Origin of the sequence: Pseudomonas sp. OV226 (genome assembly GCF_003148705.1) — a bacterium.
Taxonomy (GTDB): domain Bacteria; phylum Pseudomonadota; class Gammaproteobacteria; order Pseudomonadales; family Pseudomonadaceae; genus Aquipseudomonas.
This window is the reverse complement of sequence record NZ_QGGS01000030.1, coordinates 1-57068: the sequence shown is the minus strand read 5'-3', so window position 1 is coordinate 57068 and position 57068 is coordinate 1. Positions and strand designations below refer to the sequence as shown.

Sequence of the window (57068 nt, the reverse complement as noted above, 5' to 3'; positions counted from 1 at the left end):
GATGTGCCGCGATCAAAAGTCAGCAAACAGATTCAGGCGTTGGAGGAAGCCATCGGCGTGCAACTGTTGCAGCGCACCACCCGCAGCCTGCACCTGACCGAGGCGGGCGCCGAGTACTTCGACGCGGCACGCGAGGTGCTGGCGTCGCTGGACGAGGCTGAACAGCGAGCGCGTAATGGCATTGGCGAATTGCGCGGGGTGTTGCGGGTCAATGCGCCAATGTCCTTCGGCTTGCGCCGGCTGGGGCCGCTGATTCCGCTGTTTCATGAACAGCACCCGAACATCGAACTGCAACTGGTATTGAGCGACCAGCAAGTGGACCCGGTACGCGGTGGTTTCGACGTGACCATCCGCATCGCCAGCCTGCCGGATTCGACGATGATTGCCCGGCAACTGGCACCGGCACCACGAATCATGGTGGCGTCCCCGGCTTATCTGGCACGTGCCGGCACACCGCAGACCCCACAAGACCTGCGCGCCCATCAGTGCCTCAACTACGGGTACCTGCAAAGTGGCGTCAGCTTGCAGCTGTGTAATGGCACGGAAACTCAACGGGTCAACGTGACCGGCCCGTTGCATGCCAACAATGGCGACTTGCTCGCTCAGGCGGCCGAGGCTGGCATGGGCATCGCCCTGCTACCCAACTTTATCGTCGAGGATGCGCTGGCCGCTGGCCGCCTGGTGCCAGTGATGTGTGAATGGCAGGCGCCCGCGATCACGATTAACGCGGTGTACCCTTCGGCACGTCGAGTCCCGCAGAAGACCCGGACGTTTATTGAGTTTCTGGTTACGCAGCTGGCGGAGAAATAATGCAGATTCCCTGTGGGAGCTGGCTCGCCCCCACAGGGCAAGTGTCTATTTTCCGAAGAGTCGGCGCACCTGCTCCGCGTCGGCGCTACCGTTCTGCTCAAGCGCGACGAAATACTTCAGCTGCCATTGCTGCGTCTTGATCGCCTGTTTTGCGACGGGCCTGGCCCAGGGCGGGTAGACACGAATTGCGCGTTTGCCACCGTTACCGTCAATCGACATGACCCCTTTGGCGACCAGAATCTTCTGATCGAACACGAACTGCCCGCGGAGCGTGTCATCAGCAACGCTCACCACCACAAAGGCGACGCCATCGCCGGTGTCGAACGGTGCAATCTCGCTGGTCGATGTCGGCCGCTTCCATAGCGTAACGAACTGGCCAATTTTGGTTGGCGTGGTTTTCGCCACACGGAAGACCACTCCCTGATGATCGAGGCCAAGGCGACAGGCTCCGTACTCGGTACTCTCCAGCTCGCGTTGAGCCTGCTGCGTCAATGCCATGCCTGCTGGCTTGTACATCTGATCAATGGCGGCGGCTAGTTCGTGTGGAAGGTCCGTCACGATCGTTCCCGCATCGCCTGAATGTCTTGTCTGATGCCCAACCGACTGATCCAAACAGCCATCAAAATCACCGACCCACCGAGAAACAACCGACCCAGCTCTTCATGCTGATTCCAGATCAGCAGATTGATCAACAACCCCACCGGCACGTGCAGGTTGTTCATCACCGCCAGCGTCCCGCCATTCACCAGACAGGCGCCCTTGTTCCACCAATACAAACCCAGCGCCGTCGAGACCAGGCCGAGGAACACCAGCACGCCCCATTGCAGCGGCGCTTCGGGCAGGAAGTTTTGTTTGCCAAACAGCAGGAATGCGGGCAATGCCACCGCCAATGCCCCCAGATAGAAGTAACCGAATCGCCGGTAATGCGGCAGATCGCTCGGATGGCGGGCCACCAGATGTTTGTAAAGCACCTGGCCGGCAGCGTAGGTGAAGTTGGCCAGTTGCAGCAGCAAGAACCCCATGAAGAAATCCGGGTTGATCCGGTCGTAGCGAATCACCGCTGCGCCCATCACCGCCACCACTGCGGCAATCAACGCCCACGGATTGAAACGCCGGTTCAGCGCGTCTTCGATCAAGGTCACGTGCAATGGCGTGAGGATGGTGAACAGCAACACTTCCGGCACCGTCAGTACCCGGAAGCTCAGGTACAGGCACACGTATGTCACGCCGAACTGCAACGCGCCGATCAACAGCATGCCGCGCATGAACGCAGGCTCCACCGAACGCCAGCGCGTCAACGGAATGAACACCAGTCCCGCCAGCACTACGCGCACCAGTACCGCGAAATAACTGTCGACGTGACCGGCCAGGTATTCGCCGATCAAACTGAAGGAAAACGCCTGGATCAGCGTGACAAAAAGTAGATAGCCCATGCTCGCCTCATTTCGAATGGCGGCGACGATAGCGGGTTTTACCCGTCACAGCGAATCGTCAGACGACACACAGCCCTGTAGGAGCTGAGCTTGCTCGCGATGAGGGGGCCACATTCAACATGGATATCGGCGGGTACACCGCTATCGCGAGCAAGCTCAGCTCCTACAGGGTTATGTGTGTGCCCATCAAATCGCAGGCAAAAAAAAGCCCGATCTCGCTAAAGCGTTCAATCGGGCTACAGCACTCAGGAGCAAAAAGTGCAAAGGGAGGTTCGATGCGCGTAAAACCGTGAAGGGGTTGCGCCAGGTCACTAGACCATCCAGTGATTATCTGGCGATTAAAGGATCAGGCGACCTGAGAAAGCTTGGCGTTGGCCTGGTTCAAGCCCTTCTCCTGGAAGTCGCCGCCCAGGTTCATGCCTTCGGCGTGAATGAAGGTCACGTCGTGGATGCCGATGAAGCCCATGACCTGACGCAGGTACGGTTCCTGGTGATCCGATGTGCTGCCTGCGTAGATCCCGCCGCGAGCGGTCAGCACGTAGGCACGCTTGCCGCTGAGCAGACCTTGCGGGCCGGTCTCGGTGTATTTGAAGGTCACGCCGGCACGCAACACATGGTCGAGCCAGGCTTTGAGCGTGCTGGGAATAGCGAAGTTGTACATCGGTGCGGCCATGACCAGCACATCGGCGGCCAGCAGTTCATCGGTCAGCTCGTTGGAGCGTTCCAGTGATGCCTGTTCGATGTCGCTACGTTGCTCGGCCGGTTTCATCCAGCCGCCCAACAGATTGATGTCCAGGTGCGGCACCGGGTTGACGGCCAGGTCACGAACAGTGATCTGGTCAGCCGGATGGGCGACTTTCCACTGGCTGATGAAGGTCTGGGTCAGCTGACGGGAAACCGAGTCTTGCTGGCGGGCGCTGCTTTCGATGATCAGAACGCGTGACATAGGTTGTAGGCTCCATCTGAGAATGCTGTAAGTCGATGGAGTGAAGATTAAACAGAGTCAAATCGATGAAAAAGCGCAAATAACTGCTATAACCCATCAATTAATTCGTTTATAAGCTGAGCATGCCTTTGTAGGAGCTGAGCTTGCTCGCGATAGCGGTGCGTCAGCCGACATCAAATTAAATGACACACCGCTATCGCGAGCAAGCTCAGCTCCTACAAGAGATTGCAGTCATTTCGGGGTGCAGGTCAGCTCGATACGCAGCTTGATAATGCTGCGGGTGAACTTCGCGGTGGCGTTTTTATGTTTGCCGGCAGGCACATCGATCGTGCGCGTACGCGGTGCTTCCGGGCCATTGCTGAAAACCGCCTTGCAGGTAGCATCGACGTCTCCGTAGTTAGCCACCCGGATGGAGCCGATGTCGTTATCCGTGTCGAAGGTCTCGTAATCGATCTTCAAGCCGTTGAGTTTTTTCTGCACATCGATCGGATAAGCAAACGCCGTCAGCGGCAGCATCGCCAGCAGCACACAACCCGATACCACACAGCAAAGCTTTTTCATTCAGCAGTCTCCAAAAGGGCTGCCAGCTTAGGACAAGAGGAGCCATTCATGAAAGCGCCCCGCGTGACCCTTGATCAATGGCGAACATTGCAAGCCGTGGTCGACCACGGTGGTTTCGCCCAGGCCGCCGAAGCGCTGCACCGTTCGCAATCGTCGGTGAGCTACACCGTGGCCCGCATGCAAGACCAGCTCGGCGTGCCGCTGTTGCGCATTGACGGTCGCAAAGCGGTCCTGACCGAAGCCGGCGGCGTGTTGCTGCGTCGCTCCCGGCAACTGGTGAAACAGGCCAGTCAGCTCGAAGACCTGGCCCATCATATGGAGCAAGGCTGGGAAGCCGAAGTGCGACTGGTGGTCGACGCGGCATACCCAAGCGCCCGCCTCGTCCGCGCCTTGACCGCGTTCATGCCGCAAAGCCGCGGCTGCCGGGTTCGCCTGCGTGAAGAGGTGCTTTCGGGCGTGGAGGAAGTTTTGCTCGAAGGTGTGGCCGACCTGGCGATCACGGGATTGAGCATCCCGGGTTATCTGGGAGCGGAGTTGAGCGACGTAGAATTCGTCGCAGTGGCCCATCCCGAACATGCGCTGCACCGCCTCAACCGCGAGCTGAATTTCCAGGACCTGGAAAGCCAGATGCAAGTGGTGATCCGCGACTCCGGTCGGCAACAACCGCGCGACGTCGGCTGGCTTGGAGCCGAACAGCGCTGGACCGTCGGCAGCCTGGCCACCGCCGCGACGTTTGTCAGCAGCGGCCTGGGGTTCGCCTGGCTGCCTCGGCACATGATCGAACGAGAACTCAAGGAAGGCACGCTCAAGCTGCTACCGTTGGATCAGGGCGGCAGTCGCAACCCGAGTTTTTACCTGTATTCGAACAAGGACAAACCCTTGGGGCCGGCAACGCAGATTCTCATTGAACTGCTGCGCACCTTCGACACCGCACCGCTGGACGCGCCTTTCGCCGCCCCTGAACAAGCCTGATAAGGAGTATCTGCATGGCCTATTTCGAACATGAAGGTTGCAACCTGCACTACGAGGAATATGGCCATGGCACGCCGTTGCTGCTGGTCCACGGCCTGGGTTCCAGCACGCTGGACTGGGAAATGCAGATCCCTGCACTGTCTGCGCGCTACCGGGTGATCGTCCCTGATGTGCGTGGCCACGGTCGCTCCGACAAGCCCCGCGAGCGCTACAGTATTGCCGGTTTCAGCGCTGACCTGATCGCGCTGATCGAACATTTGAACCTCGGCCCGGTGCACTACGTGGGGCTGTCGATGGGCGGCATGATCGGTTTTCAACTGGCCGTGGATCAACCGCAATTACTCAAGAGCCTGACCATCGTGAATAGTGCGCCACAGGTCAAATTACGCAGTCGCGACGATTATTGGCAGTGGTTCAAACGCTGGAGCCTGATGCGCGTCCTCAGTTTGGGTACCATCGGCAAAGCCCTCGGCGACAAGCTGTTTCCGAAACCGGAACAGGCGGACCTGCGACAAAAAATGGTCGCGCGCTGGGCAAAAAACGACAAACATGCTTATCTCGCCAGCTTCGATGCCATTGTTGGCTGGGGAGTCCAGGAACGACTTTCGAGGGTCTCCTGTCCAACCCTCATCGTCAGTGCCGACCGTGATTACACCCCGGTTGCACTGAAGGAAACCTATGTAAAACTGCTGCCCGATGCGCGGCTGGTGGTGATCGCCGATTCGCGCCACGCCACCCCGCTGGACCAGCCCGAACACTTCAACCACACACTGCTCGAGTTTCTCACCGCAGTCGACACCACCCCACTCAGGATCACTGACCCATGCTGAAAAAAATCGCCCTCGTCGCCGGCTCCGTGCTGTTTGCTGCCAACCTGATGGCTGCGACGCCTGCCAAGGCGCCGCACGTTCTGCTGGAAACCACCAACGGCCAGATTGAAATCGAACTGGACCCGGTCAAGGCGCCGATCAGTACCAAGAACTTTCTTGATTACGTCGACAGCGGCTTCTACAACAACACGATTTTCCACCGTGTGATTCCTGGATTCATGGTCCAGGGCGGCGGGTTCACCCAACAAATGCAACAAAAAGAAACCAAGGACGCGATCAAGAACGAACACAAGAACGGTCTGGTCAACGTTCGTGGCACCTTGTCCATGGCACGCACCTCGGCGCCTGATTCGGCCACCAGCCAGTTCTTCATCAACGTCAAGGACAACGATTTCCTTGATCAGGGCGATGGCTACGCCGTGTTCGGCAAAGTGGTCAAAGGCATGGACGTGGTCGACATCATCGTCAACTCGCCGACCACTGTACGTGGTGGCATGAAAGACGTGCCGGCCGACCCGGTCCTCATCAAGTCGGCCAAGCGCATCGACTGAGACTAAGCTGGACAGGGATGTCAGAGCCGTTGCCGGTTTTGCCGGCAACGCTCAAACCGTTTAAAGGAGAGCCCGTTTACGGGCGAGAAACTGATGCTTTATCGCCGTTTTGAACAACTGATCGACGTGTTTCGCGACGCCCCGACGGCCGCTCCGCCGGATCGCGTTCTCCCTTTTTATACCTACTACCTCAAGCAGGTCTGGCCAAGCTTCGCCGCCCTGCTGATCGTCGGCCTGTTCGGCGCACTGATCGAAGTGGCGCTGTTCAGCTACCTGAGCCGCATCATCGACCTCGCCCAAGGCACACCCGGTGCCGACTTCTTCAAGGAACACGGCATTGAACTGGCCTGGATGGCCGTGGTGGCGCTGATCCTGCGCCCGGTGTTCGTTGGCCTGCATGACTTGCTGGTGCACCAGACCCTGAGCCCCAGCATGACCAGCATGATCCGCTGGCAGAACCACAGTTATGTGCTCAAACAGAGCCTCAATTTCTTCCAGAACGACTTCGCCGGGCGCATCGCCCAGCGCATCATGCAGACCGGCAACTCGCTGCGCGATTCGGCCGTGCAAGCGGTGGATGCGCTCTGGCACGTGCTGATCTATGCGATCAGTTCGCTGGTGTTGTTTGCCGAAGCCGACTGGCGCTTGATGATCCCGTTGCTGAGCTGGATCGCGGCGTACATGGGCGCGCTCTGTTACTTCGTGCCACGGGTCAAGGATCGTTCGGTGGTCGCCTCCGATGCACGCTCCAAACTCATGGGGCGGATCGTCGACGGCTACACCAACATCACCACGCTGAAACTGTTCGCCCACACCAACTTCGAGCAGCAGTACGCCAAGGAAGCGATCGAAGAACAGACGGTAAAAGCGCAACTGGCCGGTCGCGTGGTCACCAGCATGGACGTGGTCATCACCAGCATGAACGGCTTGCTGATCGTCACCACCACCGGCCTGGCGCTGTGGCTGTGGACGCAGTCGCTGATCTCCGTGGGCGCGATTGCCCTGGCCACTGGCCTGGTGATCCGCATCGTCAACATGTCCGGCTGGATCATGTGGGTGGTCACGGGCATCTTCGAAAACATCGGCATGGTCCAGGACGGTTTGCAGACCATCTCGCAACCGGTCAGCGTGACCGATCGGGACGAGGCCAAACCGCTGGCCGTCGCCCGTGGCGAAGTGCGTTTCGAGCACGTGGATTTCCACTACGGCAAGAAGAGCGGGATCATCGGCGACCTCAACCTGAGCATCAAGGCCGGTGAAAAGATCGGCCTGATCGGGCCCTCCGGTGCCGGGAAATCGACCTTGGTCAACCTGCTGCTGCGTCTGTATGACGTGGAGGGCGGGCGAATCCTTATCGATGGCCAGAACATTGCCGATGTCGGCCAGGAAAGCCTGCGCGAGCGTATCGGCATGATCACCCAGGACACGTCGCTGTTGCACCGTTCGATCCGTGACAACTTGCTGTACGGCAAACCCGACGCCACCGACGCAGAGCTCTGGGACGCGGTCCACAAGGCCCGCGCCGACGAGTTCATCCCCTTGCTGTCCGATGCCGAAGGCCGCACCGGCTTCGATGCGCATGTCGGTGAACGCGGGGTGAAACTCTCCGGGGGGCAGCGCCAGCGTATTGCGATTGCTCGCGTGCTGCTCAAGGATGCGCCGATCCTGATCATGGACGAGGCCACGTCGGCACTGGATTCGGAGGTGGAAGCAGCGATCCAGGAAAGCCTGGAAACCCTGATGCAGGGCAAAACCGTGATTGCCATCGCTCACCGACTTTCGACCATCGCCCGGATGGACCGGCTGGTGGTTCTGGAAAACGGCAAGATTGCCGAAACCGGCACCCACGCCGAACTGCTGGCCCATGGCGGGTTGTATGCACGGTTGTGGCAGCACCAGACCGGAGGCTTTGTCGGCATCGATTGAGTCTTGTTCTCACCACAGATCCTGTCTGATCGTTCCCTCGCTCTGCGTGGGAATGCAGCCGGTGACGCTCCGCGTCACTGGACGCAGAGCGTCCCTTGAAGCATTCCCACGCAGAGCGTGGGAACGATCGGCCCTCGGCTACCTGCTGGAATTCTCTTGAAACCCTGCTGTACTCAGCCAAGGTTCTGGTGATGGTTCTGCAGTCCATCTGCTGGATGCGATAGGCAGAAAAACCTTGAAAGGGCACGCTCTATGTCTCTATTCAAACGTTCAGCGACAGAGTTGGTTGGTACGTTCTGGCTGGTGTTGGGGGGGTGTGGCAGTGCGGTGCTGGCCGCCGCTTTCCCGGAGGTGGGGATCGGTTTGCTGGGGGTGTCCCTGGCGTTTGGGTTGACGGTGCTGACCATGGCGTTCGCTATTGGCCATATCTCCGGTTGTCACCTTAACCCGGCCGTGTCATTGGGGTTGGTAGTCGGTGGACGCTTTCCCGCCAAGGAGTTGCCGGCGTACATCATTGCGCAGGTCATCGGCGGGATAATTGCAGCCGCATTACTGTACTTCATTGCCAGCGGCAAACCCGGTTTCGACCTGGCCGGTGGCCTGGCATCCAACGGTTATGGTGAACATTCCCCTGGCGGCTATGCCATGGCGGCAGGTTTTGTCTGTGAACTGGTGATGACGGCGATGTTCATCCTGATCATCCTCGGCGCCACCGACAAACGCGCTCCGGCTGGACTGGCCCCTATTGCCATCGGCCTGGGGCTGACCCTCATCCACCTGATCTCGATTCCGGTCACCAACACTTCGGTCAACCCGGCCCGCAGTACCGGCCCGGCACTGATCGTCGGCGGCTGGGCGATTCAACAACTGTGGATGTTCTGGGTGGCGCCACTGCTGGGCGCGATAGTCGGCGGCGTGCTCTATCGGTGGCTGGGCAAGGAAGACACTTAAGGCCTGGGACGAGGATCAGTCTTGCCGATAAGGCAAGGCGGTCCTCGCCTCCTCGGCATACGCCAACACCCCAACGCGCTCTTGCTGCAGGAAATCTTTGACCGCTGCTTTCAGGCCGGGATGGCGCAAGTAATGCCAGGAATGCGTGATCACCGGTTCAAACCCGCGAATCAGTTTGTGCTCGCCTTGGGCACCCGCATCAAAACGCTGAAAACCGTTGGCAATCGCATAATCCATGCCCTGATAGAAACAAGTCTCGAAATGCAGTCGATCAAACTCGGCCAGACAGCCCCAATAACGACCGTAAAAACTGTCGCCACCCACCAGACTGAACGCCATGGCCACCGGTCTTGAGCCCTGTTTGGCCAACACCACACGAATTGATTCCGGCATGCGCTCGGCCAGCAGGCTGAAGAATTCGCGCGTCAAGTAAGGCCTTTGTCGACGTACCGCATAGGTATTGGCATAGCAGGCGTAGACGAAATCCCACTGCGCCTGATCCAGTTGCCGCCCCTCAAGCCATTCGAACTCAATCCCCTGCCCCGCTACCTGTTCACGTTCTTTGCGCATCTGCTTGCGCTTGCGTGAACTCAGGACGTCGAGGAAGTCCTGAAAGTCCCGATAGCCGCGATTTTGCCAGTGGTACTGACAGCCTATTCGCTGCAACCAACCGGGTTGTTCGGCCAGTGCCGCGTCCGTAAACGAATCGGTGAAATTGATGTGCGCGCTGGAGAGCTCTTCAATCTCCAGATACCCCGGCAAGCTCTTGAGTAACTCGAAACCGTCCTCGACGCTGGCCGCCAGCAGCCGTGGCCCGCTGACCGGGCTGAAGGGCACGGCGGTCAATAATTTGGGGTAATAGTCGATGCCGGCTCGCTCACAGGCATCGGCCCAAGCGTGATCGAACACGTACTCGCCGTAAGAATGCCACTTGCGGTAACTGGGCAGCGCGGCGATCAGCCGATCACCTTCCATGTGCAACAAATGCTCGGGCTGCCAGCCGGAATGCGGCCCCAGGCTGCCGCTGTCTTCCAGCGCACTGAGAAAGGCGTGGCGCAGAAATGGCTGATTCTCAGGCACCAGGGTGTCCCAGGCCTGGGGTGCGATTTCAGACAGTTTTTCCAAACGTTGCAGCGGCATCAACTTCCTCTCCACTTCTTGCGTGAAAGCCTCGCGAGTATCGCTTATCGCCACCGATTGCACACACGCGTTTCGCCGACAAACGTCCGAAGAAAAGTTCAAACAGCCTTTTTATCGTCATCTAGACGCCATCACTTCGCCACTGCTTTGTCATAAACCATCGCGATACTGGCGCCTGTTTTTATAGCGCCGGGTTATACCCGGCCACTGTTTTCCGTCCATCAATGGTCGGTTGTGCCCTGGATGGCTCAGTCATCCACTCTCATCTTCGGAGATTGATATGCGTCTTGCTTCCACGAAAACTGCGGCGGCCCTGTGTGGCGGGCTGTTGCTGGCCATGAGCGTTTCGGCCAGCGCCGCAGTCGACGCCAAACTGCTCGACATGCTCAAGGCTAACGGCTCGATTACCACTGCGCAGTACAGTGAACTGCAAGCTGAACTGGCCCGGGATCAGAAAGATCAGCAAATCGCCCGTCAGGCTCAGCAAGAGACCAACGAGCAGATCGCAGCAACCGCGAAGAAAACCACTGAACTGAGCACCTTCGACCAGAAACTGGCGTGGGCTGCCAAGACCCAATTCAAGGGCGACGTGCGCTTCCGTGAGGAAACCGTACACAACGATGGCGTTCCAAACAACAAAGACCAGGATCGCCAGCGCATTCGTGCCCGCCTGGGTGCCTACAGCGAAATCAACCCGCAAGTCGACACCGGCATCCGTATCGCCACCGGCAACAACGACGATGCCCGTTCCACCAACCAGGACCTGAACAACTACTTCGACAAGAAGTCGATCTGGCTAGACCAGGGTTACGTCGACTACCACCCTGACGCGATCAAGAACCTGCACCTGGTTGGCGGCAAGATGCCACAGCAATGGGTGAGCATGGGCGACATCATCTGGGATAGCGACATCAACCCGGAAGGCCTGGCTGCGACCTACAAATACCCGCTGAGCGGCAGCACCGAGTTGTTCGGTAGCGCCGGTCACTACACCCTCAAGGACAACGTCGACGGTGAAGGCGTGCAGTTCAAGCATGACCTGCGTCTGTACGCCGGCCAGTTGGGTGCACGCTTCGCCATCACCGACAGCATGAAAATGACGTTGGGCGGCAGCATCTATTCGTATGACAACGACAGCAACAGTGCTTGCCCGACCACCGGCACCGTCACCGCGCCGTGCGCACTGGCCGTCAACGGCAACAGCCCGGGCGAAACGTTCAAGCTGTATGAAGGTTTTGGTCAGCTCGACTTCACCAACCTGCCAGTACCGCTTTCGTTGTACGGTCAGTACGTCAACAACAAAGACGCGAGCAACGACCAGGACACTGGCTGGTTGGCCGGCGTCAAGTCCAAGTTCTACGGCTTCGCAGTGGACTACAACTACCGCGACGTCCAACAGAACTCTGTGGTGGGTGCCTTCACCGACTCCGACTTCGCCAACGGCTACACCGGTTCGCGCGGCAGCAAGCTGAAAGTGAGTTACGAGTTGGACAAGAACTTCAACCTCGGCGCCACGTACTTCATGGCTAACTCCGACTACACCAACGCCAGCATCAAGAAGACCGATTCCGACATCAACACCCTGCAACTGGATGCTGAAGCGAAGTTCTGATTTACCCCGCTACACGACCCGGGCAAGGAAGCCCGGGCCGCTTTTACAGTCTGGCGTGGATGGATTGATCCCCATCATCCGTTCGGTTCATCCACGCGAGTCTGTTTCTTGATCCGCGCGATAAATATCCTCTGCTACGGATTGTCCTTGCGACGCTCGGCAGCGAGACGTTCAGCCAGTGCATCAACGTCTGGCACCGCCTCTTCCGGCATGGCACGCAACGTCGCCTGCATCAGCCGTATCTGACGAATGAACCGCCGGCAATTACGGCAGAACATCAGATGATGCCGAACCATCAACTTCTCGCGAAAGCTCAACTGACCGTCGAGATAATCGCTGGAACGTGCCACTTGTTCCTTGCAGGTCAACATTCCCCTGTCTCCTCAAAATGCTCCACGGTCGCAAATACCTTCAACCGTGCCCGATGTAGCAGCACGCGAACATTGGAGAGCGAGATGTCCAAAAGATTACAGATCTCCTCCAGCTCGAGCCCCTGACGCTCGCGCAGTAATAACACGCTGCGTTGCAGCTCCGACAGACTGAGCAACGTATAGTCCAGGCATGTGCGCAGCTCGTTTTCGAGCAGTAGCGCTTCCGGGGTGTCCTGATGCCAGGCAAACGGCGCCACCAGCCAATGGCCATCGCCGGATGAGAAACGATCGTCATCGATGGTGCCGTGGGGGGATGGAATGTCATCAAGCAGCACCTCGCGGCGGTTTTGCTTGTAGCGACCTTTGGCCGCGTTGGCGGTGATGGTCAGCAACCAGGTCTTGAGGCTCGAACGCCCTTCGAACTTGCTCAGGTTACGCACCACCGACAGCCACGCATCCTGCACTATTTCGTCGGCATGCCGACTGCCGACAATGGCATACGCCACCGCGCGCATCGCGCTCTGGTAGGTGCTGACCAGCTCTTTGAAAGCGCGTTGCTCCCCTGCCAGCAATCGTTCCAGCAATTGCGCGTCATCAGCCGCCATCAAACAGTTTCCTTGTTCTGAACTCGAATTTGACTACAACAGGACGTCACCCAAAGGTTGTCCTGCTGTCATTTCCGAAAGTTACAGCGTCCTGACGGTTTCGAATGTAGGAAACTTCATCACAACTCAAGGAAAACGCTCAATAACACTCGATTAACGCTTGCGCAGTAGCACGCTGCCAATCGAGTAACCGGCGCCAAACGAACTGAGCACCGCCAGGGAACCGGCAGGCAGATCATCCTGGTTCTTGTGAAACGCAATCACGGAACCGGCGGAACTGGTGTTGGCGTAAGTGTCGAGAATCACCGGTGCTTCTTCTTCGGTGGCCTCGCGACCCAGCAGTTTCTTGACGATCAGGTGGTTCATGCTGAGGTTGGCCTGGTGCAGCCAGAAGCGCTTCACGTCGCTGACGTTGAGCTGGTTTTCTTCCAGGTGCGTAGCGATCAACTCGGCAACCATTGGGCAAACATCGCGGAATACCTTGCGGCCTTCCTGCACGAACAGTTTGTCCTTGGCACCGATGCCCTCTTCCGCCGCGCGGTTGAGGAAGCCGAAGTTGTTGCGGATGTTGTTGGAGAACTTGGTCAGCAGCTTGGTGCTGACGATGTCGAACTGGTACTTGGACGTCGCCAGGTCAGCACGCTCGATGATCACCGCCGTGGCCGCGTCACCGAAGATGAAATGGCTGTCGCGGTCGCGGAAGTTCAGGTGGCCGGTGCAGACTTCCGGGTTGACCATCAGGATGGCCCGGGCCTGGCCCAGTTGCACGCTGTTGGCGGCCGCCTGAATGCCGAAAGTCGCCGAGGAGCAGGCAACGTTCATGTCGAAACCGAAACCCTGGATGCTCAGCGCTTCCTGGACTTCGATGGCAATGGCCGGGTAGGCGCGTTGCAGGTTGGAGCAAGCGACGATCACACCGTCGATGTCCGCAGCAGTCTTGCCGGCGCGTTGCAAGGCTTGTTCGGCGGCGCCGATGGCCATTTGGCACAGCACCGACCACTCGTCGTTCGAACGCTCCGGCAGGCGTGGTGCCATGCGTTGCGGGTCGAGAATGCCGTCCTTGTCCATGACAAAGCGGCTTTTGATGCCAGAGGCTTTTTCGATAAACGCCGCGCTGGACTCGGTCAGCGCCTCGATCTCGCCATGGGCAATGGCCTGGGCGTTGTCGGCGTTGAATTGCGCGACGTAGGCGTTGAAAGACTGCACCAGCTCTTCGTTGGAGATGCTGTTGGCCGGGGTGTACAGGCCGGTGCCGCTGATGACGACGTTATGCATGGTCGTTTCTCTAATCTGTTCAGGCAGAAAGCATTGGCACCGACGTACCAACACACAAAGGGTCTATTCCCATCCGGGGGACGCAAACCTGGCATCGCTTTATTCCGAACTGCCCGCGGCCGTAGAGGCTCAAAACCGTGGGGCCGGTGTTTATAGGCGCGAAGTTTGCCATAAACGTTAGAATTTGGCGCCTTTTGCTGGATAAAGCACCTTCCTCAAACGCAAGGGCGTATCAGTAGGAGCACGGCTTGCCGGCGATGGCGTCCTTGAGGCCGCCATCGCGAGCAAGCTCAGCTCCTACAACCCGAGGGTTCTACGGTTCGACCTGGGTCCACTGTTTATTCAGGCGCTTGTCGGAGATCGGCACCTTCGTCCCCAATTGCTGGGCGAACAGCGAAACCCGGTATTCCTCCAGCCACCAGCGATAGAGCTCCAGCTGCGGATCGCGTTTGCCTTCCTGGGCATGTTTATTGGCGCGAGTCTGGTACTGAGTCCAGAGGCCGGACAATTCGCCGCTCCACACCCGGTCTTTCTGCACCTGAGCGCCCAGCTTCTCGAAACGCTGCTCGATTGCCTTGAGGTAGCGCGGCAATTCCTTGAGCCACTGCATCGGCGTCTCCCGAACGAAGCCCGGATACACCAGGTGACTGAGCTGCTGCTTGATGTCGTTCAGGGCCACCGCTTGCGCCAGGTCGATCTTGCCCTTGAAGCGTTTTTGCAGGCCATGCCACAGCTTGAGGATTTCCAGCGTCAGCTTCGCCAGGCGCTCCGCGTGCTCGGTCCAGCCGCCACGTTTGCGCTCGGCCAACGCCGCCAACCCGGCGCCGTCGCGCGGCAATGGGTCTTCACCGTCGAGAATGCAGCTGTCGAGGCTGGCCAGCAGAATGTCTTCCACCAGGCTATCGACGCGCCCCATGTCGCGGTACATCAGGCCCAGCTCAGTCAGGCCCGGCAACTTACTGCGCAGGAACTTCGCCGGTTCGGCCAGTTGCTGCATCAGCAAGCGCTGCAAGGCGCGGCGATGCTGGAACTCGGCTTCGGCCGGCGTCGAGAATCGACCTTCCTTGACCGTGCCGCCCTCTTCCACCAACGCCGGATAAACCGTCATCGACAGCCCGGCGATCTTTTGCTGGGTTTTCTCGGCCACGGCGGCAAAGACTTTCGCCTCCACCGGCTGCTGGCTTTTCGCGGTTTGCGGTACCGCCAACGCCGCCTGACTGGCTTCGGCAAATCGTGCGGTCAACTCCGCCAGATCACGTCCTTCGCCCAGGAACTTGCCCTGGCCGTCGACGATTTCCAGGTTCATGCGCAAATGACTGTCGACTTGCTGCGACGCCTCCGCCCACGCTTCATCGCTGACCCGCGCACCGGTCATGCGCAGCAATTCACGGCCCAGTGCCTGAGGCAACGAGCCCTCGGCGAACGTCATGCGCTGCAACGCCGCTTTGACGAAGTCCGGCACCGGCACGAAATTCTTGCGCAGTGCCTTGGGCAGGTTACGCACCAGCGCGATGCACTTGGCTTCGATCACACCCGGCACCAGCCATTCCAGACGTTCCGGCGGCAGCATCGGCAATAGCGGCGCCGGCACCCGCAAGGTCACACCGTCGCGCGGATGATTGGGTTCGAAGTGGTAACTCAGCGCCAGCTCCAGATCGCCGATATGCAGCGTGTCCGGGTAATGCAGGGCAGTGACTTCGCTGGCCTCGCGAGCCAGCACGTCTTCTTCGCGCATGATCAGCAACTGCGGGTCTTTCTGGCTGTTGATCCGGTACCAGCTGTCGAAGGTCGCCGTCTGGTGGATCTCTGCCGGCAGCCGTGCATCGTAGAAGGCGAACAGGGTTTCTTCGTCGGCGAGGATGTCGCGACGACGGGCCTTGGCTTCCAGTTCGTCGAGTTGTTCCAGCAACTGCGCGTTGGCCGACAGGCATTTGGCTTTGGATTGAATCTCGCCGCGCACCAGGCCTTCACGAATGAAAAACTCACGGGACACCACCGGGTCAATCGGCCCGTAATGCACCGGCCGCCGACCGACCACGATCAGCCCGAACAAGGTGATCTGCTCGAACGCCACGACCTGGCCGCGCTTCTTCTCCCAGTGCGGTTCGAAGTGGTTTTTCTTGATCAGGTGCCCGGCCAGCGGTTCGATCCAGTCGGCGTCGATCTTGGCGACCATGCGCGCGTAAAGCTTGGTGGTTTCCACCAGTTCGGCGGTCATCAGCCATTGCGGGCGTTTCTTGCCGATCCCCGACGAGGGGTGAATCCAGAAGCGTCGCTGGCGGGCGCCGAGGTAATCGCCGTCTTCGGTTTTCTGGCCGATCTGGCTGAGCAGCCCCACCAGCACCGCTTTGTGCAGTTTCGGGTAGTCCGCCGGCTCTTTATTAATGTGCAACTGCATGTCGCGGCAGATCAGGCTCAACTGACGGTGAGAATCGCGCCACTCGCGCAGGCGCAGGTAGTTGAGGAAGTTCTTGCGACACCAGTTGCGCAACGGGCTGGCCGTCAGCGCCTGGCGTTGTTCTTCGAAACCACGCCACAGATTGACCAGCCCGGCGAAGTCCGAGTCCACGTCTTTCCACTGCGCGTGCGCCTGGTCCGCCGCTTGCTGACGCTCCGGTGGACGTTCGCGCGGGTCTTGAATCGACATGGCGCTGGCGACGATCAGCACTTCCTGCAAACTGCCGAGTTTCGCTGCTTCCAGCAACATGCGGCCCATGCGCGGGTCCACCGGCAAACGTGCCAATTGACGCCCGAGCGGAGTCAACTGACTGTTGCGGTCCACGGCCGAGAGTTCTTGCAGCAAGTTGAAACCGTCGCTGATGGCTTTGCCGTCAGGTGGTTCGATAAACGGGAAATCGGTGATCTCGCCCAGGCGCAGGTGCAGCATCTGCAAGATCACGGCGGCGAGGTTGGTCCGCAGGATTTCCGGGTCGGTAAATTCCGGACGACCGATGAAATCGTCTTCGCCATAGAGGCGGATACAGATACCGGGCTCGACCCGACCACAGCGACCTTTACGCTGGTTGGCGCTGGCCTGGGAAATGGCTTCGATGGGCAGGCGCTGGACCTTGGCGCGATAGCTGTAACGGCTGATGCGCGCGGTGCCGCTGTCGATCACGTAACGAATGCCCGGCACCGTCAGCGAGGTTTCGGCAACGTTGGTCGCCAATACGACTCGGCGTCCGGGGTGCGACTGGAAAATCCGCTGTTGCTCGGCCGGCGACAGCCGTGCGTACAACGGCAGGATTTCGGTGTGCTTGAGCTGGGCCTTGCGCAGCATGTCGGCCGCGTCACGAATCTCGCGCTCACCGGGCAGGAACACCAGCACATCGCCGGGACTCTTGCGCTCACTGCGTTCGAACGCGGCGATTTCATCGAGGGTGGCGAGGATCGCCTGGTCCACAGTCAAGTCATCTTCGACGCGGTTGCCCTCTTCGTCCTGCTCCAGCGTCAGCGGGCGATACCAGGTTTCTACCGGGAAGGTACGGCCGGAGACTTCGACAATCGGCGCGTCGTCAAAATGCTTGGAGAAGCGCTCCAGGTCGATGGTCGCCGAGGTGATGATGACTTTCAGGTCCGGGCGACGCGGCAGCAGGGTTTTCAGGTAACCCAGCAGGAAGTCGATGTTGAGGCTGCGTTCGTGGGCTTCGTCGACGATGATCGTGTCGTAGCGTTCGAGGTAGCGGTCGTTCTGGGTTTCCGCCAGCAGGATGCCGTCGGTCATCAGCTTGATCAGAGTGTTGGAATCGCTCTGGTCCTCGAACCTCACCTGATAGCCGACCAGCGCGCCCAGCGGCGTCGCCAATTCTTCGGCGACCCGGCTGGCGACGCTGCGCGCCGCAATTCGACGGGGCTGGGTGTGGCCGATCAGGCCATGCTGGCCGCGACCGATTTCCAGACAGATTTTCGGCAACTGAGTGGTTTTACCCGAGCCGGTTTCGCCGGCAATGATCAGCACCTGATGCTTGAGCAGCGCTTCCTTGATTTCGTCGCGCTTGGCGGCGATGGGCAGGCTGTCGTCGTAACGAATCACCGGCAGGCTGGCGCGTCGCGCCAACACCTGATCACAGGACGCCTGCAGGCGCGTCACCCACAGGGCCAGCTTGGCCTCGTCAGGTTTCTTGCGCAGCTCAAGCAACTGCCGCCGCAGCCGGTGACGGTCGGCGAGCATGGCGTGATCGAGGTTTTTCAGCAGTTTGTCGATGGAGGGCGATTCGTCGGTCATCAGGTACGCAATTCAGTCGTCTAGTGGCGCAGGGGGGCGATTGTCGCAGATTTAAAGGACGAACGAGATCCCTTGTAGCGCCGACGTTCGGTTCCGTAGCTGTCGAGCCCCGGCGAGGCTGCGTTCGGCTCCGTAGCTGTCGAGCCCCGGCGAGGCTGCGTTCGGCTCCGTAGCTGTCGAGCCCCGGCGAGGCTGCGTTCGGCTCCGTAGCAGCTGTCGAGCCCCGGCGAGGCTGCGTTCGGCTGCGAAGCAGTCGTCATTCGGACTACCCCGGTTTACCTGAAACACCGCGTGTGCTGATTTTACGACCGCTTCGCAGCCGAACGCAGCCTCGCCGGGGCTCGACAGCTGCTACGGGCGTGCGGGTCTGGTTATTCGTTATCGAGGCCTTTGCGTCGATACGGGAACACATCAATCACCTTCCCCGCCCGAATCGCCTCTTGTAGGCTTTTCCAATAGTCGGCGTTGTACAACTCACCATGCAGCTGATCAAACAGGCGCCGCTGCCCCCAATCTGCAAACAGGAACGGCGGAAACTCCTCGGGAAACACATCCAGCGGCCCGATCGAATACCAGGGCTCGGACGCCATTTCGTCTTCCGGGGTGCGCGGCTGCGGGATGTGCCGGAAGTTGGCTTCAGTCAGGAAACAAATTTCGTCGTAGTCATAAAACACCACGCGACCGTGCCGGGTGACGCCGAAGTTTTTCAGCAACATGTCGCCGGGAAAGATATTCGCCGCCGCCAGTTGCTTGATCGCCAGGCCGTAATCCTCCAGCGCCTCATGCACCTGCGCCTCGTTGGCGTTTTCCAGGTAGAGGTTCAACGGTGTCATCCGTCGTTCGGTCCAGCAGTGGCGAATCAACACGGTGTCGCCTTCGAGCGACACCGTAGAGGCTGCCACGTCGAGCAATTCCTCCAGGCACGCCGGATCGAACTTGCTCAGCGGAAAACGGAAATCGGCGAACTCCTGGGTATCCGCCATACGCCCGACGCGGTCAACGCTTTTGACCAAACGGTATTTCTCGATCACCGTGGCGCGGTCGACGTTCTTCGAGGGCGAGAAGCGGTCCTTGATGATTTTGAACACGGTGTTGAAACCTGGCAGGGTAAACACGCTCATGACCATGCCGCGCACACCAGGGGCCATGATGAATTGGTCGTCGGTGTTGGCCAGGTGATTGATCAGCGCCCGGTAGAACTCGGACTTGCCGTGCTTGTAGAAACCGATCGAGGTGTACAGCTCGGCGATGTGCTTGCCTGGCAAAATGCGCTTGAGGAAACCGATGAACTCCGCCGGCACCGGCACATCGACCATGAAATACGAACGGGTGAACGAGAAGATGATCGACACATCCGCTTCATCGGTGATCAGCGCATCGATCTGAATCCCGCGGCCTTCACGGTGCAGCAGCGGAATCACCAGCGGCCACTGTTCGTCCCGGGTGTAGATGCGCCCGACCAGGTACGCGCCTTTGTTGCGGTAGAGCACCGAGGAAAACAGTTCGACGCTCAATTCCGGGTCCTTGCACACCCAGTCCGGCAGGTTCTCGCGCAACTGCGCTTCGAGGCGGCTCAAGTCGCCGGCCAGATCAGCGTAATCCTCACTGAAACGGTAGTCGGCAAAAATGCTCGCGAGCATGCCGGACAACTGGCCCTGGGGTTTGTAGGTGCGGGTTTGCGCGGCGCGAGCCCGGCGCAGGCTTGGGCGGGTGGTGTGGATGAACATGCAGCCGTCGCTGATCAGGTCATGGCTGAACAAGCCGCAGAAGATCGAGTTGTACCAGGTCTCGGACAGTTCATCGTCGAAACGCAGGTCGATCAGCGTGATGTACGCGCTTTTGACCAGCGGCCAGCAACTGACATCCAACGTGTCGGCGTCAAACGCGATGCGCAGGCGCTCGACCGTTTCGCCGACTTTCTCTTCGTAAAGATTGATCCGCGCCGCCGACGCGATTTGCGTTTCCTGCCACTGGGCCTGTTCGAAGCGGGCCCGGGCGCCGTCGGTAATCTGACGGAAATGCTCGCGGTAATCGTCAAAGCCATCGAGGATCATTCGGGCGATATCGGCGGCTGGCCATTGCTGCGGCATGGTGAGACCTCTGCGGGAATTTGCGAGCCCTGAGCTTAGCCAGTGAACCGGGTCGAGGAGAAGCGTAATTTTCGGCCCGGATTGATTGCTCGTTTTTCGGTTGCCATCAATCGGGCGCTCGGCAACACTCTCGTCCCGATCAAGGAAGGAGTGCACCGTGAGCCCCGTCGATATCGTTCGTTTACTGTCACTGGCGGCCATTTGGGGTGCGAGCTTTCTGTTCATGCGTATCATCGCCCCAGTGATTGGCACAATCCCCACGGCTTTTTTCCGTGTGTCGATTGCCGCCGTCGGCCTGCTGGTGATTGTCGCGCTGATGCGCATCAGCTGGGATTTCAAAGGCAAGCTAAAGACCGTGATGTTGCTCGGGGTGATCAACTCCGGAGTTCCGGCGACCCTGTATTCCGTGGCCGCCCAAGTGTTGCCGGCCGGGTACTCCGCAATCTTCAACGCCACCACGCCGCTGATGGGCGTGCTGATCGGCGGGTTGTTCTTCCATGAAAAGCTCACCGCGGCCAAGCTCGGCGGGGTGTTTCTCGGGCTGCTCGGAGTTGGCGTGCTGACCCGTGCGGGCCCGGTGGCGTTCGACATGCAATTGCTGTTGGGCGCCCTCGCCTGCCTGATGGCCACGACGTGCTATGGCTTCGCCGGCTTTCTCGCCCGCCGCTGGCTGGACCAGGCCGGTGGTCTCGACAGCCGTTTGTCTGCGTTGGGCAGCATGCTGGGTGCGACGCTGTTTCTGTTGCCGTTGTTCGGGTACAGCGCGATCAGCCAACCGCCGGCGAGCTGGGGTGGCTGGAATGTCTGGTTGTCGTTGCTGGGGTTGGGTCTGGGATGCACGGCCCTGGCGTACGTCATTTACTTCCGTTTGCTCAGCTCGATCGGGCCGGTGAGGTCGATGACCACGACCTTCCTCATCCCGCCGTTCGGGGTGTTGTGGGGCGCGTTGTTGCTGGATGAGCCGCTGTCCATGGCGCATATCTATGGCGGGGTGTTGATTGCGGCGGCGTTGTGGCTGGTGTTGAAACCGGCCAAAAAGGTTACCCAGTAATTTTGTGGTGCTGCTGATGACGCCATCGCGGGCAAGCCCGCTCCCACAGGGCTGGGTATTGAACACAGAATCTGTGCACGACACCCATCACTGTGGGAGCGGGCTTGCCCGCGATGGCGTCAGTTCAGACACTACAGAGGTGAATCGCTAACCTCCCCATCCACCAACCGCCGAATCCCCAGCGGATTGGCGTTTTGCAACGCCTCGGGCAACATCGCATCCGGGTAATTCTGGAAGCACACCGGCCGCAGGAATCGATCGATCGCCAGCGTCCCCACTGACGTTCCCCGCGAATCGGACGTTGCCGGGAACGGCCCGCCATGCACCATCGCCTCGCACACCTCGACCCCGGTCGGATAGCCGTTGAGCAAAATCCGCCCGACCTTTTCCTGAAGCAACTCGGCCAGCCAGCGGTATTCCAGCAACTCCCCGGCCTCGCCAATCAGCGTCGCCGTCAATTGCCCGCGCAATCCGTGCAACGCCGCCGCCAACTGCGCCTGGTCCTCCACCTCGATGACGATAGTCGTCGGCCCGAAGACTTCTTCCTGAAGCAGTTCATCGCCCTTGAGCAACAGACTGACATCAGCCTTGAATACCTGCGGTTGCGCCTGATTGCCCGCTTGCCGTCTGCCTGCCAGGTGCGTCAGCCCCGGATGTTCGTGCAACTCCGCGAGCCCTCGGCTGTAGCTGACCAGGGCACCGACGTTGAGCATGGTTTGCGCCGGTTGCTGGTTCATGCTCGCGCAAAAAGTTTCCAGGAAGGAGCTGAACTGCGGCGAACGCAGGCCAATGACCAACCCCGGATTGGTACAAAACTGACCACACCCCAGCGTCACCGAACCGGCCAGTTGCGCAGCGATTTGCTCACCGCGTACCGCAAGCGCTTCGGGCAACAAGAACACAGGGTTGATGCTCGACATCTCGGCAAACACCGGGATCGGCTGCGGCCGGGACGCGGCCAGCTGGCTCAGGGCATTGCCGCCCTTGAGCGAACCGGTGAAGCCCACGGCCTGAATCGCAGGGTGTTTGACCAGCCACTCACCGACGCCCCCGCCGTAGATCATGTTGAACACGCCGGCTGGCATTTCGGTGCGTTCGGCCGCCCGGATGATGGCGTCCGCTACCCACTCAGCCGTTGCCATGTGACCGCTGTGAGCCTTGAACACCACCGGACAACCGGCGGCCAATGCCGAAGCGGTATCGCCGCCGGCGGTGGAAAACGCCAGTGGAAAGTTACTCGCGCCGAACACGGCGACTGGCCCTAAAGCGATGCGGTACTGACGCAGGTCCGGACGCGGCAACGGCTGGCGGTCCGGCAGTGCCCGATCAATTCGCGCACCGTAGAAATCCCCGCGACGCAGAACCTTGGCGAACAACCTCAATTGCCCGCTGGTGCGTGCGCGCTCCCCCTGGATACGCCCGGCGGGCAGCGCGGTTTCACGGCAAACGGTGGCGACGAAATCGTCACCGAACGCATCGATTTCATCGGCGATGGCCTCGAGGAAGCGTGCGCGCTTTTCCGCGCTCAGGCTTCGGTAGATCGGGTAAGCGGCAGCCGCTGCTTGGGCGGCGGCAGACACTTCCGCTTCCGACGCCTGAATGAAGGTGCCCGGCAGCGGCTCGCCGGTCGTCGCATCAAGGCTTTGCAGGTGCAAGGTCCCATTGGCGCTGCGGCGCCCGCCGATGTAGTTGTGTCCGAGTGGCAATGTCATGAGGCTTTCCTTTTGAACACTCAAAGCGCACGAACCTGACCGATAGCCAATGGCTGGGCACTTTCGCCGATACCGTTGACTAAAGGCGCGCCGAACTCGTCGAGGCTGATCTGGAAACGATCCCCCGGCCGGGTTTTGACCCCGTCGGCAAACGACAGCGTGGCGGTGCCGAAGTAGTGCACATGGACATCGCCAGGGCGCAAAAACTGCGCATATTTGAAGTGGTGGAATTCAAGGTTGGCGAGGCTATGGCACATGTTGTCTTCGCCGCTGAGAAACTCCTTCTCCCAGATCGTTTCGCCGTTGCGCTTGATCCGGCTGGTACCTGCCAGGTGTTTGGGCAACTCACCGATGCGCAGTTCCGGCCCATAAGAACAGCAACGCAACTTCGAATGCGCGAGGTACAGGTAATTGCGCCGTTCCATCACATGGTCAGAGAACTCGTTGCCCAGCGCATAACCGACGCGATACGGCTGGCCGTCATCGCCGATGACATAGAGGCCGGTCAGCTCCGGCTCCTCACCGGCATCTTCAGCGAACGGCGGCACCGGGAAGTCCGCCCCGGGGCGCACGACGATGCTGCCGTCGCCTTTGTAGAACCACTCCGGTTGCGCGCCCACCTCACCGGCCGCCGGTTTGCCGCCCTCAAGACCCCACTTGAAGATGCGCATGGTGTCCGTCATGTCGGCTTCGACTGCGCCGTCATGCTGGTGCATTTTGTCCCGCGCCGAAGCACTGCCCAGGTGAGTCAGGCCGGTGCCGCTGATCAGGCAATGGGCCGGGTCTTCGTGGTCCAGCGGTGGCAGGACGCGGCCTTGGCGCAATAGCTGCGCATAGTCCGGGCCGGGCTCGGTACCGCGCAGGGCCACTTCTTCTTGCAGGCTACGCTGGCCGCGGATCGCCGCGAGCGCCAGTTCGCGAGTGCTGCGGGTGTCGCGCAGCACCTGAATCTGTGCCCCATCAACCAGGCCAACCTGGCGCTGCCCGGCGGTGTTTTCAAATTGAATCAGGCGCATGACGGCCTCCAGAAAGTCGGGGATGGCGCCGCAGGCATGCGACGCCCCAAGGTCACTCGATGATGTTGAAGTCACTCAGGTATTCATCGGAGATTTCCAGGCCCAGGCCCGGCGTGTTGTCGTCGAGCTGGATGTAACCGTTGACCGGTTGTGGCTCGCCCTTGAATACGTAGTAAAAGAGTTCGTTGCCGACTTCGACATCGAATACCGGGAAGAACTCGGCCATCGGCGAGGCGGTGGTGGACATGGTCAGGTGATAGTTGTGCATCTGCCCGGCGTGAGGAATGACCGGCACCGACCAGGCTTCGGCCATGGCGTTGATTTTGCGTGCGGCGGTGATGCCGCCAACGCGGTTGGTGTCGTACTGGATCACGTCGACGGCGCGGCGTTCCAGCAGGTCTTTGAAACCGTAAGAGGTGAATTCGTGCTCGCCGCCGGAGATTGGCATGATCCCCATTTTTTTCAACTCGATGTAGCCTTCAATGTCATCGGCGATCACCGGTTCTTCGAGCCAGCGCGGCTCGAACTCGGCGAGTTTGGGCAACATGCGCCGCGCGTATTCCAGGGTCCAGCCCATGTAGCATTCGAGCATGATGTCGATGTCGGGGCCCGCCAGATGGCGCAACGCGCGCACTTGCTCGATGTTCTTGCGCATGCCCGCCGGGCCGTCTTTCGGGCCGTAGCCAAAGCGCATCTTCAGCGCGGTGAACCCCTGATTCAGATAACCCTGGGCTTCTTCGAGGAACAGGTCGAGGTTGTCGTTGGCGTAGAGTTTGGAGGCGTAGGTCCAGATTTTTTCCTTGGTGCGTCCCCCGAGCAACTTGAACACCGGTTTGTTCACGGCTTTACCCATGATGTCCCATATGGCGATGTCGATCGCCGAGATCGCCGCCATGCCGATGCCTTTGCGCCCCCACGCGTGGCTCTGACGGTACATTTTCTGCCAGATGTATTCGTTGTCGAACGGGTCTTCGCCGATGGCAATCGGTGCCAGGTAGGTGTCGATGATTTCCTTGGCCACACGTGGCGCGAGGGCGCAGTTACCGATGCCGACCAGACCGGTATCGGTCTCGACTTCCACCACCAGCCAACCGTGAAAACGGAACGAGCCCATGGCATCGCCACGCTCGAACAGGATGTCGCTGGCGTTAGTGCAGAAGTGCGCCTGAGGCGGAACGACTTTGCCTTTCCACTCAAAAACGCGGGTACGGATTGCTTTGATTTTCATGAATACAGTTCCTTGCGCTGCCGGCTTCTTGTAGTTGTTGAGTCGCGTACGCCGAGCCGCTCGGGGGCGGGTTCCGGGCATTCGATGGAGCGACTTTAGCCAGCGCTCGGGGGGCGCGGATAATCACTTATGCGTATCCGGCGATAACCTGGGGTGATCGCTAAAAGTGTTTTTCAGATAGATAAAGTTATCGACCACACACAAACAACTGTGGGAGCGGGCTTGCCCGCGATAGAGGTAGTACAGACACTTTGGTAGTGACTGTCAGACCGCCATCGCGGGCAAGCCCGCTCCCACAGGGTCCAGGGTGGACAGGGGATTTATGATATTGAGATCAGGGATCAGTAGTTGTTGGTGCCCATCCGGCACGCAATCTCGAACGCCTGGCGAATCGCCCCGACATTCGCCTTGCCCTGCCCCGCGATATCAAATGCGGTGCCATGCGCCGGGGTGGTAATCGGAATCGGCAACCCGCCCTGCACCGTCACCCCACGAGAGAACCCCATCAACTTGATCGCGATCTGGCCCTGGTCGTGATACATCGTGACCACCGCGTCGAAGGCACTGGCATCGCCCTGCACCTTGAGGAAAATCGTGTCCCCCGGGTACGGCCCTTCCGCCGCAATCCCTAACGCCTGAGCGGTCCGCACGGCGGGGCCGATGATGTCCAGTTCTTCGCGTCCGAACGAACCGTTGTCGCCGTTGTGCGGGTTCAATCCACACACGCCGATGCGCGGCTTTTCCAGGCCATTGCGCTTGAGCGCGGTGTCGATCAACTGAATCGCTTCCACCACCCGCGCCTGGCTGAGCAGGCCCGGCACATCGGCCAAGGCGACGTGGGAGGTCACGCGTGACGTCCAGAGATTGTCGAGCACGTTGAACTCACAGAACGGCCCTTGAAAATCCAGCAGTTCGGCGAACCAATGCAATTCATCGCTGTGGGCCATGCCGGCCATGTGCAGCGAGGTCTTGTTCAGCGGCCCGAACAGCACGGCATCAGTGATACCGGCCTCGGTCAGGCGCAAGGCTTTCTCCAGGGTATCGAGGCTGTAGCGACCGCCGATGTCACTGGCTTCACTGCGTGCGAATTCGCCGACCGTGTCGCCGCGATAGTCGTAGAACAGCGGCGTGTCATCGACGAACGACAGTTGCTCCAGCGACTCCACGCGACGGTAAGGAAACTCCATCCCGGCGATGCGCATGCCGCGACGCATTTCTGCCTCGTCGGCGATCAGGATCACATTGGCCTGACTGCGCACCTGGGGTTCGGCGAGCAGGCGTGCGATCAGTTCCGGGCCGATGCCCGCCGGGTCGCCCAGGACCATCGCGATGGTGGTTTTGTTCATGCTTCACTCCTCAAGGGTTCGGGCCATGTCCGGTCAATGGCGCAAGGCTCGCAGCGATAAACCTGCTGCGCATTGCTGTAGAAAAGACGTTGCTGATCGGCACTCGGAAAATCGGCAACGATGGATTTGAAACCGCTATAGATGTCGTCGAACGAGCCGCACAGGCTGTCCACGGGGAAGTTGCTGGCGAACATCGCGCGGTCGCAGCCGAACATCGCTATGACTTCGCGCACGATCCAGGCGTTGTCCTTGGCGCGCCAACGCTGACCGCCCTGCCCCAGGCCGGAAATTTTCACCTGCACATTTGGCCATTGCGCCAGCCGCGCCATCGCCAGGCGCCAACCTGCGAGGCCTTCGGCACTGCGGTCGTTGGGCAATCCGGCGTGGTTGAGAATCAGCGTGGTGCCGGGAAAGTCCCGGGCCAGGCGTTCAGCTTCGTGCAAATTCCACCAGGGGGTCTGAAGGTCGAAATGCAGGCCCAGGCCTTCGAGCACGGCGTAGCTGCGGCGCCAGTGTTCGTCGCTCATCAAGCTACGCATGTGCCCAACCTGCTCCGGCGCGATCGGGCCGCCGGGTTTGTGGCGCACGCTGCGCACGCACTTGAAATTCGCTTGCTCGGTCAGCACTGCGATGGCGTCCGGATGGTCGAGCCAGGCTTGTGCGACGATCGCGTTCGGCACGCCATAGCGAGCGGCCAGTCCCTCGATGAAACGGGTTTCGCCAATCGGGTCTTGCGGGTTCCATTCGGTCTCGACATACACCGTTTGCACGACGTTATGGGCACCGGCATCGGCGAAGTAGTCATCGGGAAAATAGCGACGCTTGATCGCGCTGTAATCACCGTAGCGAAATGGGATGTTGGCCTCAGGCGCCAACCAAGGATGGTCATTGATCGCCGGGTCCCAGAAATGGTGATGCGCGTCTACGATCGGGCCGTCCCACAACTTAGTCATGACGCACCTCATCCAGGCTGATAAACAATGTGGCCAACACGAAGACCGCCGAGCACGCCGCAAAGAACCCCAGCACCGGCGCGAAACCGCCGGCCATTTGCACAATGACGCCCACCAGAATCGGCACCGCGATACCGCCCGTGCTGCCGGCCATGTTCATCACGCCGCCGATCAAACCGACCCTGGCCGGGGCTGCCAGCAATGCCGGAAAGCTCCAGTAAAGACTGCCCCACATCAGGAAAAACGCCGTCATGGCCAGCAACGCCACGGCGGCAAAAGGATCGCTCAGGGTCGGCAGCAACAGGAACGCTCCCAACGCCACGACACCGGAAAACGCCAGCAGACTCTTGACCGCCACACCGCGGCTCACACCTTTGCGAATCAGACCGTCGCAGAGGAAACCACCGGTCAACGACCCCAACGCACCGCAGATGAAAATCACGAACGTCGCCGCGCCAATGCCCTTGATATCGAAGCCGCGAGCCTGCGCCAGGTAACTCGGGCCCCAGGTCAGCAAGCCGAAATAGACCATCGCCCAACTGGCGCGACCGATCAGCAGCCCCGTCAGTGAACGGGCCGCGATGCCCAGGCCCTTGACCGGCGCACGGGCGGCTTCGGCAGCCGGCGTGGCGCGTCCGGCGTTGATCTTCTCCAGCTCCAGGGCATTCACTTGTGGATGCGTGGCCGGGTCATCGCGCAGATAACGCCGCGCCAGCCAGGCCAGCACCAGAGTGGCGATGCCGGCAATCACGAAGGCCAGGCGCCACGAGTCCAGCGAAGCAATCAGGTAGGCAATGATCAAACCACCCACGGCCACGCCCAACGGGCTGCCACTGTCCATCAACACCGCGCCGCGACTGCGCTCACTCGGCGCCAGCCACAGGGAAATCAGTTTGCCACCCGAAGGAAACAGAGGCGCTTCGGCGGCGCCCAGCGCCACCCGGGCAAACAACAATGACAAGCCGCCCGTGGCAAACGCCGCCAGCACCTGAAACGTGCCCCACAAACCGGTGGACCAACTGATAACCCGGTGCGGGCCGAAACGGTCGATCAGCCAGCCGCCGGGAATCTGCAACAGCGCATACGCCCAGAAAAAGCTGCTGAGGATCAGCCCTTGCAGGCTCGGCGACAGGGAAAACTCATGGGCAATGGTCGGCATCGCAATGGACAGCGACACCCGGTCGATCAGGTTGACCATGGTCAACGCAAAGATGATCGCAAAGATCCGCCAGCGTACGCTGCTGGCTTTGCTCGCACCGGAGAGCGGGACAGCCGCTGCCGTTGATTGAACACCTGCTGATTGAACACCAGAGTTGTGCAGATGCAGGGAAGCACTGGGACGAGCCATGGTGCGTACCTCGATTTATTATTCTTGTGGTGACGACATGCCGCTGCGTGGCGGCGTTGGTGAGCACTATCGAAGGCTCAGTGATAACCGTCTAATCAAAACTTGAAATCAGGCGATAGCCACGAGTTATGGCATGCCCTGCTTTCAGGCAGCTTTCAACGGGCAGCGGCCCTTTCGGCTTTCCTCGAAAACCGCTCTGGCGCACAGCCTGGCGCCTCAGCTGCCACTTTCACTGCCCAGACCTATAACCCCAGGCTATCGGTGTATGTATTGTTTTGACTAGACGCGGGCCCTGAGGCTTCACACACTCAGGCCAGGCTTGCAGCAATCGAGCATCGACAAGCCACTCATAACAACTACAAAAACGAGGCCCTTCCATCATGCGAAATGCATTCGTCCGTCGCACCTCCCGTTTGTTTCTCGGCTGCACACTGATCGCCGCAGGCGCCCTTCCCGCTCTCGCCAACGCTGCCTGGCAGCCGGACAAGAACGTCGAAATCGTCGTCGCGGGTGGTCCCGGCGGCGGCACTGACCAACTCGGTCGCCTGATCCAGTCGATCATCACCACCCACAAGTTTCTCGATGTGAATACCATCGTCCTGAACAAGGGCGGTGGCAATGGTGCCGAAGCCTTTCTCGACCTGAAAATGAACAAGGGCGACCCGGAAAAACTGGTGGTCGGCACCAACAACATCTACCTGTTGCCGCTGGTGTCCAAGCTCGGTTACCAATGGCAGGAACTGACGCCCGTCGCCGCCGTGGCCGAAGATGACTTCATTCTCTGGAGTTACAAAGACGCCCCCTGGAAGGACGCTAAAGGCTTCTACGCCGCAGTCAAGGCCGACCCATCGAACCTGCGCATGGGCGGCAGTCAGTCCAAGGACGTCGACCAGACCCTGACTTTGCTGCTGAACCAGACCAACAACAGCAAACTGGTGTACATCCCGTTCAAGAGTGGCAGTGAAGCCGCGACCCAACTGGCCGGCAAACACATCGCCGCCAACGTCAACAATCCCAGCGAAAGCATCAGCCAATGGCGTGGCGACCAGGTCGAGCCGCTGTGTGTCTTCAGTAAAGAACGCATGAGCTACACCGAGAAAGTCGCCGGTGACAAATCCTGGGCCGACGTGCCGACCTGTCACGAAGAAGGCCTGGGCATCGATCAGTACCGCTTCCCGCGCACCGTGTTCATGCCGGGCGACGTCACTGCCGAACAGCGCGCGTTCTATGTTGAGCTGATGCGCAAAGTCACCGAGACGCCGGAGTTCAAGGCGTACGTGAAGCAGAACGCGCTGGTACCGACCTTCCTCGAAGGTGAGCCACTGACCGCCTACATTGAGAAGGACACCGCCCGCGTGACCCCGGTGTTCAAAGAAGCCGGCTGGCTGAAAAACTGAGTCGCCAACGGCCGTCCGCACGCGCACGGCCGTCATCTGCTGGAGGTGTTTCATGTCCCATTCTTCGGATTCACCGGCGCTGGTCGGCACCCGCTGGGTCGAGCTCGGCCTGACACTCTTCACCACGCTGATCGGCGCGGTGGTGATGTTTGGCAGCGTCGAACAAGGTATCGGCTGGGGCGATTCCGGCCCTGAGCCGGGTTACTTCCCCTTTTACATTGGCCTGCTGTTGAGCGCCGCCAGCGTGGGCAACGGCGTATTGACCGTGGTGCGCTGGCAAGCCCTGAGCGTTTCATTCGTCAGCCGCAGCGCATTCAAGCAAGTGCTGTCGGTGTTCATCCCGATTGCGCTATTCGTCGCTGCCATGCCGTTCACTGGCATCTACGTGGCCTCGGCCTGTTTCATTGCCTGGTTCATGTGGCGTGACAAGGTCCGCGTCAAACCGTACGGCAAACTGATGATCGGCACGGTGTCGCTGGGCGCTGTACTTGCCAGCTACCTGATTTTTGCGCTGTGGTTCAAGGTCCCGCTGGATGCCGGCCCGATGGGCGACTGGATTGCCCTGGCCGGGAGAAATTTCAAATGAGCGAGTTCGATTCCCTGCTGCAAGGCATGAACCTGATCCTGACCCCGGGCCACATTGGCCTGATGGTGATCGGCGTACTGCTGGGCATTCTGGTCGGCGTGTTGCCCGGCCTCGGCGCCCCCAATGGCGTGGCGTTGCTGCTGCCGCTGACGTTCACCATGTCGCCGGTGTCGGCGATCATTCTGCTGTCGTGCATGTATTGGGGCGCGCTGTTCGGCGGCTCGATCACTTCGATCCTGTTCAACATTCCCGGTGAGCCCTCATCGGTGGCGACGACGTTCGACGGTTACCCTATGGCCCGTGAAGGCCGCGCCGCCGAAGCCCTGACTGCCGCATTCAGTTCCGCGCTGATTGGCGCATTGGCCGGGGTGTTGCTGCTGACATTCCTGTCGACCAGGATTGCCGCGTTCGCCATGTCGTTCAGCTCGCCGGAGTTCTTCGCGGTGTACCTGTTGGCGTTCTGTACCTTCATCGGCATGAGCAAGAACCCGCCGCTGAAAACCGTGGTCGCGATGATGATCGGTTTTGCCATGGCGGCGGTCGGCATGGACACGGTGTCCGGCAACCTGCGCCTGACCTTCGACCAGCCAATCTTGATGACGGGCATCAGTTTCGAAGTGGCGGTGATCGGTCTGTTCGGTATTGGTGAAATCCTCTGCACCGTCGAGGAAGGCCTGGTGTTTCGCGGCGAGCATGCGCGCATCACGCCGATGGTGATTCTGCGCACCTGGGCAAAGCTGCCGCGCTACTGGTGGACGATTGTGCGCAGCACGCTGGTCGGTTGCTGGATGGGCATCACCCCCGGCGGCCCGACTGCTGCGTCGTTCATGAGCTACAGCCTGGCGCGGCGATTCTCGAAGAACCGCGAGAATTTCGGCAAAGGTGAACTCGAAGGCGTGATCGCTCCGGAAACCGCCGACCACGCGGCGGGCACCAGCGCCCTGCTGCCGATGCTGACCCTGGGCATTCCCGGCTCGGCCACGGCAGCGGTGATGCTCGGCGGCTTGATGATCTGGGGCCTGCACCCTGGCCCGACGCTGTTCGTCGAACAGCATGATTTTGTCTGGGGCCTGATCGCCAGCATGTACCTGGGCAACGTGGTCAGCCTGATCGTGGTGTTGGCCACCGTGCCGCTGTTTGCCTCGATCCTGCGGATTCCGTTTTCGATCATTGCGCCGATCATCATCATGGTCTGCGCCATCGGTGCCTACTCGGTACACAACTCGTTCTTCGACGTGGTGCTGATGCTGGGCTTTGGCGCGCTGGGTTATCTGTTCAAGAAACTCGGTTATCCGATTGCGCCACTGGTACTCGCCGCCGTGTTGGGGGACAAGGCTGAAGATGCGTTCCGTCAGTCGATGCTGTTTTCCGATGGCCATTTGGGGATCTTCTGGTCCAACCCGCTAGTGGGTAGCCTGACCACGGCGGCGTTGCTGATGCTGTTCTGGCCACTGATTTCCAAGGCGCTGGGCGGCCTGATGGGCCTGCGCAAATCCCACGTCGCCAAACCCAAATCGGTGCTGTGACACGGCAATGCTGGCAACGCCTGACATTTGTTGGCAGGCTTGCCGCAGACTTCCCAGCGAGCCACGGCCCATGACCCGAATTCCTGCTGCCAATGTGATCCACAGTCGCCTGCGCCTGCGCCAACTGCGGTTGATGCTGGCGTTGCAGGAGTTCGGCTCGTTGCGCCGCGCGGCCGACCATATCGGCATGACTCAACCGGCCGCGACCAAGATGCTCCACGAAGCCGAGGACTTGCTCGGTGTCGAACTGTTCGAACGCCTGCCACGGGGCATGCGCTCTACCGCGTTCGGGGAAACCGTTATTTATTACGCGCGCATGGTGTTTGCCGAACTCAGCGGCATGCGTGAAGAACTGGTGGCACTGGAATCCGGCAACCTGGGGCGAGTCGCGGTCGGTGCGATTCCGGCACTGGCGTCGGGGCTGTTGACTCGCACCATCGCCACGCTGAAACAAAGCCATCCCCGACTGTCCATGAGCATCCAGGTCGATACCAGCGACGTGTTGGTCCAGGCGCTTTTGCAGGATCAACTGGATATCGTGCTGGGGCGGATTCCGGCCGGTGCACGCGCCGAAGAGTTGCTGTTTGACAGCCTCGGTGAAGAAGCGTTGTGCGTGATCGCCGGCGCGAAAAACCCACTGGCGCAGGAAAAACAACTGAGCTGGGCGGAGCTGCAGCACATGACCTGGGTACTGCAACAGCATCCCAGCCCGATGCGCGCCATCATCAATCAGGTGTTTCACAACGCGCGGGTCGATATCCCCAGCAGCATCGTCGAAACCACGTCGATCATGACCTTGCTCTCCCTGGTCCAGCAAACCGACATGCTCGGCGTCACACCGGTGTCGGTGGTTGAGGATTATCCCGGTCGTGATCTGCTCGCCATACTGCCGATCAAGTTCGAAGCGCGGCTGCCACCCTACGGGCTCATCACCCGCCGCCATCGCATTCAGTCATCGGCGATGCAGGCGTTCATGAATTCGGTACGGGCCGAGCATGCGCTGGCCAAATAAAAAGACCCGGAGCCAATGCTCCGGGCCTTTGGGTGTTTACGCTGTCTTACGGAAGACGAAGACCAAGCCGACGATGATCAGCAGCATGCCCAGCAGGCTCAACGCCGCCAGCCTGTTGCCGAAAATCAGATAGTCCATCACCGCCGTTACCGCCGGCACCAGGTAAAACAGACTGGTGACATTCACCAGATTGCCCCGGGCGATCAGGCGATACAGCAGCAACGTCGCCAGCACCGACACCACCAGCCCCATCCACAACACCGGCACGATAAAACCTCTGCTCTGTTCGAAATGAAACGGCTGGAACGGTACGAAGATCCCGCACAGCAACAGCCCCGCCAGGTACTGCACCGGCAAAGTGCCCAGAGGATTGTCGGTGATGCGCTTCTGCATGATCGAGCCGAACGTCATGCTCGCCAGCGCCAGCAAACCGTAGAGCATGCCGGCCAGTGACATGCCGGCCAGACCGATGCCCTGATACACCACCATGATCAATCCGGTCAGGCCCAATGCCAGACCGAACATCCGGCTGATGGAGCGCTGACGCTCCATGATGACCACCGTCAGAATGGGCTGTACACCCATGATGGTCGCCATCACACCCGGCGTGACTTTCAGGTCCAGGGCCAGCAGATAGAAAATCTGATAAGCCCCCAGCAACACCATGCCCGTGGCCATCGCATACAGCATCGGCATACCGCCCTTGGGCAACTTCAGCTTGAGCAACGGCACCAGCAACACCAGACCGCACAAGGCAATCACGAAGCGAAACAACAGAAAGGCAAACGGTGACGCGTGGGCCAGGCCCCATTTGGAGAAGATCGCCCCACTGCTCCACAGCAGGACGAACAGGCTCGTGGACGCCGCCGCGAGCGCGGTTTTTTTCGAAAGGACAAACATGAAAACCACCTGTAGTCAGGCAAAAAGCCAACTCAGCCGAAGCTGAAATTCAGTTGTTTTTTCTGGGGGCACAGGGGAACAGCAAAGAGACGCTGATCAGCCCGAAATGCCAACACCCGGCGGCGATACGACTGCACACACCGGTGTGTTACTGACAGGTGGGGGGTAATGACTGATCTGCGCAGGCTGCTGATTCCCGCACGGCATGACACCAGCGTTGACCGCTGAATCGACTACCGCGTTGATGTGGGATGCAGGCATGGGCTGATCTTTTTTGATGAGGTTGACGGTGGGCTGGAAATCACCGTGCGCCGACTATAACCAGCGACTGACATGGATTGCAATGACTTGGACAAAGGGCCAGTAACGACAGCCGGAGAAGTGCTGCTTACTCTGAGTGAAAGGGAATCGCCCGCGTTGGGAGGACAGGGAATGCAAGAGATCACATGCCAAGGGAACGGACGTGTCTGCGGTATCAGTTGTATAAATCAAGGGCTCGAAAGCTGGCTGCCGCTAGTACTTCCCAGCTTCAACATGAACTGGAACTAGCCGGCCCAACCGCCCTCGATTTATCCAGGGTGCGCTTCGAAGCGATCAACGCGCAGGCACTGGGTGCTTTCGAGCATTGGGAACATCCACATTTTTCGTGGGGCGACGTTGTTGGATGGAAAGCTCGAGAGCCATTGGCTCTGGATATTGCCATCTGGTTCGAGGACGAACTCTGTGGAATGTGCTTCGCGAATCCAAACAAAAGTCGGTTGCGAATCCGCATCGTGCGACTGGAGGGGCGTCCAAAGGAAGCACATCCATTGAAAAATCGCGTGGCGACACTGTCGATGATTGCCATTGAACACTACGCAAAAATCATCGGCAGCCGATTCCTCGAAGTTCAGGAGCCTCAGGAAGGTGCGGTATCAATTTATCAGGAGCTTGGCTTTGACTTCGACACAGAAGGCCGGCTTGTCAAAACATTGGAGCACCTTGTATCGTGACAATTGTTCAATTAGTAACCAGCCACGGAGGGAATATGCGCAAAGTCATCAAGAGGTCCGCCACAAGGAAAAGCTCGCGCACTACTGAAGACAAGACCATCGCTGTAGAACTGACTGCCAGTCAGCGGCGTCTCTTACAGATACTTGTCACGGGCACCGAAGGCGACGAACCGAGCCTGCTCGCAGGACGCCCTTGAAAAAGGCGAAAAAAAACCGCTCCAGGGAGCGGTTTTTCATTTCTTGACGGGTCTCACCCAAACAACCAATACCCCAACAACGTCAGCACCACCACCGCCAACACCGGCCGCAGAACGCGGTAGGCCTTGGGGTTGCGACGTTTCCACTTTTTGATCACGCCGCTGAACTTGTCGCTGGAATTCTTGCTCCAGGCATACACCCGGTTAATCCCGCCGACGCGTTCATCATCAAGGTTTTGAGGTGCTGTGGCGCGACCGAGCTGACTGCTGATCCAGCGGTTAATGCGGGTCATGACGCGGTTGCTCAACGGACGTTCGATATCGCAGAAAAGGATCACCCGGGTTTTCTCGGTTTCGTTCTTGACCCAATGCACATAAGTCTCATCGAACATCACGTCTTCGCCATCGCGCCAGGCGTATACCTGGCCATCCACAAAGATGCGGCAATCATCGGAGTTGGGGGTCGACAGCCCCAGGTGATAACGCAAGGAACCGGCAAACGGATCACGGTGCGGATTGAGGTGACTGCCACCCGGCAACAGCGCGAACATTGCACCCTTGACGTTGGGAATGCTGCTGACCAACGCCACGGTTTTCGGGCACAGGGTTTCGGCCGATGGCAGTGGTTTGTCATACCACTTGAGGTAAAAACGCTTCCAGCCTTTCTTGAAAAACGAACCGAAACCGGCGTCGTTATTCTTCTCGGCAGCGCGGATGTAACCCTCGTCGAACAGGTGCATGGCCTCGTCGCGGATGACTTCCCAGTTGTCCTTGAGTACGTCCAGTTCCGGAAACTTGCTGCGGTCCAGATAGGGTTTGGATGGCACGCCGGAGAACAGGTACATCAAGGCGTTGTAGGGCGCAAACAAAGCCGAGTGGTTGACGAATTGACGCAAGACCGGCAGACGCGCCTTGCCACGCAAATGGACATAGAGCGTGCTGCAGAAAAATAGCAGCAACACCGACGTTTTCGCGGCAAACGAAAAACTCATCAACGACTCCTTGAGAATAGGCTCATTGCTCAACGCCTTTTACCCGACGTGGCAGTCGGCCATGATAAACATTCCCGACCTTGGGAAATACCCGCCCGTCGCAACATTCAGTATTAAAGATTGCGCAACAAAGCCCTTCTTAGCATAAGTTCCCTGAACGGAGGCTGACCTGATGTCCTCTGTCCATTATCAATGGCTACTTAGCCGCAGCCGCTGTTACTGCTGATTCTCCTGTTCGGTAAACAGATCGCTGAACAGCATGCTCGACAGGTAGCGCTCACCGGAGTCCGGCAGGATCACCACGATGGTCTTGCCCTGCATTTCCGGGGTTTCCGCCAGACGGACAGCGACCGCCATGGCAGCGCCGCACGAGATACCGCACAAAATCCCTTCTTCCTGCATCAAGCGCAGGGCCATGGCCTTGGACTCGTCGTCAGTGGCCAGCTCCACCCGATCAACCATCGTCAGGTCCAGGTTCTTCGGTACAAAACCGGCACCGATACCCTGAATCTTGTGTGGACTCGGCTTGATTTCTTCACCGGCGATGGCCTGGCTGATCACGGGTGAAACAGCAGGCTCCACGGCCACCGAGATAATCGGTTTGCCCTGTGTATTCTTGATATACCGCGAAACACCGGTGATGGTTCCACCCGTTCCGACCCCAGCCACCAACACATCGACCGCGCCGTCGGTATCGTTCCAGATTTCCGGACCGGTGGTCTTTTCATGAATGGCCGGGTTGGCCGGGTTGTCGAACTGCGCCGGCATGAAGTACTTGGCCGGATCGCTGGCAACGATGTCGCCCGCTTTTTCAATCGCGCCTTTCATGCCCTTGGCCGGTTCGGTCAGCACCAGTTCGGCGCCGAGTGCCTTGAGCACTTTGCGCCGTTCGATACTCATGGACGCCGGCATGGTCAGCATCAGCTTGTAACCACGTGCTGCGGCAACAAATGCCAGGCCGATGCCGGTATTGCCAGAGGTGGGTTCGACGATGGTCATGCCAGGCTTGAGTTTGCCGCTGCTCTCGGCATCCCAGATCATGTTCGCGCCAATCCGGCACTTGACCGAGTAACCGGGGTTGCGCCCTTCGATCTTGGCCAGGATGGTCACGCCGCGCGGGGCGATGCGGTTGATCTGCACCAAAGGCGTATTGCCGATGGAGTGGGCGTTGTCAGCGAAGATACGGCTCATGACTGGGTCCTTAGCTACAGCATGGAATTAGCGCATCAAGGTAAGCCTCTTGCCCTTGGGCGTCCAGTCAGGTCGAACGTCCGGCTGTCAGCGCAGTCAATGGTTTTACATCGCCAGAGATTTGCCACCATGAAACGTCGATACAGCTGGCCCCTGTGGATCTTCGTCGGCCTCGTTGTGCTCCTGATTGCCCTGCACATCGCCCTGCCCTACATGGTGCGCAACTACCTGAACGACAAACTGGCGAATATGGGTGACTACAGCGGGCAGATCACGGACGTAGACCTGGCCCTGTGGCGCGGCGCCTACAAAATCAACGGACTGAAAATCGTCAAAGTCGACGGCAAGGTCCCTGTGCCTTTCGTTAACGCACCTTTGATCGACCTCGCGGTCAGTTGGCACTCGCTCTGGTACGACCACGCGGTGGTGGCCCATGTGCAGTTCTTCAATCCCGAGGTGAACTTTGTCGATGGCGGCGCCAATAAGCAGAACTCTCAGACCGGTCAGGGCACCGACTGGCGCGCACAACTTGGCAAATTGTTACCCATAACCCTGGATGAGGTGCAGATCCACGACGGCAAGCTCAGTTTTCGAAACTTCAACTCCAAGCCACCGGTGAACATGAACGCCACGCAGGTCAACGCCAGCATCTATAACCTGACCAACGTGGTCGACACTAAAGGCAAGCGAGACGCCCGCTTCGACGGTAAAGCCCTGCTGCTGGGGCATGCGCCACTGGAAACCAACGCAACGTTCGACCCATTGAGCAATTTCGAAGACTTCCAGTTTCGCCTGCGCGCCAAGGACATCGAACTCAAACGCATGAACGATTTCGCCGCGGCCTACGGCAAATTCGATTTCAATGCGGGCCACGGTGATGTGGTCATTGAAGCGCAAGCCAAAAAAGCCCAATTGACGGGCTATATCAAACCATTGCTCAAAGACGTCGACGTGTTCAACTGGCAACAGGACGTGGAAAACAAGGACAAAGGGATCTTCCGGTCCATCTGGGAGGCCATCGTCGGCGGCTCCGAAACCGTGTTGAAAAACCAGGGCAAAAACCAGTTTGCAACCCGAGTGGAACTGCGCGGCAATGTGCATCGGCAGGATATCAGCGCGTTTCAGGCGTTTTTGCAGATTTTACGCAATGGTTTCATCCAGGCATTCAATGCGCGCTATGAGCAGCCGAAGCCGGAAGCGGGCTAAGGTTTGCGTGTGACGGTATAGCGCCCCGTTGTTTCTGCGGCCCGTGTAGACGTTGATTGCTGTTGCAAGAAATCCCATCCCAGACAGGCCAAGGCTAACGATCGTGGCACCGCTTCACGGCCACTACTATATCGGGTGATGCTCCGCGCACTCACCCCAAGCGCCTCCGCTGCCTGATTGAGTGACAAACCGGTGCGAGCGCGCCATTCAATGAACGTTCGCGTGTTTTCATCGGGAGAGTTTTGAGCGAGCGCATCCAGATACAACGTATCAGCCCCTATCTGGATGTCCAGGTCAGGCCACTCGACGCTCCAGCCATCATCGGCCAACGCGGCCCCTTCAAACGCAGCCTGCGCCTGCAATGGCTGCACCCCTGGATAGGCTTGCAGGTCACGGCTCAAATCGAGTGTGAGTTGTTGGCCATCGATAAAGGTCAGCGCCAGACGGTTTTCCGGCAATGCCTGAACGGCCGAGAGCCGTGGTCGCTTCATGGGTAACATCGTTTCCAATCCTCCAATAACGGCACTTGATGGGCGCTGCCCCACTCGAGCGCTTCCTTGATTATCAGCGGCAGTGCCTTGCCCACCATGACTTCTACGGTTTCAAGGCTGAGCATTACATCCAGCCCACCCCCTGTCAGGTGGACATGGGGGTGGCGGATGATCCTTCTCGCGCAACTGAATACGGTACGTGTCGCGAAATCGATATTTAGTAGACATGCCCCGAAATCTATCGCCAAAATGGCGATAGCTCAATACTGGCCAGCAGCCGAGACTGAGTCAATATGTGACGTGCCATTCAGAGACTGAATAAGTCGTCTGCGTTCACAGTCGACCGGACAGCGCGGTATAGTCGGGCATCACAATTATTGCGTCCCGGCCTGCATTACTCAGGTCGGCGTCACCGTTCGAGGATTAGCAGATGAAGTTCGAAGGCACCCAGGCCTACGTCGCCACCGATGACCTGAAGCTGGCGGTCAACGCCGCCATTACCCTGGAACGTCCACTGCTGGTCAAGGGCGAGCCAGGTACAGGCAAAACCATGCTGGCCGAGCAATTGGCCGAGTCCCTTGGGGCCAAGTTGATCACCTGGCACATCAAGTCCACCACCAAGGCGCATCAGGGCCTGTACGAGTACGACGCGGTCAGCCGCCTGCGCGACTCGCAACTGGGCACGGAAAAGGTCCATGACGTTCGCAACTACCTGAAAAAGGGCAAGCTCTGGGAAGCCTTCGAATCCGAAGAGCGGGTGATTCTGCTGATCGACGAAATCGACAAGGCTGACATCGAATTCCCGAACGACCTGCTGCAAGAACTCGACAAGATGGAGTTCTACGTTTACGAGATCGACGAGACCATCAAGGCCAAGAAGCGCCCGATCATCATCATTACCTCCAACAACGAGAAAGAGCTGCCGGACGCCTTCCTGCGTCGCTGCTTCTTCCACTACATCGCCTTCCCGGACCGCACCACGATGCAAAAGATCGTCGACGTGCACTACCCGGACATCAAGAAAGACCTGGTCAGCGAAGCGCTGGACGTGTTCTTCGACGTGCGCAAAGTGCCGGGGCTGAAGAAGAAGCCATCGACGTCCGAGCTGGTGGACTGGCTCAAGCTGCTGATGGCCGACAACATCGGCGAAGCGGTACTGCGCGAACGCGATCCGACCAAAGCCATCCCGCCGCTGGCCGGCGCGCTGGTCAAGAACGAACAGGACGTGCAACTGCTTGAACGCCTGGCGTTCATGAGCCGTCGCGGCACCCGCTAAGAGGCTGATGCCATGTTGCTCAACCTGTTCAATGAAATGCGTGCCGCCAAAGTGCCGGTTTCGGTGCGCGAGCTGCTGGACCTGATCAACGCGCTTAAACAGCGCGTGACCTTCGCCGACATGGACGAGTTCTATTACTTGTCCCGGGCGATTCTGGTGAAGGACGAAAAGCATTTCGACAAGTTCGACCGGGCGTTCGGGGCTTACTTCAATGGCCTGGAAAAACTCGACGATCACCTTCAGGCACTGATTCCCGAAGACTGGTTGCGCAAGGAATTCGAACGTTCTCTGACCGACGAAGAGCGGGCGGCGATCCAGTCCCTCGGCGGCCTGGACAAACTGATCGAAGAGTTCAAGAAGCGCCTCGAAGAGCAGAAAGAACGCCATGCCGGTGGCAACAAGTGGATCGGCACCGGGGGCACCAGCCCGTTCGGCTCCGGTGGCTTCAACCCGGAAGGCATTCGGGTCGGCGATGCCGGCAAACGCCAGGGCAAGGCGGTCAAGGTCTGGGATCAGCGCGAGTACAAGAACCTCGACGATTCTGTCGAGCTGGGCACGCGCAACATCAAGGTTGCCCTGCGCCGCTTGCGCAAATTTGCGCGTCAGGGTGCAGCAGAAGAACTCGATATCGACGGCACCATCGACCACACCGCCAAGGATGCAGGGCTGCTGAATATCCAGATGCGACCGGAACGGCGCAACACCGTCAAGTTGTTACTGCTGTTCGACATCGGCGGCTCGATGGACGCCCACGTAAAGATCTGCGAGGAGCTGTTTTCGGCCTGCAAGACCGAGTTCAAGCACCTGGAGTACTTCTACTTCCACAACTTCATTTATGAATCAGTGTGGAAGAACAATATGCGTCGCACCTCCGAACGCACATCGACCCAGGACTTGCTGCACAAGTACGGCCCCGACTACAAAGTGATCTTCATCGGTGACGCCGCCATGGCGCCTTATGAAATCACCCAGGCCGGCGGCAGCGTCGAGCACTGGAACGAAGAAGCCGGTTATGTGTGGATGCAGCGGTTCAAGGAGAAGTACAAGAAACTCATCTGGATCAACCCGTATCCGAAAGATACGTGGGGCTATACGTCGTCGACCAACATTGTTCGGGACTTGATTGACGACCAGATGTATCCGCTGACCCTTCGTGGGTTGGAAGAAGGGATGCGGTTTCTTTCCAAATAATCTTCGCTGTCCGTTCGGGCCTCATCGCTGGCAAGCCCGGCTCCTACAGGGATTTAGGTGGTTCACATGTTTTGTGAGCGACCTCAATCCCTGTAGGAACCTGGCTTGCCAGCGATGCTTTTAGCGTTTTGAAAACCGCCGCAAATACTCGACCTGCTCCCGATGCGCCACATCCTGCACCACCGGCCGCAGTCGCACCTTCGCTCCCGGCAGGCACTGCGCCAATCGTGCCAGCGCCAACGGCGTCAACGCGCCCAATCGTGGATACCCGCCAATGGTCTGCCGATCATTGAGCAACACAATCGGCTGCCCATCCGGTGGCACCTGCACCGCGCCGAGCGGGATGCCCTCGGAGATCATTGGTTTGCCCTGGTACTGCAACGCCATACCCAACAGGCGAATGCCCATCCGGTCGGCGCGGCTGTCGAGGGTCCAGGCGTTGTTGAACGCGTCGAACAGACTCTGCCCGCTGAACTCGCCGATCTGTGCGCCCAGCACCAGATCCAGCGGCGAATCGTTGGTGAGGTCCGGTCGATGCTCCTCCGGCAATTCTCGCAGCAGTAGCAATGCACTCCCGGAGTAACTCAATTGCGAACCTTTGGCCAACGCCCGACCCATTCCATCCAGGCCGCCAAGTTCCTCACGGACCACCGTCGAACGGCTGCCCAGTACGTTTGGCGCATCAAACCCACCGGGTGCCGCAAGATAAGCCCGAGCCCCGAGCAGCGGCTGGGTGAAGTGCAATCGCTGGCCCTTTTGCAGCCTGAAACTGCGCCACGGCGCCAGTGCCTCGCCCTGCACCTGTGCCCCCAGATCCGCCCCGACCAGTGCCAGCACGCAATCCTCTTCGGCCACCACCGTGAATCCGCCGAGGGTGATTTCGATCACCGGCGCGTTCAGGTCATTGCCCAGCAGCCAGTTGGCCCAGGACATCGATCGCCAATCCAGCCCGCCCCCCTGGGTCACGCCCAAGTGCCGCACGCCAAAACGACCGGCGTCCTGCAACAGGCACAGCGGCGTACTCGCTTCAATGGATAAGCGGCTCATGCCTGCGCCTCCAATGGCGTATCGTCACCGCCCAGATTGATGAATTCGGCATGGTCGACCGCTTCGAAGCGCACGGTGTCTCCCGGTTGCATCAGGCTGTAGCCGTCGCGCTCACGGTCGAACAGTTTGGCCGGGGTGCGACCGATCAGGTTCCAGCCTCCAGGCGAAACCACCGGATAAGCCGCCGTTTGCCGCTCGGCAATCCCGACACTGCCCGCCGCCACCTTCTTGCGGGGCGTATTCAGACGTGGAGCCGCCAGCACTTCTTCTACCAGCCCCATGAATGCGAAACCTGGCGCAAAGCCTAGCGCGAACACCTGATATTCACGCTCGCTGTGGCGGCGGATGACGTCGTCCACCGCCAGCCCACTGCGCCTGGACAACAGGCTCAGTTCCGGGCCGACGCTCAGGTCGTACCAGACCGGCAACACATGGCATTTGCCACGGCTACGGGCGTTGGGCGACAAATCGATCAAGGCTTCGGCAATCAGTTCCCGAGCCTGAGCCGGGGTTAATGCCAGCAGATCGTAATGCACCATCAGCGTCGTATAAGACGGCACCAGGTCAATCAGTTGCTTGCCAAAGGCTTCGCGCAAGCGCTCGCTGGCGGCGAGCATCCACGGCATGTTGGCCTCGTTGATCTCGTCGAACAGACGCAGCATCAGGCAATCCAGCGCCACCACTTCCACGCGCGGTTTCATGGTGCGCTCTGCTCATCGAGGGCTTGGCGAATCCGGCGCACGGCAGCCACGGAACTGGCGTTGTCGCCGTGCACACAGAGGGTGTTGGCCTGCAAGTGCAAGGCACTGCCGTCGCTGGCGACAAGGTGATCGCCACGGGCAATGGTCAGCGCCTGCTCAATGATTTTTTCCGGGTCGTGATGCACCGCCCCCGGCAGTTGTCGAGAGACCAGCATCCCAGCGCTGTCGTAGGCACGGTCGGCAAAGGCTTCGAACCACAAGGTCACGCCATATTCATCGCCCAGTTGTTGCGCGGCGCTGTTGTCTCGGGTGGCCATCAACATCAGCGGCAATGTCCGGTCGTAAGACGCCACGGCCTGAAGCACCGCGCGCAATTGTGCCGGGTTGGCCATCATGTCGTTGTACATCGCGCCGTGAGGTTTGACGTAGCTGACACGTGCGCCCTGAGCCCGGCAGATGCCGTCGAGAGCGCCGATCTGGTAGTGCAGAATGTCTTGCAGTTCCTGGGGGGTGTAGGCCATGGAGCGACGGCCGAAACCGACCAGGTCCTGATAGGCCGGGTGTGCGCCAATCTGTACGCCATTGCCCAGGGCCAGGCTGACGGTCTTGCGCATGATGCTCGGGTCGCCGGCGTGGAAACCGCAGGCGATATTGGCGCAATCAATGAAGGGCATGACCTCGGCGTCCAGACCCATGGTCCAGTTGCCGAAACTCTCGCCGATGTCGCAGTTCAATAGCAGGCGGCTCACGGTGAACACTCCTGTAGGCATTGTTCTTTTCAGATGCAGGCAGATTACTGCGCATCCAGTTGTTTGCCACGGGTTTCCGGCAGGCTCAGCGCTGCAAGGATCACCACCCCATAGGACACTGCCGCAAAAGCCCCGATGCCCACGCTCAGCGGCACACGCTGGCTAAGCAAACCAATCAGCAGCGGGAACAATGCCGCCAATGCGCGGCCAATGTTGTAGCAAAAACCCTGGCCCGAACCGCGAATCCGCGTCGGAAACAACTCGGTCAAAAACGCGCCCATGCCGCTGAAAATCCCCGAAGCGAAGAAGCCCAGCGGGAAGCCCAGCCAGAGCATCACAGCGTTGCTGACCGGCAGTTGGGTGTAGAGCAAAACGATGGTGAACGAGCCGACCGCGAACAGGATGAAGTTCTTCTTGCGCCCCAGGAGGTCAGTCAAATACGCGCTGATAACGTAACCGACGTAGGAACCGACAATCACCATCGCCAGATAACCGCCTGTGCCGAGTACGCTCAAGCCCCGCTCGTTCTTCAGAAACGTCGGCAACCATGAGGTGATCGAGTAGTAACCGCCCAGTGCGCCCGTGGTCAGCACCGAAGCACGAATCGTGGTGAACAGAATGCCGGGGGCAAAAATCTCGTAGAACTTCGCCGGGTTGCTCGGTTCCTGTCTGGCTTTGGCTTCACGATAGATTTCCGGGTCTTTGACCAGACGACGAACGAAGATCACGAAAATCGCCGGCACAATGCCCAGAATAAACAGGGCGCGCCAGGCGTCTTCCGGCGGCAACACTGAGAACAGCAGCGCATAGAGAATCGCCGTCAACCCCCACCCCAACGCCCAACCCGATTGCACCATGCCCACGGCTTTGCCACGGTCCTTGGCGCGAATCACTTCGCCCATCAGTACGGCGCCGGCGGTCCATTCACCCCCAAAACCGAATCCCATCAGGGTGCGACTGATCAACAGTTGTTCATAGTTTTGCGCGAAGCCACAGAGGAAGGTGAAGAAGGCGAACCACAGCACCGTCAGTTGCAAGGTGCGCACACGACCGATGCGGTCAGAGAGAATCCCCGCCACCCAACCGCCGATGGCCGAGGCGATCAGGGTGCTGGTGTGAATCAGCCCGGCCTCGCCGGTGGTAATGCCCCACATCGCAATCAGGGTCGGCACCACGAAGCTGAGCATCTGGGTGTCCATGCCGTCCAGGCCATAACCGATCTTGCAACTCCAGAAGGTGCGACGCTCCTGCTGATTGATGTTGCGGTACCAGTCGAAAGGTCCCGGGCGGGCCTTGGCATTGGCATTGGCATTGGGGATGTCGAGCGTGTCGGGCGCACTCATGGCAACTCTCCGTGCAAATTTTATTGGTATTGTTCTAAGCCCCGACGACGCCTATCGTGGGAACCGGATGCGTCGATTTTTGGGTCCGTGGCCCTGCTGCGTCCAACTAATAAAAACCCGCTCCAGACATAAGAAAACTTTATCCCCACGAGCTGACCCCATGAATTTGAAGTTTCTTGAAACCTTTGTCTGGGTCGCTCGACTCAAAAGTTTTCGTCTGACCGCCGACAAGCTTTTCACCACCCAGGCCTCGATTTCCAGCCGAATTGCGGTGCTTGAAGGTGAACTGGGGGTGAAGCTGTTTTTGCGCGATTCCCGCGGCGTCAGCCTGACGCCTGAAGGCTTGAAAGTGCTCGACTATGCCGAGCAGATGATGGACACCATGCAGGCACTCAAACAATCGATCGAGACCCGATCGAGCAAGGTCGGACGGGTGCGGATCGGCGTCATGGACACGGTAATCCACACATGGCTGAGCCCTCTGGTGGCGCAGATGACGGATCTCTATCCGTTGGTGGAAATCGAACTGGTGGCCGATACCTCGCTCAACCTCTGCGATCAGCTGCAAAAAGGCTTTCTCGATCTGATCCTGCAAACCGACCTGATGCGTCAGGAAAGCGTGCGCAGCCTGGAGCTGGCCAGCCATCCCATGGGTTGGATCGCGGCGAGTAATTCGCTCTACAACCGCGAATATTCGGGCATCGCCGATCTGGCGCGCGAGCGGATCATTACCTACTCGAAAAACTCCCATCCACACCAGGAAGTGCTGGCCCTGATGCAGGCCAATGGCGTAATGGCCCCGCGCCTCAACTGCGTGAATTCGGTGTCGGCGATAACCCGCTTGTTGCGTGATGGTTTTGGCATTGGCGCGCTGCCGCCGGTGCTGGTAGCCGAGGAATTGGCGCGCGGGGAATTGACGCTGTTGGCCATTGATCAACGACCGCCGGATTTACAGGTGGTGGTGTCGTGGCGCACGGGCGTTGAGTGGGTCGAGGAGATTGTGGCGTTGTGTCAGCAGGTGCTGAAACGGTATGCGCAGGAGATGGGCGAGGATTACATCGTTCTGGCGCGCCAACCTATGTAGCAGCTGGCGTAGCCTGCGTCCGGCTGCGCAGCAGTCGTAAAATCAGCCTCCGTGGTGTTTCAGGTAAATCCCGGCGCTGGTTTGACGACTGCTGCGCAGCCGGACGCAGGCTGCGCCAGCTGCTACAGGGGGCCGATTCGGCCTAGAGGCCGCGCACATCGCGGTCTTCAATCGGCCGGCTCTGGCGCAGGCGTTTGCCGCCCAGCACCACCCAGTCGATCAAGCGGAACAGGCATTCAATCCCGAACGACAGCAACAACGCGCCGCTCATCCCCCAGATCATCGCTTCGGGCGTCAGCAGGATCTGATAGCTGTAGCCGTTCCAGGTTTCCTTGCGAATCTCCGGGTCAGCCGCCAGTACCACCTGCAGGAAGCGGATGTACCACGGGCCTTGCATGGCCTGGAATTGTTTGTCCAACGCCAGCTGACGGGTCAGCAGGTTGCTCAGGCTGTCGGCATCGCTGCGAAAGATCGGGTCTTCGCTGGCGCGGTAATGAGCGACCAGTGCCTGCATATCCCCCTTGAAGAACTGATTGGCGGTGCCCTGAAAACCGCTCAAGCCTGTTTGCGCCTCTATCAGATGCGCCTCGACCCGCTTGGCGTAATCATTGATAAACCCCGGCACCTGAACACCGACCAACAGACCCGCCGCAAACAACACCAGGCGTAGATAACTGAGCAACATCAGGGAGATCCTTATTCGGTCTTGCCCTGGCTGACGCATTCGCCGCGTCGCCAAAGGCTCCATTGGCCCGGTTCGTAGCGGGTCCAGGTTTCGTTTTCGGTCAGGGGTTCGGTGGCAATCACCGTGACCACGTCGTTGGGCGTGGTTTCGGCCTGGAAGTCGACAATCACATCGACATCCTTCAAGCGCGCAGGGCCGAAAGGTGCCCGACGAGTGATCTGGGCCAATTTGGTCGAGCAATAGCAGAACAGCCAGTCGCCGTCGCTGAGCAGGCAGTTGAACACGCCTTTGCTGCGGTATTCGGCGCAGGCCGCCACCAGGTCGGGTAGTAATTCTTCAACCTCGACCGGTTCCGGGAAGGCTGCGCGCACACGGTTGAGCAAATCGCAGAATGCCGCTTCGCTGTCGGTGTCGCCGACGGGGCGGTAGAAACTGGCGGTCGGTTGAAAGTCAGCGAGTTGGCCGTTGTGCGCGAAACACCAATTACGCCCCCACAGTTCGCGCACGAACGGGTGGGTATTGGACAGGCAGACCTTGCCGACATTGGCCTGGCGGATATGCCCGATCACCACTTCACTTTTGATCGGATAGCGCTGCACCAGGTTCGCCACCTCAGACTCGCAGCTGGCAGCCGGGTCCTGAAACAGGCGCAGGCCGCGCCCCTCATAGAACGCGATCCCCCAGCCATCGCGGTGCGGCCCGGTACGGCCGCCGCGCTGCATCAGCCCGGTGAAGCTGAACACGATATCGGTCGGCACATTGGCGCTCATGCCCAATAACTCACACATGCTCGGGTTCTCGATGAAAAGGCAGGGGCAAGGTTACAAACGTGGCTCGACCCGCAATCGCTGAGGATTGCTCGGGACCGGCGGTCGGCCGTAACGATCATCGCCGGCACCGCCGAAGGGATGATCATCGTCAGGGTCTTCTGCCTTGGCAGCAGCCTTGGCGGCGGCCGCCTGTTCCTTGCGAGCGTTGGAAGCGCGCTCGATCGGGAAGCGGATCGCCACCATCACCAGGTACAGTCCGAAGGCGATCATGCCGTACATAAAAAGATCGGAAATTGCCCGCCAGGCGTTGTTGCCGACCTTGAATAGCAGGTCGAGCGCCGTGATCGCGATGGCCGGTGCGACTTTGTCCTTCACCGGGTCGATGATCGTCGGGCTAAACAGCAACACCGCCACCAGCAGCCGCAACGGCTCGCGCAGCCAACGCCACATCCAGCGGGTCAATCGCATCCACACCAACAGGCAGCCCAAAGCGGCGAAGGCGTAGAGGCCCCAAGCGATCAGATAGTCGTTCTCGGTCATGGTGTCCATGGCAAGGCAGGCAAAGAGGCGCTTATAGTAACGACTTTTCGCACATCAGGCTTGCCCGCTGTCTGCGACCCGCCAATTTCGTACAACGTTCGAGAGTCTTTCATGCCCCTATCCGCCAACGTTTCCGACGCGCCCATTGCCCACAAGGCGGAAGGCGATGACCCGTATGCCTGGCTACAGGAGCGCGACACCAACGCGGTGCTCGACTACCTCAAGGCTGAAAATAGCTATCAAGAGGCACAAACCGCCGATCAGGCCGGCCTGCGCGAGACCCTGTTCGAAGAGATCAAGGGGCGGATTCTCGAAACCGATTTGTCGCTGCCCTCCCCTTGGGGGCCGTACCTGTATTACACGCGCACCACGGCCGGTGACGAATATGCCCGGCACTACCGCTGCCCGCGCCCGGCCGATGACAGCCTGCAACTCGACGAAAGCCAGGAACAGCTGCTACTGGACCCGAACGAATTGGCCAACGGTGGCTTCTTTTCCCTGGGGGCGTTCAGCATCAGCCCGGACCACCAGCGCCTGGCCTACAGCATCGACTCCACGGGTGATGAGATTTACACCCTGTTCGTGAAGGAATTGTCGGACGGTCGCGTCAGTGAACTGGAGTTCCAGGACTGCGACGGCAGCATGACGTGGGCCAACGACAGCCTGACGCTGTTTTTTGGCGAGCTGGACGACACCCATCGCCCGCACAAACTGTTCCGTTATCGGCTGGACGGCACGGCGGCCGAAGAAGTGTTCCACGAGCCGGACGGCCGATTCTTCATGCATTGCTACCGTTCAAGCTCCGAGCTGCAACTGCTGCTGTCCCTGGGCAGCAAGACCACCAGTGAAGTCTGGGCGCTGGACGCCTCCCTGCCGCATCAGGCCTTCACCTGTCTGGCGCCACGGGTTGAGGACCATGAGTACGACGTCGACCACGGCGCCCTCGATGGCCAATGGGCCTGGTTCATTCGTACCAACCGCGACGGCATCAACTTCGCGTTGTACAGCACCGTCGATACCGGGGTGGCGCCCACCGAGGCCGAATGGCAAAACCTGATCCCCCACAGCGACACGGTGATGATCGACGGCATGAGCCTGAACACTGGCGCCATGACCCTGAGCCTGCGCGAAGGTGGCTTGCCGATCATCGAAGTCCACCCACAAGGCCAGTCGCCTTATCGCGTGCAATTGCCGGACGCGGCCTACAGCCTGCACGTACAGAACAGCCTGGAGTTCGCCAGCGACAGGATCCGCCTGCGCTACGAGGCATTGAACCGTCCGGCGCAAATCCGTCAGCTCGTACTGGCGAGCGGCGAGCAAAAAGTCCTCAAGGAAACGCCGGTACTCGGCCCGTTCGACGCCGATGCCTACGTCAGTCAGCGCCTGTGGGCAACGGCACCGGACGGTACGCAGGTGCCTATCAGCCTGGTGGTCAAGCGCGAGCACCTCGGCAAACCGGTGCCGCTGTATCTGTATGGCTACGGCGCTTATGGCGAAAGCCTCGACCCGTGGTTCTCCCACGCTCGCCTGAGCCTGCTGGATCGCGGCATGGCCTTCGCCATCGCGCACGTGCGTGGCGGTGGCGAATTGGGTGAGGCCTGGTATCGGGCCGGTAAACAGGAACACAAGCACAACACGTTCAGCGACTTCATTGCCTGTGCAGAGCATTTGATTGCCAACGGTTTCACCAGCGCAAAACAATTGGCGATCAGCGGCGGCAGCGCCGGTGGCTTGCTGATTGGCGCCGTGCTCAATCAACGGCCGCAATTGTTCGGCGCGGCGATTGCCGAAGTGCCGTTCGTCGACGTGCTCAACACCATGCTCGACCCCGACCTGCCATTGACCGTCACGGAATACGACGAGTGGGGCAATCCTGAAGAGCCGGACGTTTATGATCGGATCAAGGCCTACGCCCCGTACGAAAACGTCACCGCACAAGCCTACCCGGCAACGCTGGTGATTGCCGGCTACAACGACAGCCGCGTGCAGTACTGGGAAGCGGCCAAGTGGGTGGCTAAATTGCGTGCGACCAAAACCGACGCGAACCCTCTGCTGCTCAAGACCGAATTGGGCGCCGGACATGGCGGAATGAGCGGTCGTTACCAGGGATTGCGTGACGTAGCGCTCGAATATGCATTTTTGTTCAAGGTATTGGGTATTGCCTGAGGAACTTGGCCCGGTGTGTCGGTCTTAAGACCAGACACTTGGCCCCAAGGCACACACATCCCCTCCTACAAGGGGTTGGGGATCTCCCGAAAACCGGAATCAGACACAAGAAAAAAGACCGTGACGACATGTCAGAACTAACCTTACTGAACAACGAAATTCGCGACTGGCTGATGGATTGCGGCCTGTTCGATCAATTGCTGCCCGCAGACTTCGCGGCCGCCTCGGGCTATTTCAGCATCAGCACCGTGACGCAAGGTGAGGAAATCTTCCACGAGGGCGATGCCGGCAGCTTCATGTGCATCATTCACACCGGCCAGGTGGCGGTGCAAAAAACCAATGGTGACGGGCAACTGGTGACCATGGCTACATTGCGCAGCGGCCGCTCGTTCGGCGAGATGGCGGTGCTGGACGGTGAACGACGCTCCGCCAGTTGCGTGGCCGCCAGTCACTGCCAACTGCTGAACCTGGGCAAGGACTCGCTGGAAAAGATGATCAACGACGCACCGAAAATCGCCGCCAAGATCATCCGCGCCCTCGCCGTCTCCCTCTCCAAACGCCTGCGCATGGCGGATGGACAACTGCTTTCGCAACAGGTTTAGCCGCCCGGCGATTTGGCTTTCGTCGGGGTCGGCTCGATCCCCGGCACAGGCTGGTCCTTGGTCGGCGGGCTCGGCATTTCAATCGGCACCAATGGCGGACCACTGCTGCCCGGCCCCGTTTTTGGCAAGGAAGGCGCGGTGATTTGCGGGTACGGCGTCGGCGTCGCGGTGCCGGGCGAACCGGGCATGGTTGGGGGGCTGACGGGGATGGATTGCAACTGTTGCGCCTGCACTGCAGTAATCGAGAGCGCGGCCAGAGCAATGGCCGTTAGAATGGTGCGCTTCATCAATGGCTCCGTTGGCGATTTCGTCACATTCAGGCTACTCCCAACTGCGCCCGTTTGCCCTCCCAGTTTATGCAAGACTTTCTCAAGAGAGCCCCATGAAACGTTTCGTCCTGCTCGACACCACGCCCATTCCTGAAAACGGCGGTGCCCTGTGCCTGTTCGAATACGGTGAGGACTTCGTCATCAAGATCCAGGGTGGCGACGGCGGGCAGTTGATGAACACGCGCATGCACGGCTCCGAGGATGCACTGGCCGAGATCCCCTGCCGCAAAGTGGCCGGCCGGCCGAATTCGCGCGTGCTGATCGGCGGCCTGGGCATGGGCTTCACCCTCGCCTCGGCGCTCAAGCATTTGGGCAAAAGCGCGCAAGTGGTGGTCGCCGAGCTGGTGCCGGGCGTCGTGGAGTGGAACCGTGGGCCGCTGGGCGAAAAAGCCGGCAACCCGTTGCTCGACCCGCGTACCGTCATCCGCATGGAAGATGTCGCCCACGTCCTGCAAGCCGAACCACAAGGGTTCGACGCGATCATGCTCGATGTCGACAACGGCCCCGAAGGCCTGACCCAGAAGGCCAACAGCTGGCTCTACTCCGCCGGCGGCCTCAGCGCTTGCGCCAAGGCCCTGCGGCCCAAGGGCGTATTGGCGGTGTGGTCGGCGAGTGCCGACCGACAGTTTTCCGACAAATTGAAAAAGGCCGGTTTCAAGGCCGAGGAAGTCCAGGTCTTCGCCCACGGCAACAAGGGCACACGCCACACCATCTGGATTGCCGAGAAGCTCAAGGGCTGAGCTAAACTCTGAACATAACCGTCATTAGTCTTTTACAAAGGTGAACCCATGAGTTCGTCCACCCCGACCAACACTTCGAAGCTGGATCGCATCCTCGCCGACAACCAACGCGACAAGGAAATGGGCTACCGCGACAAAGCCCTGAAGATGTACCCGCACGTGTGCGGCCGCTGCGCCCGTGAGTTTTCCGGCAAGCGCCTGAGCGAACTGACCGTGCACCATCGCGATCACAACCACGACAACAACCCGCAGGACGGCTCGAACTGGGAATTGTTGTGCCTGTACTGCCACGACAATGAACACTCGCGCTATACCGACCAGCAGTATTTTGGCGAAGGCTCGCTGAGCACGCCGAAGATCGCCAAGGCGACACACAACCCGTTTGCGGCGTTGGCGGGGTTGATGAAGAAGGAAGACTGAAGGTCTTCGGCGCCCTTACTGGCCTCATCGCGAGCAAGCTCGCTCCCACAGTTATTGTGTACACCACGAATCCTGTGGGAGCGGGCTTGCCCGCGATAGCAATTGTCCAGACACCACCAATCTCAAACCAAACACCCCTCCCCCAATCCCCGTATAATCGCCGTTTTTTCCCCGAAGGCACCCCGCTCGTGGCAGACAAACGGTACAGCTGCATTGGTTTGTATAACCCCAAATCACCCGAAAACGTCGGTTCGGTCATGCGCGCCGCCGGCTGCTATGGCGTGGCGTCCGTGTTCTACACCGGCAAGCGCTATGAACGCGCTGCCGACTTCGTCACCGACACCAAGCGCGTGCACTACGACATCCCGCTGATCGGCATCGACGACCTGAAAAAAATCCTGCCTCTGGGCTGCGTGCCGGTTGCCGTGGAACTGGTCGATGGCGCCCGTTCCCTGCCGGAATACACCCACCCGGACCGCGCCCTCTACATCTTCGGCCCGGAAGACGGCTCGCTGGATAAAGACATTCGCGACTGGTGCGAAGACGTGGTCTACATCCCGACCACCGGTTGCATGAACCTGGCGGCCACCGTCAATGTCGTGCTCTACGACCGCATGTCCAAAGGGCTCAACACCCGTTCCGGTGCGAAATTTCGCTGAATCAATGCACATCCAATGGAACAAGCCGCCGGCCTCGGCAGTCAGCTTAACTATCCACGACTGAATCAGTGATTTCTGCCAGGAGAAAGATCATGAGCGAACTCAAACGTGTAGAGCGCATCGAATCCACCCCGTTCCAGACCCCTTCCGAGCAGAACGTTCACGGCTGGGAACGCGCCGGCTCCGTGGCCGGTGGCGTGTTGATGATGGGCAAGGGCCTGCGTCGCGGCGGTATTTTCGGCTTGATTCAGGTGGCGATCGGCGGCGTGGCACTGGCTCGAGGGATTACCGGGCACAGTTCGCTCAAAAGCATGATCGAGAAAAGCCGCCAGGACATGGACATCGTGCGGGCGAAGATCGAGCGGGCCGGGGAAGAGTTGAGCAAGCTGAAGGCGAATGCCGAGGCAGCGACCAAAACCGCTACGGTGACGGGTAATGATTCGTTGAAGTCGCCGAAAGCCGGGGTTTGATCCTCAAGATGTACTGAAGCTGAGGGCCTCATCGCGGGCAAGCCCGCTCCCACCTTGGAATGCGTTTCCCTGTGGGAGCGGGCTTGCCCGCGATGGCGGTGTTACTGAAGCAACGCGGTATCAAGGACCTTGGACGATTCGCCAATGACGCTCTCGGCCAACTGAACGAACGCCTTGGTATCCACACTTCCCAGATGCATCGCCTCGCGCAGTACATCATCCAGCGAACGCTTGTTGCGGGTTTTCAAGCGTATCTCGCGATCCAGTTCCTGTAACAGCACCACGGCTTTCGACACTTGCGCCGAATTGATCTGTTCGCCGCGCAGGGTCGTGACTTTCTGGCTGTCCTTGATCAGCTTGCCGTGCAAGCTTTCATACCGCTCATCGCTCATGCCGCCGGCGCGGCGCATCAGCTCAATGGCGTAATACTCGGCAAAACCTTCGCTGATCCAGTCGCTGCGCTGCGTATCGTTGAGCCGTGCGAACACCTGCACCAATTCACGCACCAGCGCACTGCTGCCGCTTTCGCTGACCAGCGGCAGACGCGTATTGAGGTAGATCGATTCATGCGCCGCGAGGCTACCGCGCCACATCGGGTCGTTGGCACCGACAATCAGCAATTTGCCTGGATGGCTCGGGAACACGGCTTGAACTTGCGGCCAGACAAAGGTCAGCAGCGTCAGTACGTCCATGCGATGCATGCCCTGGCCCTGAGGCGAAGCGACGGTGACTTCGGTTTCCCCCAACCGCGTGCGGCGGCTGCCGAGGTGGCCGGCGAGCATCCACCCAGTCGGCCGGTCGAACAGCCGGGACACGTTGTCGATGCGGAATTTGTTTTTGCCGATCCGCGGCCAGGCGGTTTCGACGCTTTTCCAACCGGTGGGCAACTCGAACTCAAGGCGTGATACCAGCTCGACGCCGTCCTGCTGATCGAGCTTGGCGGCCGGCACCAGATCGTCACCGCGCATCAGCGCCCAGGTCGGCGTCATGCGCGTGTCGAAACTGCCGCTTTTGCGCCCATGGCTGATGCGCACGCGGTAGGTCAGGCTGGCCTTGTCGGCGGCGGGATGCCAGACACCCCGCGCCACCTTGCCCGGCGTGAGCTGCCACTGGCCATCGGCCTTGAAGTCGCTGTAGCGGCTGCCATCGCCCAGGTCAAAATCCAGGCTGCGCACCGACGAACCCTGCGTCAGCGTCAGGCGCACCTCAGCCTGATCACTTTGCGGCAACAGGCGCACGTGATAATCCAGATCGACTTTCATCGCCGCCCACACGGACGAATTCAGGGCCAGCAGCCCAACGACCAACGCCAGCCGCAATCCCACAGCCATACACACTCCTTCGTGAAACGTTAAAACCCTGGTGCGATCAGCCCGCCCGGAAAATCAGGTGATCTTCCCAATCATCTTCAGGCACGCTGCCTTCGGCAAGCATGCGTCCGGATTGTGAAATACGTTCGTGGTGCACCGCATCGCGGTCGCCGCACACCAGATGGTGCCAGAGCGGCAGGTCCTTGCCTTCACTGACCAAGCGATAGCCGCAGGTCGGTGGCAGCCATTTGAATTCGTCCGCCTTGCCCGGCGTGAGCTGGATGCAGTCCGGAACGAAGTCACGCCGGTTCGGATAATCGGTGCACTGGCAGGTTTTCAGGTCGAGCAATTTGCAGGCGATACGCGTGTAGTAGACGCTGTTGTCGTCTTCATCTTCGAGTTTTTGCAAGCAGCAAAGGCCACAACCGTCGCACAGCGACTCCCATTCCTCTTGATCCAGTTGATCGAGGGTTTTGCGTATCCAGAACGGTTCGACTTTGGCGGCCATGGCTCAAGCATCAACATCAGGTGGTGAAAAGGCCGCCAGTCTAGTGCCAAGGCCCCTGTGGGCCAAGCATTGGCGACTGCCGGTAGAAACGGGCTTGTCAGTTTTTGCGCCGGCCAGTAGGGTTTCGCCTCGCCCCCTCACTTTCAAACGTAGCAAGGAATCTCTTGATGAGTGCTAATCCACGCGTTGCCGACTATGCCATCCACCCTCAGTTCACTGATCGCTGGTCGCCCCGCGCCTTCACCGGTGAAGCGATTCCAGAAGAGACACTGCTGAGCTTCTTCGAAGCAGCACGTTGGGCGCCGTCGGCCTACAACTCGCAGCCTTGGCGCTTTCTTTACGCGCGTCGCGATACGCCAAACTGGCAGCGTTACCTGGGGCTGCTGAACGAATTCAACCGCAGCTGGGCCCAACATGCCTCGGCTCTGGTGATCGTGATCTCGAAAACCACCTTCGCCGTGCCGGGCGCCACCGAAGAAACCCCGGCCCTGTGGCACACCTTCGACACCGGTTCAGCTTGGGGCCATCTGGCGCTGCAAGCGAGCATCAGCGGCTGGCACACCCACGGCATGGCCGGTTTCGATCAGGAATTGACCCGCAAGGAGCTGAATATTCCTGAAGGTTATGCACTGCATGCGGCGGTCGCCGTCGGCAAGCTGGGCGACAAGGCATCGCTGGCCGATTACCTGCAAGCGCGTGAAGAGCCGAGCCCGCGCCGCCCGTTGAACGAACTGGCGGCTGAGGGCGACTTCACCCTCTAAGCCCCACTGAAGATCTACTAATGAAATGGCTACCCCCGCTGCCCCCTGTGATCCCCCACTAAGCTTTCACAGGGGGCTCATCGGAGATCGTTGCCATGAACAAAGTAGCTATTGCCGCCATCGACTTGGGAAAACACTCCTTTCATCTGCATGCTCAAGATGATCATGGTCATGAGCTTTACCGCAAAAAGTTTACGCGGGCAGCGCTCACCCAATATCTGGCGAAACTGGAACCCTGCACCGTCGTGATGGAAGCCTGTGGCGGCGCCCATTTC

The 57068-nt window shown here is 59.6% G+C and carries 53 protein-coding genes and 3 pseudogenes (1 of these 56 running past the window's edge); 25 read left to right on the top strand and 31 right to left on the bottom strand.

The features are described from left to right. On the top strand, positions 1-810 hold the 3' portion of the coding sequence (locus C7534_RS29730; protein ID WP_109787979.1) for a LysR family transcriptional regulator. Its footprint begins 78 nt before the window's first position; 810 of the gene's 888 nt are visible here — the last part of the coding sequence; its start codon lies beyond the left edge, outside the window; its stop codon occupies positions 808-810. A gap of 45 nt (positions 811-855) precedes the next feature. On the opposite strand, the gene C7534_RS29725 is transcribed toward C7534_RS29730, so the two are convergent. From C7534_RS29725 to C7534_RS29710, 4 genes are all read right to left on the bottom strand, one after another. Then, complete coding sequence (locus tag C7534_RS29725; protein WP_109787978.1) at positions 856-1368, bottom strand: MepB family protein; 513 nt, start codon at positions 1366-1368, stop codon at positions 856-858. Next, complete coding sequence (locus C7534_RS29720) at positions 1365-2243, bottom strand: carboxylate/amino acid/amine transporter (RefSeq protein WP_109787977.1); 879 nt, start codon at positions 2241-2243, stop codon at positions 1365-1367. The genes C7534_RS29725 and C7534_RS29720 overlap by 4 nt, the downstream gene beginning before the upstream one ends. Positions 2244-2589: 346 nt before the next feature. Beyond that, complete coding sequence (locus C7534_RS29715) at positions 2590-3189, bottom strand: FMN-dependent NADH-azoreductase (RefSeq protein ID WP_109787976.1); 600 nt, start codon at positions 3187-3189, stop codon at positions 2590-2592. Positions 3190-3420: 231 nt separating this feature from the next. Continuing rightward, a complete protein-coding gene (locus tag C7534_RS29710) occupies positions 3421-3750 on the bottom strand; it encodes a hypothetical protein (protein WP_046033336.1) in 330 nt (109 codons plus the stop codon). Positions 3751-3798: 48 nt separating this feature from the next. On the opposite strand from C7534_RS29710, the gene C7534_RS29705 reads away from it, so the two are divergent. The 5 genes and pseudogenes from C7534_RS29705 to aqpZ all read left to right on the top strand — a co-directional run bounded on the left by C7534_RS29705 (position 3799) and on the right by aqpZ (position 8980). Continuing rightward, positions 3799-4722: a LysR family transcriptional regulator gene (locus tag C7534_RS29705; RefSeq protein ID WP_046033335.1), complete on the top strand. Its 924-nt coding sequence runs from the start codon at positions 3799-3801 to the stop codon at positions 4720-4722. A 14-nt stretch (positions 4723-4736) separates the two neighbouring features. Further along, a pseudogene (locus C7534_RS29700) lies at positions 4737-5542 on the top strand (alpha/beta fold hydrolase). Positions 5543-5545: 3 nt separating this feature from the next. Beyond that, positions 5546-6103, top strand: coding sequence for a peptidylprolyl isomerase (locus C7534_RS29695; protein ID WP_046033333.1), 558 nt, complete (start codon positions 5546-5548; stop codon positions 6101-6103). A 93-nt stretch (positions 6104-6196) separates the two neighbouring features. Continuing rightward, positions 6197-8029 (top strand): ABC transporter ATP-binding protein, encoded by a 1833-nt coding sequence (locus C7534_RS29690; protein ID WP_077430696.1) that lies wholly within the window; start codon positions 6197-6199, stop codon positions 8027-8029. A gap of 252 nt (positions 8030-8281) precedes the next feature. Then, positions 8282-8980, top strand: a complete 699-nt coding sequence (gene aqpZ / locus C7534_RS29685) for an aquaporin Z (protein ID WP_109787974.1) — start codon at positions 8282-8284, stop codon at positions 8978-8980. Between the two features lie 15 nt (positions 8981-8995). Here aqpZ and C7534_RS29680 read toward each other — a convergent pair whose 3' ends face one another. Continuing rightward, positions 8996-10120 (bottom strand): GNAT family N-acetyltransferase, encoded by a 1125-nt coding sequence (locus tag C7534_RS29680; protein ID WP_109787973.1) that lies wholly within the window; start codon positions 10118-10120, stop codon positions 8996-8998. A 280-nt stretch (positions 10121-10400) separates the two neighbouring features. On the opposite strand from C7534_RS29680, the gene C7534_RS29675 reads away from it, so the two are divergent. Then, a complete protein-coding gene (locus C7534_RS29675; protein ID WP_046033329.1) occupies positions 10401-11732 on the top strand; it encodes a putative porin in 1332 nt (443 codons plus the stop codon). A gap of 134 nt (positions 11733-11866) precedes the next feature. Here the strand turns inward: C7534_RS29675 and C7534_RS29670 are convergent, their stop codons facing one another. The 5 genes from C7534_RS29670 to aceK all read right to left on the bottom strand — a co-directional run bounded on the left by C7534_RS29670 (position 11867) and on the right by aceK (position 20298). Continuing rightward, the gene (locus C7534_RS29670; protein WP_109787972.1) at positions 11867-12103 is read right to left on the bottom strand and encodes an anti-sigma factor family protein; all 237 of its coding nucleotides are present in this window, start codon (positions 12101-12103) and stop codon (positions 11867-11869) included. After that, positions 12097-12711: an RNA polymerase sigma factor gene (locus C7534_RS29665; RefSeq protein ID WP_109787971.1), complete on the bottom strand. Its 615-nt coding sequence runs from the start codon at positions 12709-12711 to the stop codon at positions 12097-12099. Before C7534_RS29665 ends, C7534_RS29670 begins: the two co-directional genes overlap by 7 nt. A 150-nt stretch (positions 12712-12861) precedes the next feature. Next, positions 12862-13983, bottom strand: coding sequence for a beta-ketoacyl-ACP synthase III (locus tag C7534_RS29660; protein ID WP_109787970.1), 1122 nt, complete (start codon positions 13981-13983; stop codon positions 12862-12864). A gap of 313 nt (positions 13984-14296) precedes the next feature. Further along, a complete protein-coding gene (gene hrpA / locus C7534_RS29655) occupies positions 14297-18208 on the bottom strand; it encodes an ATP-dependent RNA helicase HrpA (RefSeq protein WP_109787969.1) in 3912 nt (1303 codons plus the stop codon). A gap of 371 nt (positions 18209-18579) precedes the next feature. Beyond that, positions 18580-20298: a bifunctional isocitrate dehydrogenase kinase/phosphatase gene (gene aceK / locus C7534_RS29650; RefSeq protein ID WP_109787968.1), complete on the bottom strand. Its 1719-nt coding sequence runs from the start codon at positions 20296-20298 to the stop codon at positions 18580-18582. Positions 20299-20455: 157 nt separating this feature from the next. Between aceK and C7534_RS29645 the strand changes: the two genes are divergently transcribed. Continuing rightward, positions 20456-21349 carry a DMT family transporter gene (locus C7534_RS29645; protein WP_109787967.1) on the top strand — a complete coding sequence of 298 codons (894 nt, stop codon included), beginning with the start codon at positions 20456-20458 and terminating at the stop codon, positions 21347-21349. 131 nt (positions 21350-21480) lie between these two features. On the opposite strand, the gene C7534_RS29640 is transcribed toward C7534_RS29645, so the two are convergent. The 6 genes from C7534_RS29640 to C7534_RS29615 form a co-directional block, all read right to left on the bottom strand. After that, positions 21481-23061: an aldehyde dehydrogenase (NADP(+)) gene (locus tag C7534_RS29640; protein WP_109787966.1), complete on the bottom strand. Its 1581-nt coding sequence runs from the start codon at positions 23059-23061 to the stop codon at positions 21481-21483. Between the two features lie 20 nt (positions 23062-23081). Beyond that, positions 23082-24077: an AraD1 family protein gene (gene araD1 / locus C7534_RS29635; protein WP_109787965.1), complete on the bottom strand. Its 996-nt coding sequence runs from the start codon at positions 24075-24077 to the stop codon at positions 23082-23084. A gap of 52 nt (positions 24078-24129) precedes the next feature. After that, positions 24130-25305, bottom strand: a complete 1176-nt coding sequence (locus C7534_RS29630) for an L-rhamnonate dehydratase (protein ID WP_109787964.1) — start codon at positions 25303-25305, stop codon at positions 24130-24132. Between the two features lie 341 nt (positions 25306-25646). After that, entirely contained in the window at positions 25647-26651 is a 1005-nt protein-coding gene (locus C7534_RS29625; RefSeq protein WP_109787963.1) for a 4-hydroxythreonine-4-phosphate dehydrogenase PdxA, read from the bottom strand. After that, complete coding sequence (locus C7534_RS29620; RefSeq protein WP_109787962.1) at positions 26648-27604, bottom strand: amidohydrolase family protein; 957 nt, start codon at positions 27602-27604, stop codon at positions 26648-26650. Before C7534_RS29620 ends, C7534_RS29625 begins: the two co-directional genes overlap by 4 nt. Next, positions 27597-28952, bottom strand: a complete 1356-nt coding sequence (locus C7534_RS29615) for an MFS transporter (protein ID WP_109787961.1) — start codon at positions 28950-28952, stop codon at positions 27597-27599. Before C7534_RS29615 ends, C7534_RS29620 begins: the two co-directional genes overlap by 8 nt. Positions 28953-29332: 380 nt before the next feature. Between C7534_RS29615 and C7534_RS29610 the strand changes: the two genes are divergently transcribed. The 4 genes from C7534_RS29610 to C7534_RS29595 all read left to right on the top strand — a co-directional run bounded on the left by C7534_RS29610 (position 29333) and on the right by C7534_RS29595 (position 33473). Continuing rightward, positions 29333-30349, top strand: coding sequence for a Bug family tripartite tricarboxylate transporter substrate binding protein (locus tag C7534_RS29610; RefSeq protein WP_109787960.1), 1017 nt, complete (start codon positions 29333-29335; stop codon positions 30347-30349). Positions 30350-30401: 52 nt separating this feature from the next. After that, the gene (locus C7534_RS29605) at positions 30402-30935 is read left to right on the top strand and encodes a tripartite tricarboxylate transporter TctB family protein (RefSeq protein ID WP_109787959.1); all 534 of its coding nucleotides are present in this window, start codon (positions 30402-30404) and stop codon (positions 30933-30935) included. Further along, positions 30932-32461, top strand: coding sequence for a tripartite tricarboxylate transporter permease (locus C7534_RS29600; protein WP_109787958.1), 1530 nt, complete (start codon positions 30932-30934; stop codon positions 32459-32461). Before C7534_RS29605 ends, C7534_RS29600 begins: the two co-directional genes overlap by 4 nt. Before the next feature lie 70 nt (positions 32462-32531). Next, positions 32532-33473, top strand: coding sequence for a LysR family transcriptional regulator (locus C7534_RS29595; RefSeq protein WP_046033313.1), 942 nt, complete (start codon positions 32532-32534; stop codon positions 33471-33473). 36 nt (positions 33474-33509) lie between these two features. Here C7534_RS29595 and C7534_RS29590 read toward each other — a convergent pair whose 3' ends face one another. Then, a complete protein-coding gene (locus tag C7534_RS29590) occupies positions 33510-34373 on the bottom strand; it encodes a DMT family transporter (RefSeq protein ID WP_109787957.1) in 864 nt (287 codons plus the stop codon). A gap of 446 nt (positions 34374-34819) precedes the next feature. Between C7534_RS29590 and C7534_RS29585 the strand changes: the two genes are divergently transcribed. Beyond that, positions 34820-35365 (top strand): hypothetical protein, encoded by a 546-nt coding sequence (locus C7534_RS29585; protein ID WP_109787956.1) that lies wholly within the window; start codon positions 34820-34822, stop codon positions 35363-35365. A 250-nt stretch (positions 35366-35615) separates the two neighbouring features. Here the strand turns inward: C7534_RS29585 and C7534_RS29580 are convergent, their stop codons facing one another. Then, on the bottom strand, positions 35616-36554 hold the full coding sequence (locus tag C7534_RS29580) for an aspartyl/asparaginyl beta-hydroxylase domain-containing protein (RefSeq protein ID WP_046033311.1): 939 nt from the start codon (positions 36552-36554) through the stop codon (positions 35616-35618). Positions 36555-36770: 216 nt separating this feature from the next. Further along, the gene (cysK, locus tag C7534_RS29575) at positions 36771-37745 is read right to left on the bottom strand and encodes a cysteine synthase A (RefSeq protein WP_109787955.1); all 975 of its coding nucleotides are present in this window, start codon (positions 37743-37745) and stop codon (positions 36771-36773) included. 99 nt (positions 37746-37844) lie between these two features. On the opposite strand from cysK, the gene C7534_RS29570 reads away from it, so the two are divergent. Next, on the top strand, positions 37845-38951 hold the full coding sequence (locus C7534_RS29570; RefSeq protein WP_442963236.1) for a DUF748 domain-containing protein: 1107 nt from the start codon (positions 37845-37847) through the stop codon (positions 38949-38951). Here C7534_RS29570 and C7534_RS29565 read toward each other — a convergent pair. Both C7534_RS29565 and C7534_RS29560 read right to left on the bottom strand, forming a co-directional pair. Next, positions 38948-39451 (bottom strand): DUF2442 domain-containing protein, encoded by a 504-nt coding sequence (locus C7534_RS29565; RefSeq protein ID WP_109787953.1) that lies wholly within the window; start codon positions 39449-39451, stop codon positions 38948-38950. The two genes, C7534_RS29570 and C7534_RS29565, sit on opposite strands and share 4 nt — an antisense overlap. Beyond that, a pseudogene (locus tag C7534_RS29560) lies at positions 39439-39670 on the bottom strand (DUF4160 domain-containing protein). Before C7534_RS29560 ends, C7534_RS29565 begins: the two are co-directional and overlap by 13 nt. A gap of 202 nt (positions 39671-39872) precedes the next feature. Here C7534_RS29560 and C7534_RS29555 point away from each other — a divergent pair. Together C7534_RS29555 and C7534_RS29550 are read left to right on the top strand one after the other, a co-directional pair. Next, on the top strand, positions 39873-40718 hold the full coding sequence (locus tag C7534_RS29555; RefSeq protein ID WP_046033307.1) for an AAA family ATPase: 846 nt from the start codon (positions 39873-39875) through the stop codon (positions 40716-40718). A gap of 12 nt (positions 40719-40730) precedes the next feature. Beyond that, positions 40731-41909, top strand: coding sequence for a vWA domain-containing protein (locus tag C7534_RS29550; RefSeq protein ID WP_109787952.1), 1179 nt, complete (start codon positions 40731-40733; stop codon positions 41907-41909). A 120-nt stretch (positions 41910-42029) separates the two neighbouring features. Here C7534_RS29550 and C7534_RS29545 read toward each other — a convergent pair whose 3' ends face one another. From C7534_RS29545 to C7534_RS29530, 4 genes are read right to left on the bottom strand one after another with little or no spacing between them, the layout of a single operon-like run. Continuing rightward, positions 42030-42956 (bottom strand): biotin-dependent carboxyltransferase family protein, encoded by a 927-nt coding sequence (locus C7534_RS29545; RefSeq protein WP_046033306.1) that lies wholly within the window; start codon positions 42954-42956, stop codon positions 42030-42032. Beyond that, entirely contained in the window at positions 42953-43657 is a 705-nt protein-coding gene (pxpB, locus tag C7534_RS29540) for a 5-oxoprolinase subunit PxpB (RefSeq protein ID WP_109787951.1), read from the bottom strand. Before pxpB ends, C7534_RS29545 begins: the two co-directional genes overlap by 4 nt. After that, on the bottom strand, positions 43654-44406 hold the full coding sequence (locus C7534_RS29535) for a 5-oxoprolinase subunit PxpA (protein ID WP_046033304.1): 753 nt from the start codon (positions 44404-44406) through the stop codon (positions 43654-43656). The genes pxpB and C7534_RS29535 overlap by 4 nt, the downstream gene beginning before the upstream one ends. Positions 44407-44450: 44 nt before the next feature. Beyond that, on the bottom strand, positions 44451-45749 hold the full coding sequence (locus C7534_RS29530) for an MFS transporter (protein ID WP_109787950.1): 1299 nt from the start codon (positions 45747-45749) through the stop codon (positions 44451-44453). 160 nt (positions 45750-45909) lie between these two features. On the opposite strand from C7534_RS29530, the gene C7534_RS29525 reads away from it, so the two are divergent. Further along, positions 45910-46833: a LysR family transcriptional regulator gene (locus C7534_RS29525; RefSeq protein WP_046033302.1), complete on the top strand. Its 924-nt coding sequence runs from the start codon at positions 45910-45912 to the stop codon at positions 46831-46833. A 142-nt stretch (positions 46834-46975) separates the two neighbouring features. Here C7534_RS29525 and C7534_RS29520 read toward each other — a convergent pair whose 3' ends face one another. The 3 genes from C7534_RS29520 to C7534_RS29510 are packed head-to-tail and all read right to left on the bottom strand — an operon-like array spanning position 46976 to position 48837. After that, positions 46976-47518 carry a DUF2937 family protein gene (locus tag C7534_RS29520; RefSeq protein ID WP_109787949.1) on the bottom strand — a complete coding sequence of 181 codons (543 nt, stop codon included), beginning with the start codon at positions 47516-47518 and terminating at the stop codon, positions 46976-46978. 11 nt (positions 47519-47529) lie between these two features. Beyond that, positions 47530-48306 carry a class II glutamine amidotransferase gene (locus C7534_RS29515; RefSeq protein WP_034150022.1) on the bottom strand — a complete coding sequence of 259 codons (777 nt, stop codon included), beginning with the start codon at positions 48304-48306 and terminating at the stop codon, positions 47530-47532. A 33-nt stretch (positions 48307-48339) separates the two neighbouring features. After that, a complete protein-coding gene (locus C7534_RS29510) occupies positions 48340-48837 on the bottom strand; it encodes a hypothetical protein (RefSeq protein ID WP_046033300.1) in 498 nt (165 codons plus the stop codon). Positions 48838-48939: 102 nt separating this feature from the next. Here C7534_RS29510 and C7534_RS29505 point away from each other — a divergent pair, with 102 nt between their 5' ends. Both C7534_RS29505 and C7534_RS29500 read left to right on the top strand, forming a co-directional pair. After that, complete coding sequence (locus C7534_RS29505; RefSeq protein WP_046033299.1) at positions 48940-50994, top strand: S9 family peptidase; 2055 nt, start codon at positions 48940-48942, stop codon at positions 50992-50994. A 128-nt stretch (positions 50995-51122) separates the two neighbouring features. Further along, entirely contained in the window at positions 51123-51596 is a 474-nt protein-coding gene (locus C7534_RS29500) for a cyclic nucleotide-binding domain-containing protein (RefSeq protein WP_109787948.1), read from the top strand. Here C7534_RS29500 and C7534_RS29495 read toward each other — a convergent pair. After that, entirely contained in the window at positions 51593-51883 is a 291-nt protein-coding gene (locus C7534_RS29495) for a hypothetical protein (protein WP_046033297.1), read from the bottom strand. The two genes, C7534_RS29500 and C7534_RS29495, sit on opposite strands and share 4 nt — an antisense overlap. 95 nt (positions 51884-51978) lie before the next feature. On the opposite strand from C7534_RS29495, the gene C7534_RS29490 reads away from it, so the two are divergent. The 4 genes from C7534_RS29490 (at position 51979) to C7534_RS29475 (ending at position 54214) form a co-directional block, all read left to right on the top strand. Further along, the gene (locus tag C7534_RS29490) at positions 51979-52665 is read left to right on the top strand and encodes a spermidine synthase (RefSeq protein ID WP_046033296.1); all 687 of its coding nucleotides are present in this window, start codon (positions 51979-51981) and stop codon (positions 52663-52665) included. Between the two features lie 48 nt (positions 52666-52713). After that, entirely contained in the window at positions 52714-53085 is a 372-nt protein-coding gene (locus C7534_RS29485; protein WP_007944009.1) for a YajD family HNH nuclease, read from the top strand. A gap of 188 nt (positions 53086-53273) precedes the next feature. Further along, positions 53274-53744, top strand: coding sequence for an RNA methyltransferase (locus C7534_RS29480; protein ID WP_046033295.1), 471 nt, complete (start codon positions 53274-53276; stop codon positions 53742-53744). 92 nt (positions 53745-53836) lie between these two features. Continuing rightward, positions 53837-54214, top strand: coding sequence for a YgaP family membrane protein (locus tag C7534_RS29475; RefSeq protein WP_109787947.1), 378 nt, complete (start codon positions 53837-53839; stop codon positions 54212-54214). Positions 54215-54315: 101 nt separating this feature from the next. Here C7534_RS29475 and C7534_RS29470 read toward each other — a convergent pair whose 3' ends face one another. Both C7534_RS29470 and C7534_RS29465 read right to left on the bottom strand, forming a co-directional pair. Beyond that, on the bottom strand, positions 54316-55545 hold the full coding sequence (locus C7534_RS29470; RefSeq protein ID WP_109787946.1) for a hypothetical protein: 1230 nt from the start codon (positions 55543-55545) through the stop codon (positions 54316-54318). Positions 55546-55582: 37 nt separating this feature from the next. Further along, positions 55583-56032, bottom strand: a complete 450-nt coding sequence (locus tag C7534_RS29465) for a YcgN family cysteine cluster protein (RefSeq protein WP_007944020.1) — start codon at positions 56030-56032, stop codon at positions 55583-55585. Positions 56033-56199: 167 nt separating this feature from the next. Between C7534_RS29465 and C7534_RS29460 the strand changes: the two genes are divergently transcribed. Together C7534_RS29460 and C7534_RS29455 are read left to right on the top strand one after the other, a co-directional pair. Continuing rightward, entirely contained in the window at positions 56200-56793 is a 594-nt protein-coding gene (locus C7534_RS29460; protein ID WP_046033292.1) for a nitroreductase family protein, read from the top strand. Between the two features lie 95 nt (positions 56794-56888). After that, positions 56889-57068: pseudogene (locus C7534_RS29455) on the top strand (IS110 family transposase); the annotation flags it as partial.

Coding starts and splice junctions, on each gene's coding strand:
- C7534_RS29720 (WP_109787977.1), bottom strand. CDS start 2,243: ATGGGCTATCTACTTTTTGTCACGCTGATCCAGGCGTTTTCCTTCAGT.
- C7534_RS29715 (WP_109787976.1), bottom strand. CDS start 3,189: ATGTCACGCGTTCTGATCATCGAAAGCAGCGCCCGCCAGCAAGACTCG.
- C7534_RS29710 (WP_046033336.1), bottom strand. CDS start 3,750: ATGAAAAAGCTTTGCTGTGTGGTATCGGGTTGTGTGCTGCTGGCGATG.
- C7534_RS29705 (WP_046033335.1), top strand. CDS start 3,799: ATGAAAGCGCCCCGCGTGACCCTTGATCAATGGCGAACATTGCAAGCC.
- C7534_RS29695 (WP_046033333.1), top strand. CDS start 5,546: ATGCTGAAAAAAATCGCCCTCGTCGCCGGCTCCGTGCTGTTTGCTGCC.
- C7534_RS29690 (WP_077430696.1), top strand. CDS start 6,197: ATGCTTTATCGCCGTTTTGAACAACTGATCGACGTGTTTCGCGACGCC.
- aqpZ (WP_109787974.1), top strand. CDS start 8,282: ATGTCTCTATTCAAACGTTCAGCGACAGAGTTGGTTGGTACGTTCTGG.
- C7534_RS29680 (WP_109787973.1), bottom strand. CDS start 10,120: ATGCCGCTGCAACGTTTGGAAAAACTGTCTGAAATCGCACCCCAGGCC.
- C7534_RS29675 (WP_046033329.1), top strand. CDS start 10,401: ATGCGTCTTGCTTCCACGAAAACTGCGGCGGCCCTGTGTGGCGGGCTG.
- C7534_RS29670 (WP_109787972.1), bottom strand. CDS start 12,103: ATGTTGACCTGCAAGGAACAAGTGGCACGTTCCAGCGATTATCTCGAC.
- C7534_RS29660 (WP_109787970.1), bottom strand. CDS start 13,983: ATGCATAACGTCGTCATCAGCGGCACCGGCCTGTACACCCCGGCCAAC.
- hrpA (WP_109787969.1), bottom strand. CDS start 18,208: ATGACCGACGAATCGCCCTCCATCGACAAACTGCTGAAAAACCTCGAT.
- aceK (WP_109787968.1), bottom strand. CDS start 20,298: ATGCCGCAGCAATGGCCAGCCGCCGATATCGCCCGAATGATCCTCGAT.
- C7534_RS29640 (WP_109787966.1), bottom strand. CDS start 23,061: ATGACATTGCCACTCGGACACAACTACATCGGCGGGCGCCGCAGCGCC.
- araD1 (WP_109787965.1), bottom strand. CDS start 24,077: ATGCGCCTGATTCAATTTGAAAACACCGCCGGGCAGCGCCAGGTTGGC.
- C7534_RS29630 (WP_109787964.1), bottom strand. CDS start 25,305: ATGAAAATCAAAGCAATCCGTACCCGCGTTTTTGAGTGGAAAGGCAAA.
- C7534_RS29625 (WP_109787963.1), bottom strand. CDS start 26,651: ATGAACAAAACCACCATCGCGATGGTCCTGGGCGACCCGGCGGGCATC.
- C7534_RS29620 (WP_109787962.1), bottom strand. CDS start 27,604: ATGACTAAGTTGTGGGACGGCCCGATCGTAGACGCGCATCACCATTTC.
- C7534_RS29615 (WP_109787961.1), bottom strand. CDS start 28,952: ATGGCTCGTCCCAGTGCTTCCCTGCATCTGCACAACTCTGGTGTTCAA.
- C7534_RS29610 (WP_109787960.1), top strand. CDS start 29,333: ATGCGAAATGCATTCGTCCGTCGCACCTCCCGTTTGTTTCTCGGCTGC.
- C7534_RS29605 (WP_109787959.1), top strand. CDS start 30,402: ATGTCCCATTCTTCGGATTCACCGGCGCTGGTCGGCACCCGCTGGGTC.
- C7534_RS29600 (WP_109787958.1), top strand. CDS start 30,932: ATGAGCGAGTTCGATTCCCTGCTGCAAGGCATGAACCTGATCCTGACC.
- C7534_RS29595 (WP_046033313.1), top strand. CDS start 32,532: ATGACCCGAATTCCTGCTGCCAATGTGATCCACAGTCGCCTGCGCCTG.
- C7534_RS29590 (WP_109787957.1), bottom strand. CDS start 34,373: ATGTTTGTCCTTTCGAAAAAAACCGCGCTCGCGGCGGCGTCCACGAGC.
- C7534_RS29585 (WP_109787956.1), top strand. CDS start 34,820: ATGCCAAGGGAACGGACGTGTCTGCGGTATCAGTTGTATAAATCAAGG.
- C7534_RS29580 (WP_046033311.1), bottom strand. CDS start 36,554: ATGAGTTTTTCGTTTGCCGCGAAAACGTCGGTGTTGCTGCTATTTTTC.
- cysK (WP_109787955.1), bottom strand. CDS start 37,745: ATGAGCCGTATCTTCGCTGACAACGCCCACTCCATCGGCAATACGCCT.
- C7534_RS29570 (WP_442963236.1), top strand. CDS start 37,845: ATGGTTTTACATCGCCAGAGATTTGCCACCATGAAACGTCGATACAGC.
- C7534_RS29565 (WP_109787953.1), bottom strand. CDS start 39,451: ATGTTACCCATGAAGCGACCACGGCTCTCGGCCGTTCAGGCATTGCCG.
- C7534_RS29555 (WP_046033307.1), top strand. CDS start 39,873: ATGAAGTTCGAAGGCACCCAGGCCTACGTCGCCACCGATGACCTGAAG.
- C7534_RS29550 (WP_109787952.1), top strand. CDS start 40,731: ATGTTGCTCAACCTGTTCAATGAAATGCGTGCCGCCAAAGTGCCGGTT.
- C7534_RS29545 (WP_046033306.1), bottom strand. CDS start 42,956: ATGAGCCGCTTATCCATTGAAGCGAGTACGCCGCTGTGCCTGTTGCAG.
- pxpB (WP_109787951.1), bottom strand. CDS start 43,657: ATGAAACCGCGCGTGGAAGTGGTGGCGCTGGATTGCCTGATGCTGCGT.
- C7534_RS29530 (WP_109787950.1), bottom strand. CDS start 45,749: ATGAGTGCGCCCGACACGCTCGACATCCCCAATGCCAATGCCAATGCC.
- C7534_RS29525 (WP_046033302.1), top strand. CDS start 45,910: ATGAATTTGAAGTTTCTTGAAACCTTTGTCTGGGTCGCTCGACTCAAA.
- C7534_RS29520 (WP_109787949.1), bottom strand. CDS start 47,518: ATGTTGCTCAGTTATCTACGCCTGGTGTTGTTTGCGGCGGGTCTGTTG.
- C7534_RS29515 (WP_034150022.1), bottom strand. CDS start 48,306: ATGTGTGAGTTATTGGGCATGAGCGCCAATGTGCCGACCGATATCGTG.
- C7534_RS29510 (WP_046033300.1), bottom strand. CDS start 48,837: ATGGACACCATGACCGAGAACGACTATCTGATCGCTTGGGGCCTCTAC.
- C7534_RS29505 (WP_046033299.1), top strand. CDS start 48,940: ATGCCCCTATCCGCCAACGTTTCCGACGCGCCCATTGCCCACAAGGCG.
- C7534_RS29500 (WP_109787948.1), top strand. CDS start 51,123: ATGTCAGAACTAACCTTACTGAACAACGAAATTCGCGACTGGCTGATG.
- C7534_RS29495 (WP_046033297.1), bottom strand. CDS start 51,883: ATGAAGCGCACCATTCTAACGGCCATTGCTCTGGCCGCGCTCTCGATT.
- C7534_RS29490 (WP_046033296.1), top strand. CDS start 51,979: ATGAAACGTTTCGTCCTGCTCGACACCACGCCCATTCCTGAAAACGGC.
- C7534_RS29485 (WP_007944009.1), top strand. CDS start 52,714: ATGAGTTCGTCCACCCCGACCAACACTTCGAAGCTGGATCGCATCCTC.
- C7534_RS29475 (WP_109787947.1), top strand. CDS start 53,837: ATGAGCGAACTCAAACGTGTAGAGCGCATCGAATCCACCCCGTTCCAG.
- C7534_RS29470 (WP_109787946.1), bottom strand. CDS start 55,545: ATGGCTGTGGGATTGCGGCTGGCGTTGGTCGTTGGGCTGCTGGCCCTG.
- C7534_RS29465 (WP_007944020.1), bottom strand. CDS start 56,032: ATGGCCGCCAAAGTCGAACCGTTCTGGATACGCAAAACCCTCGATCAA.
- C7534_RS29460 (WP_046033292.1), top strand. CDS start 56,200: ATGAGTGCTAATCCACGCGTTGCCGACTATGCCATCCACCCTCAGTTC.